This window comes from Limnobacter sp. UBA7229, from assembly GCF_002473065.1.
In the GTDB taxonomy this organism is placed as follows: domain Bacteria; phylum Pseudomonadota; class Gammaproteobacteria; order Burkholderiales; family Burkholderiaceae_B; genus Limnobacter; species Limnobacter profundi.
Window position 1 is genome coordinate 29,545 of record NZ_DKTN01000016.1, and the last position, 57,671, is coordinate 87,215.

At 53.3% G+C, this 57,671-nt stretch carries 54 protein-coding genes (1 of these 54 running past the window's edge); 13 read left to right on the forward strand and 41 right to left on the reverse strand.

The window, feature by feature from the left end:
- Window positions 1-500: 500 nt before the first annotated feature.
- From icmF to B4C79_RS09190, 12 genes are all read right to left on the reverse strand, one after another.
- Window positions 501-3,803: a fused isobutyryl-CoA mutase/GTPase IcmF gene (icmF, locus tag B4C79_RS09135; protein WP_291741158.1), complete on the reverse strand. Its 3,303-nt coding sequence runs from the start codon at window positions 3,801-3,803 to the stop codon at window positions 501-503.
- Window positions 3,763-4,092 carry a DUF4212 domain-containing protein gene (locus B4C79_RS09140; protein WP_105027950.1) on the reverse strand — a complete coding sequence of 110 codons (330 nt, stop codon included), beginning with the start codon at window positions 4,090-4,092 and terminating at the stop codon, window positions 3,763-3,765. The genes icmF and B4C79_RS09140 overlap by 41 nt, the downstream gene beginning before the upstream one ends.
- A gap of 9 nt (window positions 4,093-4,101) precedes the next feature.
- Window positions 4,102-4,743 (reverse strand): methionine biosynthesis protein MetW, encoded by a 642-nt coding sequence (gene metW / locus B4C79_RS09145; protein ID WP_291741161.1) that lies wholly within the window; start codon window positions 4,741-4,743, stop codon window positions 4,102-4,104.
- Window positions 4,740-5,876, reverse strand: coding sequence for a homoserine O-succinyltransferase MetX (metX, locus tag B4C79_RS09150; protein ID WP_291752197.1), 1,137 nt, complete (start codon window positions 5,874-5,876; stop codon window positions 4,740-4,742). Before metX ends, metW begins: the two co-directional genes overlap by 4 nt.
- 90 nt (window positions 5,877-5,966) lie before the next feature.
- On the reverse strand, window positions 5,967-7,718 hold the full coding sequence (gene ptsP, locus B4C79_RS09155; RefSeq protein ID WP_291742687.1) for a phosphoenolpyruvate--protein phosphotransferase: 1,752 nt from the start codon (window positions 7,716-7,718) through the stop codon (window positions 5,967-5,969).
- Window positions 7,719-7,721: 3 nt separating this feature from the next.
- Complete coding sequence (locus B4C79_RS09160; RefSeq protein WP_105027946.1) at window positions 7,722-7,991, reverse strand: HPr family phosphocarrier protein; 270 nt, start codon at window positions 7,989-7,991, stop codon at window positions 7,722-7,724.
- Complete coding sequence (locus tag B4C79_RS09165; RefSeq protein WP_105027945.1) at window positions 7,960-8,424, reverse strand: PTS sugar transporter subunit IIA; 465 nt, start codon at window positions 8,422-8,424, stop codon at window positions 7,960-7,962. Before B4C79_RS09165 ends, B4C79_RS09160 begins: the two co-directional genes overlap by 32 nt.
- Window positions 8,424-9,386 (reverse strand): glutathione synthase, encoded by a 963-nt coding sequence (gshB, locus tag B4C79_RS09170; protein WP_291742695.1) that lies wholly within the window; start codon window positions 9,384-9,386, stop codon window positions 8,424-8,426. Before gshB ends, B4C79_RS09165 begins: the two co-directional genes overlap by 1 nt.
- Window positions 9,383-10,672, reverse strand: a complete 1,290-nt coding sequence (gene gshA / locus B4C79_RS09175) for a glutamate--cysteine ligase (RefSeq protein ID WP_171097212.1) — start codon at window positions 10,670-10,672, stop codon at window positions 9,383-9,385. The genes gshB and gshA overlap by 4 nt, the downstream gene beginning before the upstream one ends.
- Window positions 10,673-10,835: 163 nt before the next feature.
- Window positions 10,836-12,290, reverse strand: coding sequence for an ammonium transporter (locus tag B4C79_RS09180; protein ID WP_291742702.1), 1,455 nt, complete (start codon window positions 12,288-12,290; stop codon window positions 10,836-10,838).
- Between the two features lie 21 nt (window positions 12,291-12,311).
- Window positions 12,312-12,650: a P-II family nitrogen regulator gene (locus tag B4C79_RS09185; protein ID WP_008248258.1), complete on the reverse strand. Its 339-nt coding sequence runs from the start codon at window positions 12,648-12,650 to the stop codon at window positions 12,312-12,314.
- 71 nt (window positions 12,651-12,721) lie between these two features.
- Window positions 12,722-13,492 (reverse strand): TorF family putative porin, encoded by a 771-nt coding sequence (locus tag B4C79_RS09190; RefSeq protein ID WP_291742705.1) that lies wholly within the window; start codon window positions 13,490-13,492, stop codon window positions 12,722-12,724.
- A 211-nt stretch (window positions 13,493-13,703) separates the two neighbouring features.
- On the opposite strand from B4C79_RS09190, the gene B4C79_RS09195 reads away from it, so the two are divergent.
- Together B4C79_RS09195 and B4C79_RS09200 are read left to right on the forward strand one after the other, a co-directional pair.
- A complete protein-coding gene (locus B4C79_RS09195) occupies window positions 13,704-13,934 on the forward strand; it encodes an accessory factor UbiK family protein (protein ID WP_171097206.1) in 231 nt (76 codons plus the stop codon).
- Between the two features lie 118 nt (window positions 13,935-14,052).
- Window positions 14,053-15,627, forward strand: a complete 1,575-nt coding sequence (locus B4C79_RS09200; RefSeq protein WP_291742709.1) for a YifB family Mg chelatase-like AAA ATPase — start codon at window positions 14,053-14,055, stop codon at window positions 15,625-15,627.
- Here B4C79_RS09200 and B4C79_RS09205 read toward each other — a convergent pair.
- Genes B4C79_RS09205 through B4C79_RS09215 form a run of 3 tightly spaced genes read right to left on the reverse strand, consistent with a single transcriptional unit; the run spans window position 15,615 to window position 18,846 of the window.
- The gene (locus B4C79_RS09205) at window positions 15,615-16,991 is read right to left on the reverse strand and encodes a heterodisulfide reductase-related iron-sulfur binding cluster (protein WP_291742712.1); all 1,377 of its coding nucleotides are present in this window, start codon (window positions 16,989-16,991) and stop codon (window positions 15,615-15,617) included. The genes B4C79_RS09200 and B4C79_RS09205 overlap by 13 nt on opposite strands.
- Before the next feature lie 2 nt (window positions 16,992-16,993).
- Window positions 16,994-18,304 carry an MFS transporter gene (locus tag B4C79_RS09210; RefSeq protein WP_291742715.1) on the reverse strand — a complete coding sequence of 437 codons (1,311 nt, stop codon included), beginning with the start codon at window positions 18,302-18,304 and terminating at the stop codon, window positions 16,994-16,996.
- A complete protein-coding gene (locus tag B4C79_RS09215) occupies window positions 18,304-18,846 on the reverse strand; it encodes a hypothetical protein (RefSeq protein ID WP_291742717.1) in 543 nt (180 codons plus the stop codon). Before B4C79_RS09215 ends, B4C79_RS09210 begins: the two co-directional genes overlap by 1 nt.
- Window positions 18,847-18,936: 90 nt before the next feature.
- Between B4C79_RS09215 and B4C79_RS09220 the strand changes: the two genes are divergently transcribed.
- The gene (locus tag B4C79_RS09220) at window positions 18,937-19,269 is read left to right on the forward strand and encodes a DUF1840 domain-containing protein (RefSeq protein WP_171097196.1); all 333 of its coding nucleotides are present in this window, start codon (window positions 18,937-18,939) and stop codon (window positions 19,267-19,269) included.
- 29 nt (window positions 19,270-19,298) lie between these two features.
- Here the strand turns inward: B4C79_RS09220 and B4C79_RS09225 are convergent, their stop codons facing one another.
- Window positions 19,299-19,820, reverse strand: a complete 522-nt coding sequence (locus tag B4C79_RS09225) for a DUF962 domain-containing protein (protein WP_171097194.1) — start codon at window positions 19,818-19,820, stop codon at window positions 19,299-19,301.
- A gap of 142 nt (window positions 19,821-19,962) precedes the next feature.
- On the opposite strand from B4C79_RS09225, the gene B4C79_RS09230 reads away from it, so the two are divergent.
- Both B4C79_RS09230 and B4C79_RS09235 read left to right on the forward strand, forming a co-directional pair.
- On the forward strand, window positions 19,963-20,673 hold the full coding sequence (locus B4C79_RS09230) for a Crp/Fnr family transcriptional regulator (protein ID WP_275271124.1): 711 nt from the start codon (window positions 19,963-19,965) through the stop codon (window positions 20,671-20,673).
- A gap of 84 nt (window positions 20,674-20,757) precedes the next feature.
- Entirely contained in the window at window positions 20,758-22,347 is a 1,590-nt protein-coding gene (locus B4C79_RS09235) for a DUF4394 domain-containing protein (RefSeq protein WP_291742725.1), read from the forward strand.
- Window positions 22,348-22,413: 66 nt separating this feature from the next.
- On the opposite strand, the gene B4C79_RS09240 is transcribed toward B4C79_RS09235, so the two are convergent.
- The 4 genes from B4C79_RS09240 to B4C79_RS09255 all read right to left on the reverse strand — a co-directional run bounded on the left by B4C79_RS09240 (window position 22,414) and on the right by B4C79_RS09255 (window position 25,422).
- Window positions 22,414-23,133, reverse strand: coding sequence for an anti-sigma factor (locus B4C79_RS09240; protein WP_291742727.1), 720 nt, complete (start codon window positions 23,131-23,133; stop codon window positions 22,414-22,416).
- Window positions 23,130-23,678, reverse strand: coding sequence for a sigma-70 family RNA polymerase sigma factor (locus tag B4C79_RS09245; protein ID WP_291742730.1), 549 nt, complete (start codon window positions 23,676-23,678; stop codon window positions 23,130-23,132). The genes B4C79_RS09240 and B4C79_RS09245 overlap by 4 nt, the downstream gene beginning before the upstream one ends.
- Before the next feature lie 90 nt (window positions 23,679-23,768).
- The gene (locus tag B4C79_RS09250) at window positions 23,769-24,272 is read right to left on the reverse strand and encodes a Dps family protein (RefSeq protein ID WP_171097185.1); all 504 of its coding nucleotides are present in this window, start codon (window positions 24,270-24,272) and stop codon (window positions 23,769-23,771) included.
- Between the two features lie 16 nt (window positions 24,273-24,288).
- Complete coding sequence (locus B4C79_RS09255; RefSeq protein ID WP_291742735.1) at window positions 24,289-25,422, reverse strand: SMP-30/gluconolactonase/LRE family protein; 1,134 nt, start codon at window positions 25,420-25,422, stop codon at window positions 24,289-24,291.
- Window positions 25,423-25,506: 84 nt separating this feature from the next.
- Here B4C79_RS09255 and B4C79_RS09260 point away from each other — a divergent pair, with 84 nt between their 5' ends.
- The 3 genes from B4C79_RS09260 to B4C79_RS09270 are packed head-to-tail and all read left to right on the forward strand — an operon-like array spanning window position 25,507 to window position 28,583.
- A complete protein-coding gene (locus B4C79_RS09260) occupies window positions 25,507-26,736 on the forward strand; it encodes an acyl-CoA dehydrogenase family protein (protein ID WP_291742737.1) in 1,230 nt (409 codons plus the stop codon).
- Window positions 26,736-27,812 (forward strand): phosphotransferase family protein, encoded by a 1,077-nt coding sequence (locus B4C79_RS09265; protein ID WP_291742739.1) that lies wholly within the window; start codon window positions 26,736-26,738, stop codon window positions 27,810-27,812. The genes B4C79_RS09260 and B4C79_RS09265 overlap by 1 nt, the downstream gene beginning before the upstream one ends.
- Before the next feature lie 6 nt (window positions 27,813-27,818).
- Window positions 27,819-28,583, forward strand: coding sequence for a histidine phosphatase family protein (locus B4C79_RS09270; protein WP_291742742.1), 765 nt, complete (start codon window positions 27,819-27,821; stop codon window positions 28,581-28,583).
- Window positions 28,584-28,601: 18 nt separating this feature from the next.
- On the opposite strand, the gene B4C79_RS09275 is transcribed toward B4C79_RS09270, so the two are convergent.
- From B4C79_RS09275 to B4C79_RS09325, 11 genes are all read right to left on the reverse strand, one after another.
- Entirely contained in the window at window positions 28,602-28,961 is a 360-nt protein-coding gene (locus B4C79_RS09275; protein ID WP_171097176.1) for a copper-binding protein, read from the reverse strand.
- A gap of 19 nt (window positions 28,962-28,980) precedes the next feature.
- Window positions 28,981-29,475, reverse strand: a complete 495-nt coding sequence (locus B4C79_RS09280) for a cupredoxin domain-containing protein (protein ID WP_291742748.1) — start codon at window positions 29,473-29,475, stop codon at window positions 28,981-28,983.
- Window positions 29,476-29,510: 35 nt separating this feature from the next.
- On the reverse strand, window positions 29,511-30,923 hold the full coding sequence (locus tag B4C79_RS09285; RefSeq protein ID WP_171097172.1) for a multicopper oxidase family protein: 1,413 nt from the start codon (window positions 30,921-30,923) through the stop codon (window positions 29,511-29,513).
- Window positions 30,924-30,940: 17 nt separating this feature from the next.
- A complete protein-coding gene (locus B4C79_RS09290) occupies window positions 30,941-32,365 on the reverse strand; it encodes a TolC family protein (RefSeq protein WP_291742753.1) in 1,425 nt (474 codons plus the stop codon).
- Complete coding sequence (locus B4C79_RS09295; protein ID WP_291742756.1) at window positions 32,362-32,682, reverse strand: hypothetical protein; 321 nt, start codon at window positions 32,680-32,682, stop codon at window positions 32,362-32,364. Before B4C79_RS09295 ends, B4C79_RS09290 begins: the two co-directional genes overlap by 4 nt.
- A 63-nt stretch (window positions 32,683-32,745) precedes the next feature.
- Window positions 32,746-33,132, reverse strand: a complete 387-nt coding sequence (locus tag B4C79_RS09300; protein WP_291742758.1) for a hypothetical protein — start codon at window positions 33,130-33,132, stop codon at window positions 32,746-32,748.
- 100 nt (window positions 33,133-33,232) lie between these two features.
- The gene (locus tag B4C79_RS09305) at window positions 33,233-34,195 is read right to left on the reverse strand and encodes a metal-dependent hydrolase (protein ID WP_291742761.1); all 963 of its coding nucleotides are present in this window, start codon (window positions 34,193-34,195) and stop codon (window positions 33,233-33,235) included.
- Window positions 34,196-34,343: 148 nt separating this feature from the next.
- Entirely contained in the window at window positions 34,344-34,679 is a 336-nt protein-coding gene (locus B4C79_RS09310) for a YegP family protein (RefSeq protein ID WP_291742764.1), read from the reverse strand.
- A 146-nt stretch (window positions 34,680-34,825) separates the two neighbouring features.
- Window positions 34,826-36,271, reverse strand: a complete 1,446-nt coding sequence (locus B4C79_RS09315) for an efflux transporter outer membrane subunit (RefSeq protein WP_291742767.1) — start codon at window positions 36,269-36,271, stop codon at window positions 34,826-34,828.
- Complete coding sequence (locus tag B4C79_RS09320) at window positions 36,264-39,428, reverse strand: efflux RND transporter permease subunit (protein WP_171097160.1); 3,165 nt, start codon at window positions 39,426-39,428, stop codon at window positions 36,264-36,266. Before B4C79_RS09320 ends, B4C79_RS09315 begins: the two co-directional genes overlap by 8 nt.
- 10 nt (window positions 39,429-39,438) lie before the next feature.
- Window positions 39,439-40,686 carry an efflux RND transporter periplasmic adaptor subunit gene (locus B4C79_RS09325; protein WP_171097158.1) on the reverse strand — a complete coding sequence of 416 codons (1,248 nt, stop codon included), beginning with the start codon at window positions 40,684-40,686 and terminating at the stop codon, window positions 39,439-39,441.
- Between the two features lie 121 nt (window positions 40,687-40,807).
- On the opposite strand from B4C79_RS09325, the gene B4C79_RS09330 reads away from it, so the two are divergent.
- Window positions 40,808-41,428, forward strand: coding sequence for a TetR family transcriptional regulator (locus B4C79_RS09330; RefSeq protein ID WP_171097156.1), 621 nt, complete (start codon window positions 40,808-40,810; stop codon window positions 41,426-41,428).
- Window positions 41,429-41,452: 24 nt separating this feature from the next.
- On the opposite strand, the gene B4C79_RS09335 is transcribed toward B4C79_RS09330, so the two are convergent.
- Window positions 41,453-42,142 (reverse strand): SDR family NAD(P)-dependent oxidoreductase, encoded by a 690-nt coding sequence (locus B4C79_RS09335; protein ID WP_291739804.1) that lies wholly within the window; start codon window positions 42,140-42,142, stop codon window positions 41,453-41,455.
- A 172-nt stretch (window positions 42,143-42,314) separates the two neighbouring features.
- Between B4C79_RS09335 and B4C79_RS09340 the strand changes: the two genes are divergently transcribed.
- From B4C79_RS09340 to B4C79_RS09350, 3 genes are all read left to right on the forward strand, one after another.
- Window positions 42,315-42,944, forward strand: coding sequence for a hypothetical protein (locus B4C79_RS09340; protein WP_291739805.1), 630 nt, complete (start codon window positions 42,315-42,317; stop codon window positions 42,942-42,944).
- Window positions 42,945-43,051: 107 nt separating this feature from the next.
- Window positions 43,052-43,960 carry an SDR family oxidoreductase gene (locus B4C79_RS09345; RefSeq protein ID WP_291739807.1) on the forward strand — a complete coding sequence of 303 codons (909 nt, stop codon included), beginning with the start codon at window positions 43,052-43,054 and terminating at the stop codon, window positions 43,958-43,960.
- Window positions 43,961-44,054: 94 nt separating this feature from the next.
- A complete protein-coding gene (locus tag B4C79_RS09350; RefSeq protein WP_291739809.1) occupies window positions 44,055-45,683 on the forward strand; it encodes an acyl-CoA carboxylase subunit beta in 1,629 nt (542 codons plus the stop codon).
- Between the two features lie 93 nt (window positions 45,684-45,776).
- Here the strand turns inward: B4C79_RS09350 and B4C79_RS09355 are convergent, their stop codons facing one another.
- From B4C79_RS09355 to B4C79_RS09385, 7 genes are all read right to left on the reverse strand, one after another.
- On the reverse strand, window positions 45,777-47,564 hold the full coding sequence (locus B4C79_RS09355) for a hypothetical protein (protein WP_291739811.1): 1,788 nt from the start codon (window positions 47,562-47,564) through the stop codon (window positions 45,777-45,779).
- Between the two features lie 252 nt (window positions 47,565-47,816).
- Window positions 47,817-48,947 (reverse strand): acyl-CoA dehydrogenase family protein, encoded by a 1,131-nt coding sequence (locus B4C79_RS09360; RefSeq protein ID WP_275271098.1) that lies wholly within the window; start codon window positions 48,945-48,947, stop codon window positions 47,817-47,819.
- 34 nt (window positions 48,948-48,981) lie between these two features.
- A complete protein-coding gene (locus tag B4C79_RS09365; RefSeq protein ID WP_291739814.1) occupies window positions 48,982-50,970 on the reverse strand; it encodes an acetyl/propionyl/methylcrotonyl-CoA carboxylase subunit alpha in 1,989 nt (662 codons plus the stop codon).
- Window positions 50,963-52,126, reverse strand: a complete 1,164-nt coding sequence (locus tag B4C79_RS09370; protein ID WP_275271100.1) for an acyl-CoA dehydrogenase family protein — start codon at window positions 52,124-52,126, stop codon at window positions 50,963-50,965. Before B4C79_RS09370 ends, B4C79_RS09365 begins: the two co-directional genes overlap by 8 nt.
- Before the next feature lie 125 nt (window positions 52,127-52,251).
- Window positions 52,252-52,854, reverse strand: coding sequence for a spermidine synthase (locus tag B4C79_RS09375; RefSeq protein WP_291741237.1), 603 nt, complete (start codon window positions 52,852-52,854; stop codon window positions 52,252-52,254).
- A gap of 152 nt (window positions 52,855-53,006) precedes the next feature.
- The gene (locus B4C79_RS09380) at window positions 53,007-53,768 is read right to left on the reverse strand and encodes a flagellar motor protein MotB (RefSeq protein ID WP_105027906.1); all 762 of its coding nucleotides are present in this window, start codon (window positions 53,766-53,768) and stop codon (window positions 53,007-53,009) included.
- On the reverse strand, window positions 53,765-54,976 hold the full coding sequence (locus B4C79_RS09385; RefSeq protein ID WP_206018551.1) for a hypothetical protein: 1,212 nt from the start codon (window positions 54,974-54,976) through the stop codon (window positions 53,765-53,767). The genes B4C79_RS09380 and B4C79_RS09385 overlap by 4 nt, the downstream gene beginning before the upstream one ends.
- On the opposite strand from B4C79_RS09385, the gene B4C79_RS09390 reads away from it, so the two are divergent.
- Entirely contained in the window at window positions 54,977-56,491 is a 1,515-nt protein-coding gene (locus B4C79_RS09390) for a class I SAM-dependent methyltransferase (RefSeq protein WP_291741233.1), read from the forward strand.
- A 127-nt stretch (window positions 56,492-56,618) separates the two neighbouring features.
- Here B4C79_RS09390 and B4C79_RS09395 read toward each other — a convergent pair whose 3' ends face one another.
- A complete protein-coding gene (locus B4C79_RS09395) occupies window positions 56,619-57,380 on the reverse strand; it encodes a hypothetical protein (protein WP_291752205.1) in 762 nt (253 codons plus the stop codon).
- On the reverse strand, window positions 57,340-57,671 hold the 3' portion of the coding sequence (locus tag B4C79_RS09400) for a hypothetical protein (protein ID WP_291739098.1). 262 nt of this gene lie beyond the right edge of the window; only the last 332 of its 594 coding nucleotides appear in the window; its start codon lies beyond the right edge, outside the window; it ends in the stop codon at window positions 57,340-57,342. The genes B4C79_RS09395 and B4C79_RS09400 overlap by 41 nt, the downstream gene beginning before the upstream one ends.

Sequence of the window (57,671 nt, forward strand, 5' to 3'; positions counted from 1 at the left end):
TCTCTCGCCAGAAAACCTGTTGATCCCTTGCTGAGCCTTGCGATGCCTGAGAACGACCCTCCTAAACTACGGGTCGGGTCCGTTCTCTGTCGCCCATGCTGGGCAACACCGGCCCTGCTCGGCATGCAAGGGCAGTTTTTCTTGAAGGCGAGGCGATCGAAACACCGCCGCCGATTGGGCGCTGCAAACAGCCGTGAGTCGCGTGGTGGTGGAGAAGCACCGCACGGGAGAGCTGGGAGCTGAACTTGCAATGGGTCGCACGATGACCAGTCAGAAAACTTGCCGGCTTGGCGCGCCGAGACTAGCGATCGCGCCCTGGCGCGAAAGCCAAGACCCGACCGTTACTTTTGGAGGGCTTGGCTTAGTGCAGGCTCAAGACGACAAGCCAAAGTGCCAAGTTTTCGGGCAGCGGTGACCCTTCAAGTTCAGCTCAAGAGCCTCCAACGACAGCCGACGCAAGCAACCCACGACGAGTTGGCAATAGACGCCAGTAGCGGCCCTCACATCGACCTGCGGTACTTGCCACCCACCTCAAACAGCGCCTGCGTAATCTGCCCAAGTGAACACACCCGAACAGCATCCACGAGCACCTCGAACACGTTGCCGCCGTCCATGGCAGTTTGCTTCAAACGCTCCAGCATGGGGCCACTTTCTGCCGCATGCCTTTGCTGAAACTCGGCAAGGCGATCCAGCTGGCTCAACTTTTCTTCCTCCGTTGCGCGGGCCAGTTCAAGCGAGTTCAAAGAATCGGCGTTGTCATTGGGGTTGGTGAATGTATTCACACCCACAATTGGCAAGGTGCCGTCGTGCTTCTGAATTTCATAATGCATCGACTCTTCCTGGATTTTGCTGCGCTGGTAGCCTGTTTCCATGGCACCCAACACACCGCCGCGTTCGCTGATGCGATCCAGTTCAGCCAGCACGGCTTCTTCCACAAGTTCGGTCAATTCTTCAATGATGAATGCACCCTGGCTTGAATTTTCGTTTTTCGCCAAGCCCCATTCCTTGTTGATGATCAACTGAATGGCCATGGCACGGCGTACGCTTTCCTCGGTCGGTGTGGTCACTGCCTCGTCATAGGCGTTGGTGTGAAGGCTGTTGCAGTTGTCGTATACGGCAATCAGGGCTTGCAAGGTGGTGCGTATATCGTTGAATGCGATTTCCTGCGCGTGCAGGCTTCGGCCACTGGTTTGGATGTGATATTTCAACTTCTGGCTGCGGTCGCTGGCACCATAACGGTCGCGCATGGCGATGGCCCAAATGCGACGTGCAACACGGCCCAATACGGTGTATTCGGGGTCCATGCCATTGCTGAAGAAGAAGCTCAAGTTCGGCGCAAAGTCGTCGATTTTCATGCCGCGCGCCAAATAGGCTTCCACGAAGGTGAAGCCGTTCGAAAGCGTAAAGGCCAGTTGTGAAATCGGGTTGGCCCCGGCCTCGGCAATGTGATAACCGCTGATCGACACGCTGTAGAAGTTACGCACTTCATGGTCGATAAAGTACTGCTGAATATCGCCCATCACGCGCAGGCTGAATTCAGTCGAGAAAATACAAGTGTTCTGGCCTTGATCTTCTTTCAAAATGTCGGCTTGCACGGTGCCGCGCACAGCCTTCAAAGTGCTGGCCTTGATATTCGCGTATTCATCCGCATTCGGCGCGCGCTTGTTTTTGGCCGTGAACAAATCCACCTGCTGATCAATGGCAGTGTTCAGGAACATCGCCAAAATGCTGGGTGCCGGGCCATTGATGGTCATGGACACACTGGTGCTGGGTGCGCATAAATCAAAGCCGCTATACAACACTTTCATGTCGTCTAGCGTGGCCACACTCACGCCACTGGTGCCCACTTTGCCGTAAATGTCGGGGCGCAGGTCGGGATCAAAACCGTACAGAGTGACCGAGTCAAAAGCAGTCGACAATCGCTTGGCATCGCTTGCACTGCTGAGCATTTTGAAACGGCGGTTGGTGCGTGCGGGGTCGCCTTCACCGGCAAACATGCGGGTGGGGTCTTCACCTTCGCGCTTCACGGGGAATACGCCTGCGGTGAAGGGGAAATAACCGGGCAGGTTTTCCAGCATCACGAATTTCAGCAGGTCGGCCCGACTGGTGAACTTGGGCAGACTGACGCGATTGATTTTCAGGCCACTGAGCGAAGTCACGGTCAACGGTGCTTGCAGGGCCTTGCCGCGCACTTCATAGGTCAGCGTGTCGCCTTGGTAACCCTCAGTCAGCTTTGAATAGTCTTTCATGGCCTTCTGCGCAGCCATGCTGATTCGAGTGTTCGTCAACTCAACAATATCGTCCAGCGCTTCCACCGCCTTGGTTTTGTCAGGCTTGTGTTCAAGCAACAGGGCTTGGGCACGTTGCATGCATTCCAGGTCGTACACGGCAGCCACGTCTTTCTGAACTTGCGCTTTGTAGCTGCGCACAGCCTGCGCAATCTCGGCCAGGTAGCGCACGCGCTCGGAAGGCACCACCGCTTTCATGGTTGTGGAATGTTTGGTGTCGATGGAATCGAACAGACCTTTGGAAGGCTTGGCAATGGGCAGGGCTGCGCGCAAGGCTTTGTACAGGGCACTAACACCGTCGTCGTTAAAACGGCTGGCCAGCGTGCCATACACAGGCATGGTGTCGGGCATGCTGGTAAATGCCATGCGGTTGCGCTGCACCTGTTTGCACACATCGCGTAGCGCATCCAGTGCGCCTTTGCGGTCAAATTTGTTCACCGCGACAAAGTCAGCAAAATCCAGCATGTCAATTTTTTCAAGCTGGCTGGCTGCACCATATTCCGGTGTCATCACATACAGGCTGAAATCCACATGCGGCACGATGGCCGCATCGCCCTGGCCAATGCCCGGAGTTTCAATCAGCACCACATCAAAACCCGTAGCGCGACACAAGGCAATAATATCTGGCAGGGTAGCGGGTACTTCCTGAGCGGAATCGCGTGTGGCCAGTGAGCGCATGAATACTTTGGGGCCATTGCCAGCCCAAGGGCCAATGGCATTCATCCGAATGCGATCGCCCAGCAATGCACCACCGGTTTTACGGCGGGAAGGGTCTACGCACACCACGCCAATGGTCAAATCATCGCCATGGTCCATGCGAAGGCGGCGAATCAATTCATCAGTCAGGCTGGATTTACCCGCACCGCCCGTACCGGTAATGCCCAACACTGGGGTTTTGCTGGCTTTGGCTTGCTCGCGAATCACGTCCAAATCGGCAGCAGGCACTTCGTCACGCTCAAGGCGGGTAATCAGTTGGGTCAGCAGCGGCCAGTTGTTGGCCAAAGCCTTGATGCTTTCCGGTGAGCAAGCTGTGTCAATCTTTTTGCGGGCATCGCGCACTTGTGCTGCACGGGCAATCATGTCGCCGATCATGCCTTCCAGACCCATTTTCTGACCATCTTGCGGGCTGTAAATTCGGTTTACGCCATAGGCCTGAAGGGCTTCTATTTCAGAAGGCAAAATGACACCGCCACCGCCACCAAACACTTGAATGTGACCGGCGTTGTTGGCCCTCAGCTCGTCCACCATGTATTTGAAAAATTCGTTGTGCCCGCCCTGATAGGAACTCACGGCCAGGCCATCCGCATCTTCCTGAATGGCGGCGTCTACCAATTCCTGCACGGAGCGGTTGTGTCCAAGGTGAATGACTTCAGCACCTTGGCTTTGCAACAGGCGGCGAATCATGTTGATCGCGGCGTCGTGTCCGTCGAACAGAGACGAACCAGTTACAAAACGCAGAGGCGTGCCTTTGGTGTCAGTGAGGGGTTTTCCCACCTCGCCGGTGCTGCTTTTCATTCGTGTCTCCTGGATGGTTGCGGTTGTTTTCCACCGCTCGTTTGAATTTCAATTCTAACCTATCCATGCGCCATGCGTAGCACGCAACCAATCCCAAAAAACTCAAAAGCAGAACGCTGGAGATGACCCAATAGGTCAAAGGCACCCCATAAACTGTGATGCCAAGCTGGGGAATAAACAACACCACGCTGAGAATCAGGGCAATCCACACCGCAAGCAAGCGCCAGGTAATTCTTTTAACCTGCCGCCAATACTCGTTTTCAAGTGGGGTGGGTTGCTGGGTTTTCATGGTGTTAGCCTAATTTGCAAACTGGGGCTTGAAGCGATAAACCGCCAAAGTGCTGCGCAAATTGCCCAACAATTCAACGGGTTCGCCGTTTAAAAAAAGTTGTTTGCCCAGTACTTTATGTCCGATTTGAGCAACCAGCGCCTCGAAATCTTTGGGGGTGCACAGGTGAATGTTCGGCGTGTTGTACCACTGATAAGGCATTTGTTTGGACACTGGCATGCGGCCCAATGCAATCGACCATACATGGTACCAATGACCAAAATTTGGGAAGCTGACAATGCCTTCTTTGCCCACACGGGCGATCTCTTTCAAAATTCGCTCGGTGTTGTGCATGGCTTGCAAGGTTTGCGACAAAATCACCACATCGAATGCATGGTCATCGAACATGGCCAGGCCTTTTTCAAGGTCTTGCTGTATCACGTTGATGCCATTGGCCACACTGCGCTGCACATTGCTGTCGTCAATTTCAACGCCATAGCCTGTGGCCTTGCGGGTTTTCATCAAACGGGCCAAAAACGAACCGTCACCACAGCCCAAATCGAGTACGCGTGCACCCATGGGCACCCAGCTTTCGATCAAATCGAGATCGGCCCGCGGCACCACAATGGGCAGGGGTTGTACATCTTGGCGAACGGCGTGCAGGGTTTTCATGCAAGCTCCTTGGCAATGCGCTCAAAGTAGCCACGCACCACATTGTGGTAGCGCTCATCAGTGAGCAGAAATGCATCGTGACCGTGTGGGGCGTCAATTTCCGCGTAAGTTACATCGCGCTGGTTGGCCATGAGGGCCTCCACAATTTCGCGGGTTCGCTCGGGTGCAAATCGCCAGTCGGTGGTGAAACTGACCAGTAGAAACTTGGCTTTGGCCGCTTCCAGGGCCTTGGCCAAATCGCCACCCGTGTGGCGTGCGGGGTCGAAATAGTCCAGCGCTTTGGTAATCAGCAAGTAGGTATTGGCATCGAAGTAATCTGCAAACTTGTCGCCCTGGTAGCGCAGGTAACTTTCTACCTGAAAGTCCACTTCAAGACCGTAGTTGTAATCGCCGTTGCGCAGGGTGCGGCCAAACTTTTCGGCCATGTCGTCACCGCTCAAGTAAGTGATGTGACCAATCATTCGGGCCAGGCGCAGACCACGCTTGGGCACCACGCCATGCTCGTAATAATTGCCACCATGAAAATCGGGGTCGGTCACGATGGCCTGGCGTGCCACTTCATTGAAGGCAATGTTCTGTGCGCTTAACTTGGGTGTAGAGGCAACTACCATGCAGTGCCCCACGCGGTCTGGGTAACTGAGGCTCCATTGCAGGGCCTGCATGCCGCCCAAACTGCCGCCCATGACTGCGGCAAATTTTTCGATGCCGAAATAATCAGCCAGGCGAACCTGCGCATTCACCCAGTCTTGAACTGTAACAAACGGAAAGTCAGCGCCGTAGGGTTTGCCAGTTTCCGGGTTGGTGCTGCTCGGGCCGGTAGAGCCAAAGCACGAACCCAAGTTATTCACGCCGATTACAAAAAACCGATTGGTGTCAAGCGGCTTGCCCGGTCCCACCATGTTGTCCCACCAGCCCTCACTCTTGTCTTGCCCTTCGTACAGACCCGCCACATGATGAGAGGCATTCAATGCGTGGCACACCAGCACAGCATTGCTTTTCTCGGCATTCAAGGTGCCATAGGTTTCAACCATCAGAGAATAGCTGGGCAGGGACTTTCCGCACTCAAGTAAAAGCGGTGCAGTGAATTCAATAAGCTCGGGCTTTACGAAGCCCACGGACTGGTTGGCAGACACAATACGGTGTTTCTTAGGTTGGATTGTTGGTTTTCGCAAGCCTTTGAGTATAAATCGCAAACCGGCATTGAAGGCGTCCCGGTTGCGGGATCAGTCTTCGTGCAATTGGCGCATCAGGGCGTCAATTTTATCGATGTCAAATGTTCGAGTCACCTTTTTGACCAGTTTTTGCGTGGCCTCAAAGTCGGTTTTCAAGAGCAACTCTTTGACATCGAGTAGTTGTGACGGATGCATCGAATACTGGGTAAGACCCATACCCAGCAACAAGCGGGTCAAGCGAATGTCACCTGCCATTTCACCACACACGCTCACGGGCACGCCTGCTTTTTCGGCACTGGAGATGACCTCGTACACCAGCCTTAACACCGCCGGGTGGAGGGGATCGTACAGGTGAGCCACTTGGTGATCAACCCGGTCAACAGCCAGGGTGTACTGGATCAAGTCGTTGGTGCCGATCGACACATAATCGAGGTAACTCAAAAAATGTGGCAGGCTTAGCGCGGCCGCAGGCACTTCGATCATCCCGCCAATGGGCACGGCCTGATTGGCCTGAAAGCGCCGTTCGAGCAATTGCTCACGCGCCATGTCGATGTAAGCCAAGGCCTGCTTGGTTTCACGAATGTTGGTGAGCATGGGCAACAGAATTTTCACAGGTCCATGCTTGGCAGCCCGCAACAAGGCGCGAATTTGGGTGAGGAATATTGCAGGCTCGGACAGGCTGAAACGAATGGAACGCAAACCCAGCGCCGAGGTGCTGGACACCGGGGGGGCACTGCTGTTGGCACCATCGAATTGCAGGGTTTTATCCGCACCCAGATCAAGCGTGCGAACCGTGACCGGCTTGCCTTTCATGGCCTTGATCACCTTGCGGTAGGCTTCGTACTGTTCATCTTCTGATGGCCATTCCTTGCGGTTCATGAACAGGAATTCGGAACGGAACAGGCCCACACCATCGGCTCCGGCATCGACCACGCCTTTCACGTCTTCAGGCAATTCAATGTTGGCCAGCAGTTCAACCCGGCGACCACACTGGGTGCGTGCCTCCGTGGTAATCAGTCGTTTCAGGCGCTGGCGCGACAAAGCCAGAATGGCCTGCTTGCGCTGGTATTCTTCGACCACCATGGTAGCGGGGTCGAGGAATACAGCACCAACCTTGCCATCGACCACCACCAGGTCGCCGTTGTGTACAAACTCGAGCGCACGCGGCACGCCCACCACAGCGGGTATGCCCAGGCTGCGCGCCACAATGGCAGTGTGGGAGGTTGCACCACCCATTTCAGTCACGAAAGCGCCCACACGGCGACCTTTCAGTTGCACCATGTCGGCGGGCGAAATATCGTGCGCAACAATTAGCCAGGGGTCTTCATTCTCGCCTTCTGGCGGCAGGGGCAAAGCCGTGGCGTGCCCGCGCAGCGATTTCAAAACCCGCTCAACCACCTGGCGCACGTCGCTGTTACGCTCGCGGAAGTAGTCGTCTTCAATCGCGGAGAACTGCTCCAGCAAAACTTCCATTTGCTCAATCAAGGCCCACTCGGCATTGATCAGCTTGGTTTGAATCAGGTTTTTGGGTTCTTCCGACAAAATGGGGTCGGCAAGGATCAGGCTGTGCAGGTTCAGAAAGGCATCGAACTCGGCGGGGGAGTCAGCGGCAATTTGACTGCGAATTTCAACCAGTTCATCGGCCACGCGCTTGATGGCATTGTCGAATCTTTTTTTCTCGAAACGAACCGATTTTTTATCGATGCGATTGCGGGGAATATCCCGCATGGCCGTGTCCCACACCAGGGCGCGGCTAACTGCAATGCCTCGTGAAACTGCGATGCCATGCAAGGCCAGGGTCATGGTTTACTCGCCTTCGCCAAATTTGTCATCAATGAGGGCCACCAGTGCGGCAATGGCCTCAGCCTCGTCACTGCCTTCTGCCTCCAGCACCACGTTGTGCCCTTTGCCCGCGGCCAGCATCATGACACCCATGATGCTTTTCGCATTCACACGGCGGCCCGCTTTGCCGATCCACACCTCGGACTGAAAGCGGCTGGCTGTTTGGGTCAACTTGACCGAGGCACGCGCGTGCAGGCCCAATTTATTGCTGATGGTGATTTCTTGCTGAATCATCGTTTTTCGCCGGGTTAAAGGTTTGACGTTGTGGCGCTGTGGCACCAGTGCTTACGATACCGTTTCGGCCACCCATGACCAAACGTTCGGCCACTTCGTTGATGGGCAAATCCCGAAAACCAAGTGCGCGCAACACCATGGGCAAATTGCAGCCCGAGACCAACACTGTGGGCAGGTTCAACGATTCCACACCGGCACGCACAGCTGCATTGGAGGGAGTTGCGCCAAACAGGTCGGTGAGAAACACTACGCCTTCGCCCGCATGCACCTGCCGCGCAGCGGTCTGAATGCGTTGCACCGACTGTTCAATGTCTTCATCGCCGGGTACATCCACGACCGCCAGACCATCTGGCAGAGAACCCATGACGTGTTTCACACATTGGGCAATGGCGTCGCCCAAAGGGGCATGCGTAACCAGAACCAGCCCAAGCATCAGTTGCCCTCCTGCAAGGCGTTTTCAACCGCTTGCACAAAAGTATCCGCAACGGGAAAACCGGTTTGATCCATGATCTCACGGAAGCAGGTGGGGCTTGTCACATTCACCTCGGTCAGGTTCTGCCCAATAATGTCCAGACCCACCAGCAACAGCCCACGCTTTTTCAATTCCGGGGCCAGTGTGCGGGCAATGTGCCAATCGCTTTCACTCAAGGGCTGCGCCCTGCCCGTGCCGCCCGCCGCCAGGTTGCCTCGGTGCTCACCCTCTTTGGGCAAACGTGCGAGGCAATAGGGCACCGGCTCGCCATTGATGAGCAACACACGTTTGTCGCCATCCACAATTTCAGGAATATAGCGCTGAATCATGGCGGTTTTTCGGCCATAGTCGGTCAGCGTTTCCAATATCACACCCACATTTTGATCGCCTTTTTTCATGCGAAAAATTGAGGTGCCGCCCATGCCATCCAGGGGTTTGGCAATGGCGTCAGGGTGTTGTTCCAGAAAACCGCGAAGCTGGGCAGCATTGCGTGAAACCAGGGTTGGCACCACAAACTGTTCAAACTGGGCAATGGTGAATTTTTCGTTGTGATCGCGAATGGCGCGCGGGCTATTGAATACGCGCGCACCCTCGCGCTCGCCTTGCTCAAGCAACCAGGTGGCGGTTACAAACTCGGCATCAAACGGCGGGTCTTTGCGCATGATGACGGCATCAAGGTCTTTCAATGCCATTTCTTCACGCCCCACCTCGGCGTACCAAGGTTTATTTGCGCGATCAATTGTAATCCACACCACCTGCGCGCGCACACCTGCGCCAGTGGACCAGTGCAAGCCCCCGTCCTCGATCACACCCACCTTCCAGCCACGCGATTGGGCCGATTCCATCATGGCGATGGAGGAATCTTTTTTCGGATTCAGGCTGGTGAGTGGGTCAATCACGCACACAAAGCTTTTACTGCTCATGCGGCCAACTCCACGCTGGCAGTGGCCTCCAGTTCTTGCGAGGCTGCAAGTGCCGCCAAACGACCGATTACACCATAAGCGTAAAAGCGGTTCATGGCCGCATCGGGGCGATCACTGCAATCGGGTGTGTTGCACGGTGTTTCAAACGCCAATGGAACGAAGTGCATGCCAGGTGCATTCAGGTTTTCATCGCGGCCTCGGCCCGTGTGCACGCGGTAAAAACCGCCCACCACATAACGGTCAATCATGTAAACCACGGGCTCAGCCACCGCGTCCTCGATGTTCTCAAAGGTGTGCACACCTTCTTGAATGATGACATCAGACACTTGCAAACCTTCTTTGACCACCGACATTTTGTTGCGTTGCTTGCGGTTCAAACCCACCACTTCCGAGGCGTCTTTCACAGTCATGATGCCCATGCCATAGGTGCCAGCATCGGCCTTCACAACCACGTAAGGCTGCTCGTCAATCCCGTACTCAGCATACTTCACACGTGTCTTGGCCAACACTTCATCTACAGCCTCTGCCAAGGCTTCTTCGCCCACACGTTCCTGAAAGTTCAGCTTGTTTCGATGCGTGAAATAGGGATTGATCAACCAGGGATCAATTTCCAGCATTTCAGAAAATGCCTCCACGACAGAATCGTAGGCCTTGAAGTGGGCACTCTTGCGACGAGTGGCCCAACCGGCATGCAGCGGTGGCAACACAATTTGGTCTTTAATGCCTTGAAGAATTGGGGGCACACCAGCGGACAGGTCGTTGTTCAACAACACAGCGCAAGGCTCTAAGCCCTCAACACCGACACGGTTGCCATAGCGCCTGAGTGGCTCAAGCACAATGTGCTGGCCATCGGGCAAATCGAAGCGAGTGGGCTCGGTAATGTCAGGCGACACGGAACCCAGCCGAATATCCAAACCGGTTTGCTTGAGAATGGCAGCCAAGCGGGCCACATTCGTGAGGTAAAAAGTATTGCGTGTGTGGTTCTCGGGCACCAACACCATGCTGCGTGCTTCGGGACAAATTTTTTCAATCGCACTCATGGCGGCCTGAATGGCCAGCGGCATCATGTCGGGGGCCAGGTTGTTAAAACCGCCAGGGAACAGGTTGGTGTCAACAGGGGCGAGCTTGAAACCTGCGTTGCGCACATCGACAGAACTGTAGAACGGAGGGGTATTCTCGTTCCAGGCCATGCGAAACCACCGCTCAATTTCGGTGGTTTTGTCGAGCATTCGTTTTTCAAGATCCAGCAGCGGACCGGTTAAAGCTGTTACAAGATGTGGAACCATCAACATTCCCTGGGTAAGACACTTCGCCAAGTGTAATCCAAAACGCTGCACTGCCACATTGAGGAAGGGAAATCGGGGGTGAAGCAAAAAAGGCACCCGAAGGTGCCTTTGAATCAGCCCTTTACCCCGGGCTGAAGGATTCCACCTAAGTGGAGAGTGTTACTTACTTGCTGTAGGCTGTTTCACCGTGTGAGGTGATGTCCAGGCCTTCGCGCTCTGCGTCTTCCGAAACACGCAGACCAACGATGAGGTCTACCAGCTTGAAGGAAATTGCAGCCACGATACCGGACCATACGATGGTGATTACCACGCCCTTGGCTTGTACTGCCAACTGGGAAGCGATCACGAAGTCGTCACCCATGGTGCCGCCCAGGCTAGGCGCAGACAACACACCCACCATCAAGGCACCCAGAATACCGCCTACGCCGTGTACGCCGAATACGTCCAGTGCATCGTCTGCACCCAACATTTTCTTCAGGCCAGTTACGCCCCACAGGCAGATTGGGCCAGCCATCAGGCCGAGGATCAGTGCACCCATTGGGCCGATCGTACCGCAAGCTGGTGTAATCGCAACCAAGCCACCCACTGCACCGGAAGCAGCACCCAGCATGGAGGCCTTGCCTTTCAGCAGCGCTTCAGCAGCAGCCCAGCTTAGTGTTGCAGCGGCTGTGGCAAGCAAAGTGTTGATAAAGGCCAGTGTTGTACCGCCGTTGGCTTCCAGGTTTGAACCTGCGTTGAAACCGAACCAACCCACCCACAGCATAGATGCACCCACCATGGTCAGTGTCAGGCTGTGCGGAGTCATTGCTTCCTTGCCGTAGCCAACGCGCTTGCCAATCATGTAGGCACCCACCAAACCTGCAACCGCAGCGTTGATGTGAACCACAGTACCGCCAGCGAAGTCGATCGCGCCGTCTGCGAAGATGAAACCAGCAGCATCCCACACCATGTGTGCGATTGGAATGTAGCTGAATGTGAACCAGATTGCACAGAACAACAACACTGCAGAGAACTTGATGCGCTCGGCGAATGCACCTACGATCAGGGCGCAAGTAATGGCCGCGAATGTAGACTGGAACGCGATGAAGATGAATTCAGGGATCATCACGCCTTCAGTGAACGTGGCTGACAGAGAGTCAGGAGTCACGCCGCTCAAGAACAGTTTGCTGAAGTTACCTACGAAAGGATTGTCGCCGCCGCCAAAGGTCAAGCTGTAGCCATAGATGGCCCACAACACAACGATCAGACAGAACACGGACATCACCTGCATCAGCACGGACAACATGTTCTTTGCGCGGACCAAGCCACCGTAGAACAATGCCAAGCCAGGGATGGTCATGAAGATAACCAAAATGGTTGCGACCATCATCCAGGTGATGTCGCCTTTGTTTACTGTTTGTTCAACAGCTGGGGCAGCTTCTTCTGCGGGAGCAGCTTCTGCGGCCATGGGAGCTTCAGCGGCAGGCGCTTCGGCAGGGGCTGCTTCTACTGGAGCAGCCATTGTTTCGGTGGCTTCGGTGGCAGGCGCTACAGGGGTTTCCTGAGCAAATACACCGGGACTGGCAACACTAAAACCCAGTGCTGCGGCCGCAAGCCAGACAGTCAGAAGTTTTCTCATGATTTCCTCACTTCTCTCTGGTTAAAGGGCGTCTTTACCGGTTTCGCCTGTGCGAATACGGGTAACACTCAACAAATCAAACACGAAAATTTTGCCGTCACCGATCTTGCCGGTCTTGGCCGCTGCTTCAATGGCTTCGCAGGCCTGGTCTACCAGGCTGTCGTCCACTGCGGCTTCAATTTTCACTTTGGGCAAAAAGTCGACTACATACTCGGCGCCACGGTACAACTCGGTGTGACCCTTTTGGCGACCAAAACCTTTCACTTCGGTAACCGTAATGCCTTGCACGCCGATGGCAGACAGCGCTTCACGGACTTCATCGAGTTTGAAAGGCTTAATGACTGCTGAAATTAGCTTCATTACGCACTCCTGAATTAAGTTTGAAGAGGGTAAAAACAGCGCCCCTCTTCAGAGCGCTGTCTGGATTCAATTTAGAACTTGGCGCTTAGAGTTACGATCAAGGAACCCTCGGTGAAATCATCCACACCACCAACGATCAAACCGGCAGCTTTGTCTTCTGCTTCGACATAAGCTGCTGTCACAGAGTAATTGCTGTTGAACGCGTAGGTAGCACCGATGCTGTAGTCAGCGTAGGAGTCAATCGTGCCAGTTGCACCAGGACGGTTGTCTGCCATGTCCTTGTCGAAAGATGTCAAACCGTAGTGGGCAGTCAATGACACCTTGTCTGACAATGGGAACGTGTAACCCAAATCCAGGTAGGTAGAACCACCCTGATCATTTGAACCATTGGCGGCCTGGAAAGCAAAATAATCATCGGAAGCTGCATAAGAAAGCTTTGCGTAAGCACCGGCATATGAGAGCTTTCCGTAAACTTCCAACGTATCTGCGTCAGGGCCTGTACCTTGGTTGTAGCCTTCGTAGAAATAATACAAAGCACCTACATCGTAGCCAATGCCGCTAAATTCACCCGCATAGCCGCCGTAGAAATCCATTTCCAAGCCTGAGCTACCACCGCCCAGGTTGTTGATGTTGGAGTTCCAGTTACCTACATAGAAACCGTTTCCGAAGGCAACATCAAAACCACCTTGGAATGCTGGACCAGAATTGGTCTGGGAAATACCACGGAACTTGTAATCAGTAGTCACGTTGGCGTTTGTAGCCACTGTAACTTCAGCTTGTGCAGTTGAAACAGCCCCGAAAGTAGTTGCGGCGATTGCGGCGACCAGTACTAATTTTTTCATCTCACTCTCCTAAAAATAGATGAATGCCGTAAAGTTTTTTTGGCAAGGGTCTATTAGCGAGAAGTGTGCCAGCCGTGAACTCGTCGGTAATTTCGCGATAAATCCCCCTTTTTCGGGCACAATAGCGATTCAATTTTTTGAATTTTCCATCGCAGCACCAAATTGGTGCACTGTTTTGGTGCAATGCGATACAACTCTTTTGGGGGAAACATTGGCGAACAATCCTTTCGATGCCATCACGGCCAAAGTGGGTGAATTGCTCAATGCAAAAGGGCTTCAAAACATGGAAAACCCCGTCACACAGCTGATTCGCCAGGGTTTGCAAGACATGGAATTTGTCAGCCTTGAGGATTTTGAAATTCAGAAGGAAGTGTTAAACAGGTTGCGCGAAAAGGTGCATGCACTGGAAATGCGCGTGGCTGAACTCGAGAAACGGACCTGACCCACCGACGGGCAAGGCCTCCTCCACCGGGTGACGCAAACCGAAGCACCCGTTTGCCAAACCAAACTGTGTGGGGATAATCATGGGGGTTTGACTCTCGCCCCACCATGTCTCTACCATGCCTTTAGCCACCCTTCAAAGCCTGACTTTTGTGGGTATTCGCCCTGTTGCGGTTCAAATTGAGGTTCATCTGTCGGCCGGTTTGCCTTCTTTCGCGCTGGTTGGTCTGCCCGACACCGAAATTCGCGAATCGAAAGAACGGGTTCGCTCGGCCTTGCTCAACAGCGGATTCGAGTTTCCCTCTCAACGAATTACAGTCAACCTGGCACCCGCCGACCTTCCCAAGGGCAGCGCGGCATTCGATCTTGCAGTGGCATTGGGCATTGCGAGTGCATCGGGCCAACTGGCCAAAGCCGACCTTTCTGACTGGTTATTTGCCGGCGAGCTTTCACTTTCTGGTGCGCTGACTGGCGTTCGTAGCCCTTTTGCACTGGCAGTTGCAGCCCGAAAAGAATCTGCGGCCGGCCAACGCCCTTTAAAACTGATGATGCCCAAAGCGCAAGCCAAGCTTGCAGCCACAGTGCCTGACATTGCGGTATTTGGTGCCCACAATTTGTTTGAAGCGGCAGCGCATTTGGTGGGGCACGGTAACCCACTAGAGCAATACGCGCATAACACGCACGGCAACGCGAGCCAGCCAAACCCGCTGGACATGGCCGAGGTGATTGGTCACCAAACCGCCAAACACGCCTTGCTTGCTGCCACAGCGGGCCAACACCACATTCGCTTGGTGGGACCGCCCGGCAGTGGGAAGTCGATGCTGGCACAGCGTGTTGGCAGCCTGATGCCACCGCTGCCCTTTGAAGACTCGCTGGAAATTTCAGCCATACGAAGCTTGAAGGGCGAAAGTGACGTGCTAAGCCCGCAGCGCCCTTTTCGGAATCCGCACCCAAGCAGCACCATGGCCGCGCTGATCGGCGGAGGAAACCCACCCTCGCCAGGAGAAATTACGCTGGCACACCAAGGTATTTTGTTCACCGATGAGGTATTGGAATTTGATCGACGTTGCCTTGAGTCGCTGCGTGAGCCGCTTGAAACCGGGCGTGTAAATATTTCCAGATCAGGTCACCAGGCCAGTTTTCCGGCAAGGTTTTTGTGGGTGTGCGCCCACAACCCCTGCCCCTGCGGCTGGTTTGGGCACCCTGCCAAAGAATGCCGATGCACACCCGACCAAGTAAGAAAGTATCAAAACAAACTGTCTGGCCCCTTGGCCGACCGGCTGGATATTTCAGTTGAGGTGCAAGCCATTGACCACGGCACACTGCTACACGGGGAAACAGACCACGCCGAGTTGGGCAGCAGTACCGAGCTGCGCAAACAAGTTGAACAGGCCCGCACCATTCAGCTACAACGCCAGGGCTGCCTGAATGGTGAAATGAGCGCAGGCCAAATTAACAAGTATTGCAAACCCGCCAGCAGCGCTGAAAAACTGTTGCTGGCCTACGCCCAGAAAAATCATCTTTCAGCCCGTGCACTGCATCGAATTTGCCGGGTGGCACGCACCTTGGCTGACCTTGACCAAGCAGGTCAAATTGATAAAAAACACATTGCTACCGCCATTCAATACCGAAAAGCGCTGGCTGGCGAGGCGGGTAGCCAATCGCCCGTGCACCACCCGACTCACAACCCGTAAGCCACTCGCAGCAAGGTAAGCGGGTGTACCAGTTCCGGTTTTTTGTCAGAGGTCTGGACAAGGTCCAGGATTTCAATACCCCAGGCAATTTGCCGACCCGTTAACTGACAGTCGGTCGACAAATAGTCAGGGGCCTGCTCAGCCATTTGCCTGAACACACGCTGCCCCAACTTGATCGCCCCGGGAAAATCTTCGCGCTGGTTGCCCCAATGACAGCCGAAGCCGGGGCTACCCTTAACCACATTCACTTCGGTGTGGGGCACCAGACCTAACAAGGTCTCGGTGTGCCGGGCAATACCCAAATGGGCACCACCCAGGAACGGTTCGTGATAATTCACCTTGCCCAGGGGGTTGCTGAAATCGGTTCTCAAAGCGCTTTCTCCATGCAAGGCGATCAGGTATTCAGTGGGCGCCCAAAATGCTTCCTTCACTTGCTGAATTTCCGCATCGTCCGGAAAAAGAGTTGGCAAATGGTGTGTGAATACTCTTGAACAAGCGGGGCTTGGGGAAACAATGGCGTACCCCCTTTGCGCCAAAGCCAACAAGGGCGGTATGTTACTTCGCGCCAAATCAGCAAAACCGGAAAGGTCGCCCGCGTTCAGTTTGGCGTGGCCACAACATGACTCAAGATTGGCTACCACACACTCAATATCATTGTGCTGCAGTACTTGAATCAAGTCCCGGCCAATTTCTGGCTCGTACAAATTCACGTAACAACCGGCAAAAATAGCCACCTGCCGGGGTACCTGGCCATGGTCTGCCACTACAGCGGCCTGCGAGGGGTTGGCCATAATCAGACTACTCGCCTGAGCAAGAAATGTTCGCTTGGCCAATTTGGGCAACCAGGCTTGTGCGTCAACACCCGTCATGCGTTCCATCAACTTGCGCACGGCACTGCTGTCCACAATTGTGTTTGCCAACGCAGTAACAACCGGAATACCAGCCAGATGAGAGAAAGGATGGTGCCGCTCAAAAGCGTTGGTATAACTGACACTGCCCTTGGCAAACTTTACAGCCTTGGCGCGCAGCATGGTGGCCGGAAAATTGATTTGCTGGGGGTGTGGCGCGCTGTAGGGGCAATGGCCCACATGGCATTGGTCGCACAGGTGACATTGATCGGCCAGGTTCAGATAGCGCGATTTGGGTACGCTGCGAAGCTCTGAGTCGTCAGACTCATCAATCAGGTCGAACAAAGCGGGAAAGGTGCTACACAGGGACAAACAACGCCTGCAGCTGGCGCACACGTCGAACACGCGCTCCATGCTCGCCAAGCATTGCTGTTCATCGAGATAATCGGGGCTGGCCCAGGTAACACTGAGCCCAAATGCTTCATGAGCACTGCCATCCACTAGAGCCTGAGCCATGCTCACCCCCGATGTTGTTGTTCTACCCCAAACGGAATTAGATGACTTGTTTTGCGTCCAGGTCGAGCATACCAAATCCAGCTGAACAATTGCAGAACCCACAAAATGCCCAAAGAAAGCCGCATGGCATCGGTACTGTCCAACCCCAATGCCACGAAGATATCAATGCCTATGCCAATGCCCCATTGAATACTGAAGGCACCGATGAAAATCAGAAGGTTCAAAGCCGTACTGGAACGACCCGTGAGTTTCTTTGGAAATGGCTTGTTGCAAGTGGCATAAGTCATGATGCCGGACGAAATCAGGAAGGCATGGATCAACCAGCCCCACAGGCTCGATTGCGCGCCCTGCACAATTTGAACAGCGAATACCAACAGTGACAAACCCATGCCGATCAACATGATTTGATCTTCATCGCCCCCCGCCTTGGACACCCGTTTGGTCAGAAAGCCCAAAGCGAGATAACCCAGCATGAGCACTGCAGAAATCCAGAACATGTTTTGCGCGGCTTGTGCATTGCTAACCCCAATTACATTGGTGAACCAGGGGCCAACCCACAAACCATGAAAAGCCATAAAACCACCTTGCGTGATCATGGCCAAAGGCGCAACACGCCAAAAATGAGGGTGTGCATAAATGGCCCGGTAACCCTGGGCCATGTCGGCAACCGACTGGGTTTTTTGGGGTTTGAACAAAGCTGGCAAAGCAAACCACAGTGCCAGACCAGCCAATACACACAACACTGCTGCCACCCCAAACACACCGCGCCAACCCAAAGCAGGCAAAGCGGCTTCCACGGGCGTGGTCACGGTGAGTGCCCCAAGCGACCCGGCCACCAGCATCCAGGATGACAGGCTGGCCTGCATGTGCGGCCTGAAATACAGGGAGTAGGCCTTTACGGCCGCCATTAAACACGCCGACACGCCCACACCTATCAGGGCTCGGCCCAACCACAACACCAGATAAGAATCGGCAACTGCGAACAGCAGGGCACCCAGCGCTGCAAATCCGATCAACACTGCCTCAACGCGCCGCGGGCCGTAACGATCCAGCATGACCCCCACAGGCAACTGCATAATGGCAAAGGACAGAAAATACGCCGAGGCCAGAAAACCCAACTGCCCGGCGGTCAACCCCAGTTCTTGAACCAAGGGCTGTGCGATTACGGCATTGATGGCCCTGAACGCATAGGACATCACATAGGCGGCTGCGAAAATAATGAACATGCGCATGGCAAGGCTGCCATTCACATACATGTGCTCTACACCATCAGGCCCAATTTCACGCGATACATTTTCGGGGTTGTACTGCATTACTGCCCCAACAGGGAAAAGCCACCGAACCAGGAAGTGGCCGAATCGGGATTGGCAGCCTCGCCAGGGCCCATCATCAACACCTCATACAAAACGCCTTGGTGCTCAAAAAAACGGGCCTGCGCAAAAGCAGCCTCACCGCTGGGCAACTTGCCTGTGATCGACATTTCATAGACAGTTTTGCCCAACCATTGAATGGGCTTTACCTCGGCTTGGCCCGCCGCAATATTGTTGGCAACCGCCTGGGCCAAAGCGTCGCGCAGGGCTTGGCCTTGCGCTGCCAATTCGCCCTGCAAGGGCACAGTACCCACCGCAAAATACAAGCCTTCAATTTGCGCAGCCTGCAAAGTTAAAGGCACCTGCAAGCCGATCAAATCCATGGTTCGGGTGGCTTGCGCCGGTTTGTCGGGAAAAGTGGCCATGTAGCCGATGTCGGTATTGGGCACCACGCGCCAGTTGAACTGGGGCGAACAAGCGACCAAGGCGCATAATGCAAGCAGGGAAACGAAAATTGCACGGCTTGAAGTGAAAGCTGTTTTCATGAGGCGCTTTGAGGCGAAAATTAGGCAGGTGCTCCATTGTAGGGGCTCTTGATACAGATCAATAGCAGTGATAACCAGAGTGTGGACAGAATGGGTATTGTGAAATTCAAATCGAAAGCAGCCGGCGACATAGTGATGTTCAAATCCAATGCAGACCAACTATTTCGAATTATGGGTATTGAACCCAGTGAGCGGGGCGTGATCGAACCACACGATCTTGCGCATGCCCATGCACAGCTGGTTGCAGCGGTCAATACTGAACGCATGGCCCGCGCCGAGAACCCGATTGATGAAGATGAGCTAAGCGCCGAAGAAAAAATTGCCCTGAAAAACCATGTGGGCCTGGAACAAAGAGCTTACCCCTTGTTGAAAATGCTGGAAGAAGCAGCAAAAAAAGAAGTGGACGTGCATTGGGGGTTCTGATGAACCCCCTTGCCGAGGCTTTGTTGTGTTTAAGCGCTAGCTGTTTCGCGTCGGCGCACAGGGCCGGCAATGGCTTCAACCTGCGTTTGGGTTTTCTTGCCCAAGCCAATTAAAAAGCCCAGTTCAGCGACCACAAACAAGGGGCCGATCGCCAAGCCAATCAGGTCGTCTACAAAAGCGGGCTTGCGGCCCTCGTAATAGTGGCCCACAAACTGGATAATCCAGCCCACCACAAAAATACCCACGCCAGCACCCAACCAGGCCAATGTGCTCAAGGTTGCAAAGTGGCCGGCAGCCAACAGCAGTGCGCCGTGAATGACAAACATGGCCAAACCGTAAGCGAGGCTGAGTTTGAGATAAAACAGGCTGGACAACAAAAACACCACCAATGCCGGCGTAACCGCGATGCCAGCAACATCAACCGACACGCGCGACAGCAGAATAAGCACAGACAACACAATAATTGGCACGCCCACGAAGTGGGTGGCGATGTTGCGTGGGTCTCGGTGATAAGTGGCATAAGTTGCCAGTTGATCGACCAACGTTCTCATGGCTTGTTCTCCTTGAAGCGGCAATTGCTCTAAATATTTGATTTTGAGCTTATATGGTTACAAATCAAGCCTGAAAGGTCTGTCAATTGCCTGACATTTGATGCTAATTTAGTGGAACAGGTGGAGACATAACAAAAAAACAATGCAGACACACAACATTCAACAAATATTGAACCGCGGGAAATGGTTTGCCAATTTGCCCGGCAACCTGCAACAGGCTTTGTTAAAGCATGGTGCTTTGCGTCAGTTTCAAAACGGACAGCGACTATTTTCCAGGGGTGACTGTGCCGACGGCTTGTACGCGGTGCTAAGTGGGTCGGTCCAGATTGTGGGCGCGAGCAAACACGGTGCCGAGGACAAGCACGTGATCCTGACCCTGATTGACCCGCCCGACTGGTTTGGAGAAATCTGCCTGTTCGACCGCCAACCGAGAACCCACGATGCCCTTGCCGATGGACCTGCTACAGTGTTTCACGTACGACAGGCTCTGCTGGACCAACTGATTTCAGAAAACCCCAATTACTGGCGCGAATTTGGTCTGCTGTTGACCCAGAAGGTGCGCCTTATTTTCGGCGCCATCGAAGACGCTGCCCTGTTGCCCACCCCCACCCGCCTTGCCCGCCGTTTGCTGCAAATGGCTGAGGGCTACGGCATACGATCAGACAGCGGCACTGTGAGCGCGCGTACCTTGCACGTGTCGCAAGAGAAGCTCTCGGCCATGCTGTCGATTTCACGGCAAACGGTGAACCAAATGCTGAAGGAACTGGAGCATGAAGGTTTACTTCAACTGGGAAGGGGGAATATCGAGATTTTGAATCTGGAAGGGTTGAAACACAAAGGCCAGGTCAGCTAGCTGCATCCAATTACTCACTGTCGGTGTTCTATAAGTGTCATACAAAAGATTGACAACGGCTTTAAACAACGACTGAGGGATGAAATGAAAAAATTCAAGATGAAATGCTTGGCACTGGCAGTGTCAGGCGTAGTGCTTGCAGGATGCCTGTCAAGCAATGACAACACCATCCCACCAACAGCATTTGGCGATCAAGGTGTGTTGATTACGGCATCTGGCGCGACAATCACGATCGACAACACGACGGGAGCGGTACTTTCCCGATCATCAATCACAGGGTTAGGTACCGGTGAAACCATCGTGGACGCGGACTATAGAAATGCCGATGGACGCCTATGGTTACTAACAAGCGCAAGTAAACTTTACAGCGTTGAAGAAGCAAGTAATGTGGCCACGGAAAGAAGCACACTGAGTGTTTTGTTGACCGCTGGTGAAACATATTCTGTCGATTTCAACCCAGTTGTAGACCGACTGCGTGTAATTGGTAGCAACAATACCAACTGGGCTGTAAACGTTGAAAATGGCGCAGTAGCTGTCAATACCGTGGCAACCGGCCCCGCCGGTTTTGAAGTAACCCAGAGTGCTTACACCGACACCTTCAGTGCGACTGGCAGGGGCACTTTGCTGTTCAACTTAGATGAAACAAACAACGTACTTTACGGGCAGAATCCTGCAAATGACGGAATTCAGACCCTCGAATCCACATTGGGCGTTGACCCAACCGATATTGTTGGATTCGATTTACCAGCGGACACAACAATTGGACTAGCACCAATGGTTGTGGGTGGCCAATTGGCCATGTACAGCATCAACACAGACGCTTCATCCAACGCGGCGACTAAGGTGGGCAACATTACTTTGAATGCAGGAGAGACACCGGTGGCGTTTGCACAGAAAAAACGCGCAAACCCCACAGTTGTTGGACTGACAGCAAGCCGACAGTTTTTCACATTCAGATATCTTCAGCCAACGACAATCAGCAATCTTTCAACAGCCTTTATGCTGGCAACAGGCGAAGAATTGATTGGCATGGATTACAGCACAAACACGGTTGACCCAGCAAATCGTCCACAATCACTATACGTGCTTACGTCAACCAATCTTTTTCAAACCAACAACTCAACGGCACCTAGCTCCTTAATGCCCGCGCGTGTATTGTCGGGCGGTACTGCACTTGATAACAGCGTTGATTATTCAGTTGACTTCAATCCTGCAAATGGTGGCCTGCGCGTTGTTGGATCGGATGATTCGAACAGGGCAATTACAATCACCTCGACTACCACTGCAACGATTGCTGACAACACTGCAATTACCCCAACCACTCGTGAACTCATTGCACTTGCATACGGTAGCAGCGTGCCAGGCACAAGCACCGTGCGCTTGCTAGCAGTCGATGCCACTGGCAGGGAATTTGTGCAACAAATACCTGCCTCGGGTGTGACAACCTCACTGAATACAATTCCTTTCGCTGTGGCCAGAAGCTCAGCATTGGATATTCGCTATCCAGGTGATGCTGTTGTGGTTTTCGCAAGCAAATCAGCTCCAAGTGAAAGAACCACTTTGCACACTGCTTCGGCAATTCCAGCCGGTGGTATCAATGTAGGCAGTGCAATTGGACAGATCGGTGGGGCAACCGGACCGACAGATATTCTGGATTTGGCGATCGCCCAGTAATTTAGGCACAAAAAAACCCCGGTCCAAAAGACCGGGGTTTTTTTACGCCTTGAACATTTCAATCACTCACTTCAAGGCCACCGCTGTACCGATAAACATGATTTCTCCGGAAGGTCGGTTGCCCAAAGGAGATCCACCAGCGGGTTCCAAGGTGACCTCAAACAGCTGCTGTTCAACCAGCTTGGGTAACATGTCAGCAGGCAGTTCAAGCGGCTTGCCCAATTCCATCAACCCCAATGAGGTAGGCCCAGCATCGGTCGGAGCCTTGGTCCAAAGCTGCAAACTTTTACCCATATTGGCCGGGTTGCCTTGAATGGGCAAACCACCAATTTGATACACGCGAATGGTGTCGTTGGGGCGAGCCTCAACCAGCCATTCAGTGGTTTTGTCAGGGCTCTTCATCACAGCCACGTATCGAGGCCCATCATTAAGTTCCTGGCTTGCTCCCAACAACTGCACACCCAGTACCACCACTGCCGCACTGGCTGCAATAGCCCACCCTTTCCACAACCAAGCGAAAGGTGATGTTGCTGTAGATGCAGTTTTCTCGCCAGCCACGCCGATCGAGCTCTCCACATTGGTCCACACCTTAGCACTCACGGGTACTTGCTCAAACTTTCTGGACATGGCGGCAAAATGTTCAGTCCAGTTGCTCACTTCTTTGGCCAACTCCGGGTCCTGATTCAAGCGTCGCTCGAAATCCTGTCGCTCAGCATCTGTCATCACGCCGAGCACGTACTCGCCAGCCTCAACAATCTTGGCTTCTGTCTGCGTCGTCTCTGTCATGACAAACACTCCTTCAATTTCAACAATCCCCGGCGTATCCAGCTTTTGACGCTGCCGAGGGGCGAATTCAATCGTTGTGCAATTTGCTCGTGGGTATAACCATCGACAAAAGCCAGCACAATGGCGTTGCGTTTGGTTTCATCCAGTTTGCCCAGACACACACTGAGCTTTTCAGCTTCCTGAGCCAGCTCCTGGTTGTCGTTGGTCGACAGCTCGGGTACGTCGTGCTCTTCGGAAGACACTTCCATCAACCGTTTGCGCACCGTGTTTAACGCTTGGTTGCGCACCACCGTGTACACCCAACCGCGCGCAGACCCCAAGGCGGGAGAGTATAACCGAGATCGATTCCAGACCTTGACCATGGCATCGTGTAAAACCTCTTCGGCCAGTTCACGCCGTTTCACGATTCGGTACGCCACGGCGAATAACCAGCGACTGTCACGCGCATAAATGGCCTGCAATGCAAACTTTTCACCACGAGCGCAGGCCAGAAGCGCAGCCTCGTAGTCAAAGTCGCTGGGGTCTGGAGAAATTTTTTCAGTCACGTTAACACTACTCGCTGCAAGGTAAAACAGATGCAAAAAGGGAGGGCAAAAACCGAGGCCCCCCGCTTGGGTTAAAACACTCAACCCGATTTAATCTTCCAGCAGGGCTCGCAACATCCAGGCGGTTTTCTCATGAATATCCATGCGTTGCGTCAGGATGTCTGCCGAGGGCTGATCATCACCGTCTTCAATGATGGGGAAAATTTCTCGGGCAGTGCGCGCAATCGCCTCATGTCCCTTGGCCAGGATTTCCACCATCTCCATGGCCTTGGGCGGTTTGGCTGGTGCGTCTTTCAAAGTGCTTAACTTCGCGAATTCGGCGTAGGAGCCCGGCGCATGAAAACCAAGTGCCCGAATACGCTCTGCGATTGGATCGACAGCATTCCACATTTCGGTGTACTGACCCATGAACATGGTGTGCAGGGTGTTGAACATTTTGCCTGTCACATTCCAGTGGAAGTTGTGCGTGGTCAGGTACAAGGTGTAAGTTTCAGCCAGCAGGCGACTAAGGGCCTGGGCAATCGCCGCACGCTTGGCATCGGGGATACCAATATTGATTGATGGCATGTCGGGTTTTTTTGCTGCTTTGGCCATTATTCTCTCTCCAGTTTTATTCGTTTGGTGACAGACCCAGTGGATTGGAAATAGTTGCAACTCCGTTGATGTGCACTGACCCAAAATACAGTTTGCCATCAAAGGGCGTTACCTGCGTCACGTAATAATAGTAGGCACCAGCCTTCTCAGCTTGCAGGTTGGCAATCACGGTGCCTTGCGGGTTGATTGCCAGTGCCATGGCCCTGGGCTTGATCGGGAATTGAACGTAGTTCAATAATTTTGCCATTGCTTTGCGCACAGCAGGTTTGTCGGCGAGTGAATCGAGCAGCGGGTCACGTAAACTGGGTACTGCAAGCCAGTAGTTACCGTCGGCATCGGTGCGGATATTGTCGGGAAAGCCGGGCAGGCCATCAACAAATACATCGCTGGTTCCAGCCTTTTCACCTTGCAACCAATACCGAACAATTCGGTATTCTCCAGTTTCATTCACCAGCACATAATCGCCAGCTTTTGAAATTGTGACACCATTGGCAAACTGCAAACCGCCAAGTAATGTTTTGGTTTCACCGGTGAGGAAGTCATATTGGAGCAATCTTCCATTGGGGCCATGCTCCACAATATCGAGCACATAACTGTTCAAATCAAACTTGCTGGAAGCGTCGGAAAAATAGGCATAGCGACCGTCGGCACTTACGGCCACATCGTCCACAAATTTGAATGGCACACCCTCTGACTCAGTCGACAACACCATGACCTCGCCCTGCAGGCTCACTTTCAGTAGACCTTTGATTGCATCGGCCACCACCAAATACCCTTCGGGATGAAACACCAAACCCAGGGGGCGGCCTTTGGTGTTGGCGATCAAATCAAAAGGAGTCGTTTGGGGACTTTCAGGAACCTGCAACTTGCTTGGATCGAATCTAACAATTTCACCTGTGTTCATTCCGGTGTACAGCAAACCATCTGCACCGGGTGCGATTGACTCGGGCTGCAGCAGGTTGTAGGTGCCAAATACTTGCGCGTCTTGCAACAAATTATTATAGGCATATGGGCCCGAGGTCAGACTGGGCATGGGTGCAGGCTTCCAGGCCACGGGTTCCACAGGCGTTGAACCAAACAACACCACACCACCAATTACCGCCGCTGGCAGCAATACCACCGCAACCAAAACTTTGCCCAAAACACGCATGTTGTTGACACCTTGTAATTTCCGTTAGCATGGATGATATCGGAGGAAACAAGCCGAACCATCAAAATAATCAGGAGACCCGTTGTGAATTTTGAACCAAGCGCCAAAGCGCAAGACTTTGTAAAGCGCGTTCGCGCCTTCATGAAAAACGAAATTGCGCCGCTTGAAGCCGCCTACTGGGACAAAATTGAAGCCCAGTGCAATGGCCGCGAGTGGAACAACTGGCGTATTCCCCCTGAAATGGAGGCCCTGAAAAGCAAGGCCCGCGAGGTGGGCTTGTGGAATATGTTCTTGCCTGACGAAAAACTGGGTGCTGGACTGTCGACGATGGAATACGCCTTGATTGCCGAAGAAACCGGCCGCAGCCTGATGGCACCCGAGGTGTTCAATTGCAACGCCCCCGACACCGGCAACATGGAAGTGCTGTGGAAATACGGCAATGCCGAGCAGAAAAAAGAATGGCTTGAGCCGCTGCTTGCGGGAGAAATTCGATCTGTTTTTTGCATGACTGAACCCGATGTGGCCAGCAGCGACGCCACCAATATGCAAGCCACCGCCACCCTGGAAGGCGACGAAGTGGTGATCAACGGCACCAAGTGGTGGAGCAGTGGTATTGGCGACCCGCGTGCAAAAATAGCCATTGTGATGGCGCGCACAGAAAATCCTGACCTGGACCGCCATCACCAACACACCATGGTGCTGGTGCCTTTGAATACGCCGGGCGTTTCCATCAAACGCATGTTGCCGGTGTTCGGGACTTACGATGAACCCCACGGCCACGGCGAGGTGGAATTCAACAATGTGCGCGTGCCCCAAGGCAACGTGATTGCTGGCTTGGGAAAAGGGTTCGAGATTGCGCAAGGCAGACTGGGCCCTGGCCGCATTCACCATTGCATGCGTTGCATTGGCGCCGCCGAGGAATCGCTGGACCTGATGATCAAGCGTGGTATCTCACGCGTGGCCTTTGGCAAACCATTGATTAATTTGGGCGGCAACCGCGAACGTGTGGCTGAAGCACGGCTGGCCATTGACCAAGCCCGCTTGTTAACACTCTACGCCGCATGGAAGCTGGATCAACTTGGCGCACTGGGTGCGATGACAGAGATTGCAGCCATTAAAGTGGTGGCGCCCAATGTGCTTGAGCAGGTGGTAGACATGGCCATTCAAATGCATGGTGGAGCTGGCGTTAGCCGCGACACGCCACTGTCTGGCTTTTACATTCAGGCGCGCAGCCTGCGCCTGGCCGACGGCCCCGATGAAGTTCACAAAGGGGTGATTGCCCGCATTGAAATGATGAAGCGAGGGTTCAAATAATGACCGAGTCCACGAAATCGGTCATCGACACAGGTGGTGCGGTTCGCCAGGGCGAAGAGTTGAATACCGATGTGGTAACAGGCTGGCTGCGCACGAAAGGTTTAACGCTGAGCGACAAGCCAGAGTTAACGCAATATTCTGGTGGCGCTTCCAACTGGACCTACCGTTTGAAATACCCCGAAGCCGATTTAATTCTGCGCCGCCCACCCAAAGGCACCAAAGCCAAAGGTGCGCACGACATGGGTCGCGAATTTCGTATTCAAAGCCTGTTGAAACCGGTGTACCCCTATGTGCCGACCATGGTTGGGCATTGCGCGGATGAGTCGCTGATTGGCAGCGAGTTTTATGTCATGCGCCGCATCGAAGGCATTATTCCGCGCAAGCACATGCCACGTGGCGTGCAGCTTGACCGCGATGAAGCCCGACAACTCAGCATCAACTTTCTGGATCGTTTGATCGAGCTACACCAGATCGATATTCACACCAGCGGACTAAATAGTTTAAGCAAGGGCAGTGGTTATACACGCCGCCAGCTTGACGGCTGGAACCAGCGCTATGACAAGGCACGCACATGGAATGTAAGTTCATTCAACAAGGTGAGGCGCTGGCTTGACATGAATTGCCCCGACGATGTGAAGCTGTGCATGATTCACAACGACTGGCGACTTGACAATGTGGTGCTGAACCCGACCAATCCCACCGAAATTATTGGGGCTCTAGACTGGGAATTGGCCACTGTGGGCGACCCGTTGATGGATTTGGGCAGCGTAATTACCTATTGGGTGCAAGCCGACGACAACTTCCTGATGAAAATGTTGCAGCGCCAACCCTCTAACCTGCCCGGCATGATGACGCGCCAGGAAATGGTGGATTACTACATGCAGAAAACCGGCATACACACCCACAACTGGACCTTCTACGAAGTGTTTGGCTTGTTCCGTATTGCCGTGATTGCACAGCAAATTTATTACCGCTACCACCACAAGCAAACCCGCAACCCGGCATTCAAAAACTTCTGGATTATGGTGAATTATTTTGATTGGCGTTGTAAATCGCTGATCAGGAAACTGGGCTGAACACGCATGGGTACCATCTATTTGATTCGCCACGGGCAAGCCAGTTTTGACAGCGCGGATTACGACAATTTGTCCGAGCTTGGACGACTTCAGGCAGCCCAGTTGGGCGCCTGGTTCAAGGCCCGAAAAATTCGCCTGCATGGTTTTTTCAGCGGCAGCATGAACCGGCACTTGCAAACTGCCCAGGCCTTTGCAAGCACCTATGGTGTATTTCAGGAGCCGATACAGCATGCGGGCTTGAACGAATACGACCACGAGGCCATATTGCAAGCGCTGATTGGGCAATACGACGACCCCGATGCATTCGAGCAACAGGTGATGCAGAACGCAGACCCCCGCAAGGCATTTCAGCAAATTTTTGAAAAAGCGATTTTGCGCTGGGTGAGCGGTGAACACGACACCGACTACCCGGAAAGTTGGCGCACATTCAAAACCCGGGTAATGAGCGGCCTGGGCTCAGTGACCGCTCAAGCGATGCAACTAAAACACGGGTCGGGTTCAGCGAATGTGGCAGTGTTTACCTCGGGTGGGCCAATTACGGCAGTTGCGCAAAACCTGTTGCAATTGCCCGATACCAACGCATTCAACTTGAACTGGATGATCACCAATTGCAGTGTCAGCAAACTGTTGTTTGGGCAACGGGGCATCAGCCTGGCAAGCTTCAATGAGCAAGCCCATTTTGAAGGTGAAATTTCAGGCGTGTTGGCAGAACAAGCCAATGGGCTGGAAGCATTTGCTGCCAAACCCAATGGCCTGATTTCCTACAGGTAATACTCCACAGTCAAAACTTTATTGCGCTTTCTTGATTTCGGTGACTGTGTAGTTCGAACCTTCCTGCTTCACATTGAACTTCACTTTGTCGCCTTCCTTCAGGCCTTCCAGCATGGCTTTGTCGGCCACACCAAACACCATGGTCATGGGCGGCATTTCAACACTTTTGATTTCACCGTGCTTCACAGTGATCTTGCCAGTGTTTTTGTTGATCTTGCGAATTTCGCCATCGGCCATTTCAGCTTGAGCAGCACCCTTGGCTTCGGCTTTGTGCGTATGGCCTTGACCACCCACATGCACAGTGTGGTCGTTGGCATTGGCTGCATTTGCAGCCAACAAGGCCAGGGTAATTGCACTCAGTTTCAATGAATTTTTCATGATTTAACTCCTTTAAAGATTAATTGGCAGCCACGGTGATTGTGCCCACCATACCCGCCTGAAAATGACCTGCGATCAGGCATGCAAATTCAAACTCACCCACCCGGTTAAAGGTCCAGACAATTTCGCCAGATTGACCAGCGTCCACATGCGCCATGTAGGGCTCGTCGTGTTCCATGCCTGGAAACTTCAACATCAACTCCGCATGTTTTGCATTTTCGGCTTGCGTACCGATCACGAATTCATGCAATAGTTTGCCGGTGTTTTTTACCCGAAAGCGAATGGTTTCCCCTTCTTTGATTGCAAGCCGCCCGGGCTTAAAGCGCATGTCATCGCCCATGCTCACATCAATCGTGCGCGCCACATTGAAGGCATCACCCGCAATGCCCCAATCGGTTTGCTCTTTCACCACCGGTGCACTGCTGTGCTTTTTTTCACCATGGGCAAGCGCAACATTGTTCACTCCCCCCAATAACGCAGCACACGCCAACACGATTCCTGAAAATTTAAACATTTACATTCCTTTACTCAAAATGGCTGCTTGCTCACTTAGTGCCCTGAATGGCCTGTAGGTTTACGCACCTGCAGTTCAATGTGCGGCTGGTTTTTCTGTGCCAACTTCATGCTGGGTTGCCCAGCGTTGCTGCTGCGTTTGGGTTTGGCCAGCTCACCTGTGAATTCATAGGCCACTGTGCCCTCAGGGTGTTTGTACCAACCAGGGTCGGAATAATCACCGGGTTTTTGATCTTTTCGCACCTTCAGCATGCTGAACATGCCACCCATTTCGACCGAACCAAATGGGCCGTCACCGGTCATCATTGGAATGGTGTTATCCGGCAGCGGCATTTGCATTTCAGCCATGTCGGCCATGCCGCGCTCACCCATGGCCATGTAATCAGGAATCAGATTCGTGATTTTTTTGGTCATGCCCCGGTGGTCCACGCCGATCATGGTGGGCACATCGTGGCCCATGGCATTCATGGTGTGGTGGCTTTTGTGGCAATGGAATGCCCAGTCGCCTTCCTCGCTGGCAATGAATTCCATTTGCCGCATTTGGCCCACCGCAATGTCCACGGTTACTTCAGGCCAGCGTGAGTTTTTCGGTGTGGGCCCACCATCGGTACCAGTCACTTCAAATTCATGGCCATGAATGTGAATGGGGTGATTGGTCATTGTCAGGTTGCCAACACGCAAACGCACTCGGTCATTTTTGCGTGCCACCAAAGGTGAAATGCCCGGGAACAGGCGACTGTTCCAGGTCCACAAATTGAAGTCGAGCATGGTCATGATTTTCGGTGTGTAGGCACCAGGATCAATGTCGTAGGCATTCAACAAAAAACAGTAATCCCGATCCACTTCGCTGATCAACGGATTTTTATTCTTCGGGTGTGTTACCCAAAAACCCATCATGCCCATGGCCATTTGCACCATTTCATCCGCATGCGGGTGGTACATGAAGGTACCAGGCCGGCGTGCTTCAAACTCATACACAAAGGTTTTACCGGCTGGAATACCTGGCTGGTTCAAACCGGTCACACCATCCATGCCGTTGGGCAAGCGCTGGCCATGCCAGTGAATGCTGGTGTGCTCAGGCAGTTTGTTGGTCACAAATATCCGCACGCGGTCGCCTTCCACCACCTCAATGGTGGGGCCAGGGCTTTGGCCGTTGTAGCCCCACAGGTGGGCAGTCATGCCCGGTGCCATTTCCCGCAACACGGGCTCGGCCACCAAGTGGAATTCCTTCACGCCATTGTTCATGCGCCAAGGCAATGTCCAGCCATTCAATGTAACCACCGGGTTGTAAGGGCGCCCGGTGTTGGGCACCAAGGGGGGCATGGTGTCGGGCGATGTTTGTAAAATGGGTTCAGGCAAAGCGCTCATGGCCACCTTGCTGACACTGGCCGCAGCCACCGCGCCGCCAGTCAGTGCAGCGGCCTTGAAAAATTCTCGTCTGGAAGTCATGTTCAATATCCTTTCATTTAGTGGCCACCGCCAGCATCACCGCCAGCACTTGCAGCCGCACCACTGACCGACACCATCATGGGCTTGCCCACCACAGTGGCCTGCAAAGCGGCATCGGCCCGCCAGAAATCGGCCTGGGCATTGATGGCTTGCACCACAACGTTCACTTGGTCGCGGCTGTCTGCCAACAGCTCGAACACCCCAATAAACATGCCGTTGTAACGCAGCACATTTTCATCGGCGATGGTTTGCCGCAGTGGAATGATTTCATCGCGGTAGTGGCGTGCAATGTCGTAGGTGGTGCGGTAAGCGGAATAGCTCTCCCGCAGGGTGGATTGCGCACTGCGCAAGGTGGCCTCAAGCCGGTTGGCTGCAGCCAGTGTGTTGGCATTGAAAGTATCGCGCTTCATGCCGCCCCAATCAAAAATTGGCAGGGCCAATTCAAGCTCATACCCTTTTTTGTTGTTGCGCTCACCGGTGTCATTTTCGAAAATGGTGTCGTAGCGTATGCCGGCTTCAATGTCCAGAAAACTGGCCACATTGCCCAAACCTTGTGCCTTGGCATTGGCATCGAAACCCTGCTTGGCCATGCGAATGTCCAAACGGTTTTCGCCTTGTTTGGCGACATCAGACGCGGCTTTGGGGGCTTCAGGCAAATCGGGCAGGCGATCGGGTAACTTCAGCTGCGCAGCTTGCTCGGTGTTCAACCCCAACATGCGCACCAGTGCTTCGCGGGTGGCTGTGGCTTTGTGCCGTGTGGCAGCAAGATTAAGCGCAGCATCGGCATAAAAGCTTTGCTGGCGTGCGCGTTGCAAGCGGGTGAAGTTGCCCACTTCCTGCATGCGGCGGGCCAATTCAGCGCTGGTTTGAGCACTTTCAAACACCTGCTGGGCATAAGTGTGTGCCTGTTGGGCGGCAACTGCATCTACCCAGGCCTGGCGAACCTGGGTAACCTGGTCCACCACGCTGCTTGTGAGCTGTAACTGCGCACGGTCAATTTGCGTGCGGGCAATGCCCTGGCGTGCGGGAAAACTCAGCAAATCCAGCAGGCCAAAACTTAGCAAGCGCCCCAGTTCCAGCTCATCCTTGATTCGCAAACGCTCGAAGGCAAAAACCGGGTTGTGAATTCGACCGCTTTGTGCAGCTTGCGCAGCTTGTGCCCAGTTCTCGGCCAACACGGTTTGAAACTGCGGGCTGTGGGTCAGCATCAGTTCAACCGCAGCAGCTTGGCTCAACGGTTCTTTCAGAATTTCACTGGCCTTGGAAGCCATGGCCTGGCGTTGTTCATCGGTTTGAACAAGGCTCAGTTTGCCGTTGGTAAAACCATTCAATTCCTGATTGGTTTGATCCACCGACTCACTGATGTTGACCGTGGCGCAGCCCGCCAGCACCAACACCGCCAACGCGATAGCTGTCTTTTTCAGAATACGGGGGGTGTTCATCGCGCACCTCTGTGGTGGTGGGGTGTGGATGCGGGTGGCTTGGTCGCAGGTGGTCTTTCAGCATCCACTGACGAGCCTTCTGTGGGTTTGCCTTCCTTTTTTTCTTCATAAGGTTCACGGGCATATACACGCCAACCGCCAATTTCTTCAACCAGCTGGTTCACCTTCGGCCAATTTTGTATTTCCGGGTCGGAGTAGGCCTGGTAGCCCTCGAACACCGATTCATATTCAAGTTCTTGCGCGGGTGTCTCGGCATGCACGGGCCATGCCAACACCAATACCACTGAGGGCAGCGCGAATAGGGGATGAAACTTCATAAGTCCTCGCGATCATTCAATATACAGGGCATGCAGGCACGTTCAGCCAGGCATGCGCACGAATTAAATGGCGAGGGTTTTGGGCGGTCGGTCTATCCGGCGAGTGTCGGCAGAATGGGGTAGTTGAGCTACAGAAACAGGATGCGTTGCATCCTGCAAAATGGGGGTAAAGCTGGCTTGTGCCACGGGCAACAGTACCACCGCGCAGGTGGGCGCGCAGTTGCAGCAACCGTGCAGCGACTTCATCAATTTTTTGGACGAGTCAGGATCGGCTTGTGCATCCATGTTGTGCATGCTGTGGTCCATGCCGTCGTGGTTCATTGCGCCATGGCTCATGGTGCTGTGGTCAATTGCCTGACCGGCGCTGCTTGAATTCCCGTTCAAATGGCACGCAAACATGCTGGCCTGCGCCATGCCCTGAACAGGCAACGCAAGCAACATAAGCCACATGAAAAGAGATCGAACCATTATTGTCATAAGCAGCAACATACCATCGTCACTAGGACAGGGCAAGCTGTGGAAAGTTCGGAAGATTACCCCTGTTGTAAGCTTAGGCTGGCACTTTCATGTTCGCAGCAATCGCCCCAGCAGCCATGGCAGCCAAGGACTGATTCAAGTAATCCTGTGCAAGCTGGGTTGAACCTTCCTTGGAAGGATCGTACCAGGGGCTGAAATAGGGCAACTGCTGTACTAGCAGCCAAAGTGGATTGGGCAACAACTGCTTGCGCGAGGCCTTGAACCATTCAACCCACATCCATGGTTTGTACACCGCAGGTTTTTTCTTGGCAAAACGAGGATCTTGCCCGGCAATGTTGGCCGCGCCATCCACCCACAAGCCAATAATCATTGGCACCACGATGGCGGCGAGGTAATAGCGGGACAAATAATCGCCCCCCAAATGCTTGTACAAATCAAAGGCCACGCTACGGTGTTCCACCTCTTCTGCACCGTGCCAGCGAATCAGGTCCAGCAATACCTGGTCTGAATTCAGCTCATCCCATTTTTTGTTTTCAAGCACATACATGCCCAACACGCAGGTCATGTGTTCAATGGTCGCCACCAAGCCCAATCGCGCCAGTAACCAGCGACGTTCCAGCCAGGTTGGCACTTTCTTGCCGAAAGGCGTGTCATCCAGCACCACATCAAACAACCATTTCATCAATTGCTGATTGCGCTCGGTCTTGATGCCGCGCTCGGCGAGATACTCCTCGGTGGCCGAGCTGTGCCCACGTGCATGCATGGCTTCCTGCTTGATGAATCCGCGTACGTCCTCTTTCAACTTTTCATCGGTCACCAAGGGCAGAGCCTTGTTGTACAGCCGACAAAACCAGAATTCGCCAGCAGGCAAAATCAGGTTGATCTCGTTGATGAAATAGCTGGCATAGGGCTCGTTGGGAATCCAGTCAATCGGCGTTTCCGACCAATCAAATTTCACATTGCGTTGCTTCAAAGGCACGTCAGTGTTGGACGCGGGACGCGCGGCTTTTCTTCGCGCAGCAGTGGTGGCGGTCATGGTAGGTCTCCGACGGTTTTTGCTCAAGATGACATTCTTCGATGTCATGATTTGATCATAACCGGGAAGTTACGGAACCGATAGTGGATTTGCTCTACCGCAGTGCGGCAAACCATGCGGTGTACCCCCGCATGATTTGCAATCAAAATCAGGCTGTCGAATCTTTGACCGTGGTCGACTTGCCATTGGTTTTCACCGACTCAATGCCACCGTCGCAGGACGCCTCGCTGGCGTACATTTGGCTGGAGCCAATAATTTGGTGATTGGCGGCTTTCAGGTTGAAATGGTGTTTGCCGTTGGCAGCCACTTTTTTCTCGTAGCGTGCAGCGTCACCGGAGTTTTTCTGAACCGACTCAATTCCGTTTTCAGCGGCGGCTTTGGTTTTGTAAAGCTCGCTGGTCAAAATGGTTTCATGGTTGCCCGCTTTCAAGGCAAATTTGAACTGACCGTCGCTGCTTTTGCTTAATTCGAAATAACCTGCCATCTCCAACTCCTTTGTTTGAATGTTTGGTGAATGCTATGGGTTAACCCGTTTTGGTTATATCACAGGCCGGTGAAAGTTCAATGCATCAAGCAAAAACGGCGACCAGTTGCCAGGCCGCCGTTTGAGGTACTGCATTTTTCAAGCGCTTATTCTTTCAAGGCCACTTGCTCGGCCTTGAAACCACCGCCCAACGCACGGATCATCGCCAGGCTTGCACCTTGCTGGCTTTGCCAGGCCGATGCCCAACTGAGTTGTGCATTCAACAAATTGCGCTGTGCATCCAGCAGTTCAAGCTGGTTGGCCACGCCATTGTCCACACGCAATTGCGCCAGGCGAACCACTTGGGTCAGGGTTTGAACCTGCTCTTGTCGCGCCTGTAAGCGCTCACGCGCTTCACGCTGTGCCACGATCGCGTCGTAAATTTCCTGGAATGCAGTGCGAATGCTGGCTTCGTACTGCAACACTGCTTGATTGCGGCGCGCCACGGCTGCATCTCGTTCATCAAACAAACGACCCGCCTGGAAAATTGGCTGTGTAATTTGAGTCTGGAAACTCCAGATTCGGGCTGGCCCGCTGAATAAATCGCTTAAATCTGCGCTTTCCCGGCCCCCAAAGGCGCTCAAACCAATTGTTGGGAAAAAGGCTTTGCGAGCCGCTTCCAGGTTGGCTTCACCCGCGAGCAATTGTTGCTCGGCTGCAGCCAAATCGGGGCGGCGCAGCAACAATTCTGAAGGTGTGTTTTCCGGCAATATGAACAGCTTGGTCAATTCCAGATTTTCCACGGCCAAGTTGGGCAACTCCGGTGTGTTTCCGCCGACAATCACCGCCAACGCATTTTGCGCCCGGGCCAGTTGTTCCCGGGTGTCGGGCAACTGCGCACGCACTGCCAGCAATTCCGCTTCGGTTTGGCGCAATTGAAGTTCATTGCTCAAACCCACGTCGTAACGCTGCTTGGCAAGTTTGTAGGCCGAGTCCCGGCTTTCCAGGGTTTGCTCAAGTACCTTCACTTGCAAGCCCAACACGCGCACTTGGGTATAAAGCGAGGCTGCGGTTGCTGCAACGCTCAAGCGCACGCCGCGCACGTTATAGCCTTGCTGCATAAAGCCAGCACGGGCTGCATCTTCCAAGGCACCAATTCGGCCCCACAGGTCGAGCTCCCAAGTGGCGCCAATGCCAAACTGCTGGCTTTCATACACATTCTGCCCACCAAATACAGGCACGTTGCCAGCCTGTGAGGGACGATTTCGACCCGTTGTGAACTGACCAAAAATGGAAGGCCACTGCTGGGACTTCGCAATGCCCAGCACTGCACCGGCTTCATTCAAGCGCTCATTGGCCAAACGCACATCGGTGTTGTTTTTCAAGGCCTGTTCAACCACTGCCGTCAACGCAGGGTCGCCCAACAACAGCCACCAGGCTTCGTTCTGAACCTGGCTCATTCCCACGCCTTTGGCGTTTTCAGGCACCACCACCTGGGTAGGCTGCTCGGGCTTGGCGGTGAACCTGTCCAGCAAGGGAATGCTAGAGGCACAGCCGGTCAGCGCCAAGGTCAAGCCCAAGGCGATCGCAGTTTTGGGAAGGGCTTTAAACATGGTCGCCCCCTTTGTTCGTTGTAGATTGATTGGATGAATCATTTGCTTCCTCTTCATCACCATGGTGTCGCCCACCTTTCTCACTTCTGTCAATCAGACGGTAAAACAGGGGCACAAAGAAAATGGCCAGCAATGTGGCGGCAGTCATGCCACCCATTACACCAGTGCCCACCGCTGTTCGTGCGCCGGCACCCGCACCGCTGGAGAACGCCAACGGAACGACCCCTAGAATAAACGCAAACGAGGTCATCAAGATGGGGCGGAACCGCAAACGGGCCGCTTCCAGAGAAGCCTCAAGGGCACTCATGCCTTCCTCGCGTTTCAACACAGCAAATTCCACAATCAAAATCGCGTTCTTGGCCGCCAGGCCCAGCAAGGTTACCAAGCCAATCTGGAAATACACATCGTTGGTCATGTCGCGCATCCACACTGCCAGCAAGGCACCAAACAAACCAAACGGCATGGCCAGCAACACCGAGAACGGCAGTGTCCACTTTTCATACTGTGCCGCCAAAATCAGGAACACCATCAGCGCACCCAAAATCAGGGCAAAGCTGGATGAACCCGCAGAACGCTTTTCCTGGAAGGAAGCACCCGAGAAGTCGTAGCTGAAATCGTCGGGCAACACCTCTGCTGCAATGTCTTCAATCGCCTTGATGGCTTCGCCAGAACTAACCCCGGGTGCGCCACTGCCCAGCAATTTCACCGCGGGTAGATTGTTGAAACGCTCCAAAGTTTCCGGCCCCTGTGAAAACTCCACTTTTGCAAAAGCTGAAATCGGAATCATCTCGCCTTTGTTGGAGCGCACATACATATTGCCGATGTCGGTTGGGCTTTTGCGGTATTGCGAATCAGCCGACATCAACACCTGCCACGTGCGGCCAAATTTGTTGAAGTCATTCACATAGTACGTACCCAGGCTTGCCGACAAGGTATCAAACACCTCGTTCACATTCACACCCATTGCGCGGGCACGTTCGCGGTCAACATCCACATACAACTGAGGAGTACCGGGACGCCACAAGGTTTGTACACCCGCAAGGCGCGGATCGGCGTTGGCTTTGGCAATGAAGTCATTCATCACCTTGGCCAGTTCAGCCGGGCCACCCTCGCCGCGATTTTGAATGTAAAACTCAAAGCCACCTGCATTGCCCAAACCGAAGATTGGAGGTGGGGCAAAGGCCAGCACCAAACCTTCCTGAATGCCGGCCGTGCGGCCAAACAATTCACCCACCAGCTCCCCGGTTACAGCTTCGCGCTCATCCCAGTGGCGCTGGGTCACGAACATGGTGGCCGCGTTGTTCTTGAAACTGCCACCCAAAAAGTCGAACCCAGTGAATGCCACGGAATACTCATTGGCCGGGTTGGCTGCCACTGCATCCACCACTTCTGCCACCACCTTGTCTGTGCGCTGCAAAGTAGCGCCATCAGGCAAAAACACCGCAGCAATAAAGTAGCCCTGGTCTTCATCGGGTACCAATGAACCGGGTGTAGCCCTGAACAAACCAGCGGTTACCACCAGCATGACCAAAAACAAGCCGATACCAATGGCAGGGCGCATGCTGATGAACTTCACGCCACCCACGTATTTGGTGGTGACACGGCCAAACCAGTCGTTGAACCAGGTGAAAAATTTGCCCGGTTTTTTGTGCTCATGTTTCAACAGCATCACACACAAAGCTGGCGTCAAAGTCAGCGCCACGATGCCCGACACAATCACCGCAATCGCGATGGTGATCGCAAACTGGCGGTACAGTTCACCCGTCAAGCCACCGAGAAAGCCAATCGGAATAAACACGGCCGACAACACCAGCACAATCGCAATCACCGGGCCAGTTACTTCCTGCATGGCCTTGATCGCGGCTTTGCGGGCACCCAAGCCCTCTTCATGCATGATTCGCTCAACGTTTTCCAGCACCACAATGGCGTCGTCCACCACAATACCAATGGCCAGCACCATGCCGAACAAGGTCAGTGTGTTAATGGAATAGCCCAACAGGTACAAACCAGCAAACGCACCCAACAGGGACACGGGTACAGCCAGAATCGGAATCAGCGTGGCGCGCCAGTTTTGCAAAAACACATACACCACGATGAACACCAGAATCATCGCTTCAATCAGTGTTTTTACCACTTCGCGAATCGAGACTTCCACAAAACGTGTGGTGTCATAAGGCACCGCATAGTCTAGTCCTTCCGGGAAATCTGCCGCAATTTCATCGACCGTGCCTTTCACGGTTTGAGCCACTTCAAGCGCATTGGCACCGGGCTGCAAAAACACACCCACCAGTGTCGCTGGCTTGCCATTGATACGACCGGTAAAGTCGTAATCCTTGGATCCCAATTCCACGCGGGCAACGTCTTTCAAGCGCAAGGACGAACCATCCGGGTTCACCCGTATCAATACATTCTCGAACTCCTCAACATCTTGCAGTCGGCCTTGCGCCGTGATGGTGTAGACCAGTTCCTGGCCGTTGTTGTTGGGCGCCTGGCCAACTTTACCCGCTGCAAACTGTGCATTTTGCTCGTTCAAGGCCGCGGCAATGTCCCCGGCGGTCAACTTCAATTGCGCCATGCGATCCGGTTTGATCCAGATACGCATTGCATAATCTTTGGCACCAAAAATTTGAACGTTGGTCGTACCCGGAATCCGCTTGATACGGTCCAGCACGTTCAAGGTCACGTAGTTCGAGGTGTAAAAGTCATCGAACCTGCCGTCTTCCGAGTAAAACGCCAACACCTGCAAGAATGACGACGAACCCTTGTTCACCGTCACACCTTGTCTGCGTACTTCCTGCGGCAAAATGTTTTCCACTTGCTTCACGCGGTTGTTCACGTTCAAAGCGGCTTGGTCAGGATCGGTGCCAATCTCAAACGTCACCATGATTTCAACCACGCCACTGCTGGCCGAAGTCGAGCTCATGTACATCATGTTCTCAACACCGTTGATGGCGTTTTCAATGGGCGCGGCCACGGTGCTGGCAATTACCTCTGCGGAAGCACCTGGATACACTGCACGAACCTGCACCACTGGGGGTGCAATTTCAGGGTACTGCGCAATCGGCAAACCACGCATGGCAGCCAAACCGGCGAGCATGATGAAAATCGACAACACGGCCGCAAACACAGGCCGGTCGATAAAAAATTTCGAAAACATGTGTGACCCCTTATTGCTTTTGCTCAGTGGCTGCTGGTGCTGCGTCTTGCGCGTCAGCGCCTGCAATCACGGGTTGTACGGGTGTTCCGGGTGGGGCCTTCATGAACCCGTCGGTCATCACTTTGTCGCCAGCAACCAGTCCATCGGTTACTACCCATTGGTCACCTTTCCACTGCGCAACCTGCACAGGGCGTGGTGCCACAGTATTTTCAGGGCTGACCGTCATCACCACTTTTCCACCCTCAGGATTCTCTAGCACCGCGCGCTGTGGCAACAACACGGCGTTTTTTTGCACTGCGCCACTCACACGCACACGTACAAATTGTCCCGGGCTTAACACTTCCTTGTCATTGGCCAACACGGCACGTGCATCGACCGTACCGGTGGCCGGGTTCACACGCACATCCTGAAAGCCCAGCTTGGCTTTCAATCCCATGGGTTTGCCATCGGCACCGAGCACCTCAACCACCAAATCGCCATTGCTCAAAGCAACCGCACCACTTGCAATGCCTTTGCGCAGTTGTTCGTGGTCTTTTTCAGGAATACCAAAGTTCACATAGACCTGGTCGATCTGCGTTACTGTGGTCAGCAACTCGGAAGGGCCTGATACAAAACTGCCTTCGGAGTAAAGCGAGCGGCTTGCAAAGCCATTCACTGGCGATTCAACCCGCGCATACTCCAGGTTCAGGCGAGCCGTGCGAACCGCAGCACTGGCAACCTGCAAATCTGCCTTGGCCACTTCAAATGCAGATTGCGCATTGTCCAATTCAGATTGCGACACCGCTTTGCTGTCGGCCAGAGGCATGACCCGTTTGTAATCGCGTTCGGCTTGCGCAGCGCGAACCTTGGCCGCATTTTCATCGGCCAGAGCACGGACCAAAGCAGTTTGGTAGGGAGCATTGTCCAGGCTGTACAAAGATTGGCCTTTCTTCACTCGACCACCCTCTTCAAACTGGCGGCGCTCGATAATACCGGCCACTCGGGCACGAATTTCAACTTCGCGCAGGCCGGCAATTTGGGCAGGGTACTCATACGTTAATTCCAGCGGTTCGGTTTTTACCTCAACCACGGGTACAGGTGCTGCCTGGCCAGCACCGGGGCCACCAGGGGCCTGGGCATCAGCGCCCTGGCCGCAACCCAGCAACAAGGCGCTGGACAATATAGTCACCAGCAACGCGGGCAGAAGGGTGGCTCCTGCAAAAGCGCGACTGTAGGGGGAAGCTTGAGTTTGCTTTGAATTCAATGAGTTGCTGTGCATGATGTGTGCCCTGTTATATCCTTGTGGGAATTTTTCGGGTTGATTTAATGACCGAGAAGTCAGATAATACATACATACATGAGTGTATGTAAATAAATTTTTCAATTTGGCGTAGACGATTGTGGTAAGAAAAACGAAGGAAGAAGCGCAGGAAACCAGGAATCTTATTCTAGACACGGCCGAGGCCGTGTTCTCGGAAAAAGGGGTATCGAGGACCACGCTGAACGACATTGCCAAGGCCGCGGATTTAACGCGGGGGGCCATTTATTGGCACTTCAAGAACAAGGCCGACCTGTTTGATGCCATGTTACAACGCGTCATATTACCGATGGATGAATTCATCGCCACGCCCGACCTGCACCCCGAGCAACAACCGTTGGCCTACCTGCGTACTAGGTCCATGCATGTGGTGCGTACGCTGGCAGAAGACCCCCGCACACAGCGGGTTTTTGACATTGTGATGCACAAAGCCGAAATGGTCGACGACATGCTGCCTATTCGAGACAGGCACCTGGAAGCCATTCAAGGCTGCATTCAAACCATTGAAACAGATTTTCAAGCCGCGATTGACAAAGGCGAATTGCCCGCAAACACCAATGCCCGCCAGGCAGCCATTGGTTTGCATGCCTTGATTGACGGGCTTTTTGCCAACTTTGTGCTCAGCCCCAATCTGTTCAACCTGATGGAACAGGCTGAATTTACAATCGACAACTACCTGAACGGCCTGGCCAACAGAAAGTAGCCGCCTTAGGCACAGCGTGGCTTGTTAAACCCGGCCTGTGACTGGAATGCCCGCTCCGTTGATGTCGCGGGCAACATCTGACAACAAGAATGCGATAACACCGGCCAGTGATTCGGGAGCAACCCAGTCTGCCGGGTCAGCGTCAGGCATGGCCTCTCGATTGGCGGGTGTGTCCAAAATACTGGGCAACACGGCATTGGCACGAATTCCCAAATGTTTGTTTTCCGCGGCCAGGGCCTCAGTCAAGCGCAGTACGGCCGATTTGGCCGCTGCATAAGCACCCATACCCTCAGCTGCTTTGCCAGCTGCGGCCGCACCAATGTTTACGATCACACCGCTTTGCTGATCCTGAAACTGCGGCAATATGGCTTGGCACATGTTCACGGTGGTTTGCACATTCATGGCGTACTGCGTATTCCAGGTATCCAGGCTGCTCTCAGCCTGACGCTCCCACACAAAACCACCTGCAATATTCACCACTGCATCAATTTGACCGAAATATTCCCAGGCTTGATTCACCACCTCTTGGGCATGCTCGGGCAAGGTCAGGTCCACGTTACCGATTGACACAGCATCGCTCTCGCCTTCCCACTCAGGCTGATGCAAATCAATCAACAGCAGTCGATAACCCAAACTGCCCAAATGGGTGGCCACTGCCTGCCCCAAATTGCCTGCTGCGCCCGTAATAATCGCCACTGGATTGGTATTGCTCATGAAAATCGACTCCCGCATTGAATGATTGATTGCCTGCATTTTGACATGGACGCTACCCTTTCACGCCCCCACCCCGTTTGAATACCCCCTTTAAGGGCAACGCATTGGTGCAATGCTGAATTCAACAAAACCTGCCGTTCACAAGACATCACCGGAATTCTTGGAGCATGTCATGTGGAACGGTCTATTTTTTGGTTTGGTCAGTCTGTTCACGCCCCAGGCCAGCCTGCCCGACACTGCTGCCATGAAAGAGGAAATCGCCCAGTTCGCGCAGGTTTATGCCATCGACACCGATCGCATCCATGTTCGGGAAAGCACCATGAACAACCCCTCGCCATTTTTGACCAACAGTGGCATCAAGGCCTGCGTGCTGCATGTTAACCAGCATGCAGACGCCAAGCGCGTGTGGTCTCATTTTCTGGATTCAGGTCATGCGGGTGCCGAACCTGCATTCCTGGCATTCACCTCGGCCCATGAATTGACGCACTGCCTGATGTCGGAAAAAGGAAAACGTGTAGCCGCCAAGCAGGCACTGCAAGAACACCTGGGCGTTCAGTTCAAGAACAATGTTCATTTTGAAGAGACACTGGCCGATCTGGTGGGTCTAGCTTATGTTCAGAAAGTGATGCCAGAGCACTTTGAGGTGGTGTATCAACGTGTGAAGGCGATTCGCACCGACTTTTCGAAACGAGACCCAGAGCACGACAGCTCGCGTGCCTTGAATACACACACCATCGCTTTCGCTGATCAAATGTTCAGCAAAACAGACACCCTCCGTTTGGCAGACGCTGGTAGCCGGTAAAAAAATCACCCGTGAATCGGATCGTATGAAAGCACGATCTGCAAAAGCATGGTTAAATTCAAACGATCGTTTGAATAATCAAATTGCACAATTCACAGGTGACCCTTTTGAACAGCTTCCAATCCGTATTTCGCCCCAATCTGTTTGCAGGACAAACCGTACTGGTCACTGGTGGGGGCTCGGGCATTGGCCGCTGCACCGCGCATGAATTGGCCAGCCTGGGTGCGGACCTGGCCTTGGTCGGTCGAAAAATGGAAAAGCTTGAAACCGTGAAAGCGGAAATCGAGCAAACCTGCACAGTCAAAATTTCGTTACACAGCTGCGATATTCGTGAAGAGGAACGGGTAAAAGAGACTGTAGCCGATGTGTTGGCAACCCACGGCAAAATCAATCACCTGATCAACAACGCAGGCGGGCAATTTCCCTCACCGCTAAACATGATCAGTGGCAAGGGGTTCGAAACTGTGGTGCGTAACAACCTTACCGGTGGCTTTCTCATGGCCCGTGAGGTATTCAACCAGTACATGATGTTGCACTTGGGCGAGTCCGACATGTCCATCACCAACATCATTGCTGACATGTGGAACGGCATGCCCGGCATGGGCCACTCCGGCGCAGCGCGCGCCGGCATGCTGAACTTCTCGGAAACTGCATCCAATGAATGGGCACCCGTACGCGTGAATGCGGTTGCACCGGGCTTCATCGCATCAAGTGGCATGGACACTTACCCCGAGCCCATGAAACAAACCATCATGCAGCTGGACAAAACCATCCCACTGCAACGCCTGGGGCTGGAAGCCGAGGTGTCAGGCGCATTGGTGTTTTTGTGCAGCCCTGCGGCCTCATTCATCTCGGGTTCCTGCATTCGAATCGACGGCGCAGCCCCCAACGCGCGCCGCATTTGGCAAGTGGGCACCGGCAAACCCAACCCGGCTTTCAACAGCTTTCATTTGGGTGGAGTGCCTGAAGTAATTCAGCGCCGCGATGCCGCACGGGCGGCTGCAAAAAGCAAATAAAAATACAACCAGGCACGCGGCTTGACTTGATCAAGCCCCGCGTTCAAAATCAAACAAACGTTTGATTTTTTAACTGACATTTAAAGCCCACACAATGCCTATTCTAGAAAGCGCTGTAGCCGCCACTTCCAGTGAATTTGAACTGAACAAAGCCAATATGGAAGCGGCCCTGAATGAGCTAAGGGCACTTGAAAAACGCACCCGTGATGCCTCAGCCAAAGCCGCACCATCGTTTGCAAAGCGCGGGCAGTTGCTGCCTCGCGACCGGGTTGCGCTACTGCTCGACTCGGGCTCCCCATTTCTGGAACTCAGCACCCTCGCTGGTTACATGCAAGATGGCCAAAAGGCCGACAAAAGCATTCCCGGCGGCGGCATCATTGCCGGGCTGGGCTATGTGGCCAACACCTTGTGCATGGTGGTGGCCAGCGATTCAGGCATCGAGGCCGGTGCGCTTCAGGCCATGGGCATTGAAAAAATGCAAAGGGCCCAAGACATCGCCCTGGAAAACAAACTGCCCTTCATCAACCTCGGCGAATCCGCCGGGGCCAATTTGTTGAAGTACAAAGTCGAGCACTTCATATTGGGCGGCGGTAACTTCTATCGCTTGGCCAAACTCAGCGCTGCTGGCTTGCCGGTGGTCAATGTGCTGCACGGTTCATCCACAGCGGGTGGTGCCTACATTCCGGGCTTAAGCGATGTCGTCATTATGGTGCGCGAACGTGCACGCGCATTTCTGGCTGGCCCACCCCTGCTGAAAGCAGCCACGGGCGAGATTGCCACCGATGAAGAACTGGGTGGTGCCGACATGCACTGCTCGGTTTCAGGCCTGGGTGACTACATCGCCGACGACGACCGCCACGCCATTGCACTGGCCCGCGAGGTGATGGAAAAGATCGACTGGAACAGCAGCAACCGGAATGTGATACCGATGTTGAATGCCCAGGCGCCAGCACCTCGCTACCCGGCCGAAGAACTGCTGGGCATCATGCCCGCCGATATCAAAACGCCGGTGGACATGCGCGAAGTCATCGCCCGCATCGTCGACGACTCCGACTTCCTCGAATTCAAAGCCAACTACGGCCCAGCCACACTGTGCGGATACGCCAAGCTGATGGGTGTTTCCATCGGCATCATCAGTAACCTGGGGCCGATCGACACGGCTGGTGCCACCAAAGCCACGCACTTTATTCAAAGTTGCTGCCAAACCAAAACCCCAATCATTTACCTGCAAAACACAACCGGTTACATGGTGGGCAAAGAAGCCGAGCAAGGAGGCATCATCAAGCATGGCTCAAAAATGATTCAGGCCGTGAGCAACGCCACCGTGCCACAAATCACTTTGCTGTGCGGTGCCAGTTTTGGTGCAGGTAACTATGGCATGTGCGGCAGGGCGTTTGGTCCACGTTTCGTGTTTGCATGGCCCAACAGCAAAACTGCGGTCATGGGTGCAGAACAAGCAGCGGGCACCATGGCCACCGTGATGCAGGCCAGCGCCGCACGAAAAGGCATGGAAGTACCAGAGTTCATGCTGGAAAACATGAAAAAACAAATCATCGACACGTTTGAATCACAAACTAGCGCATTCCACACCAGCGGATTGTTGCTCGACGACGGCGTGATCGATCCAAGAGACACCCGGCAGGTGTTGGCGCTAGCGCTAATTGCCTGCCTGCAACAAGAGCGCAGTGTGCAACCCATGCAATTTGGCGTGGCGCGACCGTAAAGAATAGACTCAACCCGGAAATGCAAAAAGGCACCCCGAAGGGTGCCTTTTCACTATGCCTGGGGGTCGGAGCCCCAGGCAATACTACAAAGCTTAGATGGGCAGGCTGTCTGTGGGCAGCGCGCTGGTCAATGCATCCAGTGGGCTTGCGCCTGAGGAGATTGGCAGGCTGGAGGGATCCAGCAAGCTTGTCAATGAGTCCAGAGGCGTGCCTGTGGATGGGAAGCTTGGCAAGCCACCACCTGCACCGCCACCTGCTGCCAGGTCGGTGAGTACGCTAGGGTCCAGCAGTGAAGTTACCATGTCCAACGGCGTGCCTGTTTCGGGGATGCCGGGCAAACCGCCGCCACCACCTGCACCTGCCAAGGCGTCTGTCAGAATGGCTGGGTCGAGCAATTCAGTGACCATATCCAGCGGCGTACCAGTGCTTGGCAAACCAGGCAAACCACCACCGCCACCAGCGCCGGCGAGTGCGTCGGTCAAAATCGCTGGATCAAGCATGGAGGTGATTGAGTCAAGCGGAGTACCGGTTGAGGGGAAGCTTGGCAAACCACCACCACCGCCACCAGCCAATGCATCAGTCAGAATGCTTGGGTCGAGCAGGGCTGTAACCTGGTCCAGTGGTGTGCCTGTTTCAGGGAAACTTGGCAAACCGCCGCCGCCAGCGCCACCCAGGGCGTCAGTCACAGGGCCCAATACCGCATCCAAAGGTGTGCCTGTGGGGCCGGCTGCACCGCCACCGTCACCGCCTGGCAGTGGCAAGCCACCTGACAAAGCTGCGATCAAAGGATCGGTAACTGGGGTGAGTGCGTCGAAAGCCTGGTTCAGGCCATCGGCCAAAGGCTGGGAAACCATGGGCAGTGCATCAGTTGCAGTGGCCAAGCCATCAAACAAGGGCGCGGCTGCGTCAAAACCTTGAGTCAAGCCGTCATTCAGGGGGGCAAGCACGGGGTCGAGTTGACCAACCACTTGAGCCACGCCATCTGCAAGCTGTGGAGAAACCATGCTCAGACCACCCCCCAGTTGCTCGGCAACCACGCGCAGGTTAACTGGCAATGTGTCGGCCGCTGCTGTTACCAAACCGTCTTCATTGCCAGCCAATACGTCAACCACCGGTGACAGAGCTTCTTCAACGGCTTCTGTGATTGGAGTTACGTTTTGATCCAGAGAGTCGGTTACTGGTGCCAAACCTGTTAGTGCATCGCTCAAGGTGTCGTTGACTGGTGTCAGTGCTGGTTCCAATGCATCCGTGATTGGCGCTGTTTCTTCCAGAACTGGGTCAAGTGCTTCAGTCACAGGTGCAAGGGCACCCACGGGGGCATCAACCACCGTGGTTACAGGTGACAGGGCATCCAGGGTTTCTTCAAGTGCAGGGGAGGCTGGGCCGGCCGCATCGGTGACTGGCTCCAGTGCACCTGCGGTTGCTTCGCCAGAACCACCACCAGAAGAACCGCCGCCGGATCCGCCGTCGCTGTCATCACTGCCCAGCACAAATGCTGCACCCGCTGCGGCGGCCAATGGACCAGCCAAACCGCCAGCAGCCAGGCCTGCGCCAAACAAACCAAACATGCCGCCTGCGCCGGTTACTGCGACTGTTTCGCCTTCAGTCAGCAATTCGAATTCGCCCTCGGCTACTTCAAATTCAGCACCGTTTTCGCCTTCTTTTAGTGTAGCTACTGCGTTGGATTGAAGAATACCTTCGGTGGCTTTTTGACCTTCAGCGCCAGGAAATTCAATGTATGCAGAACCTTCCGCGCTGGTGGTAACGGTGTCACCAGCAGAAATAATGTCGCCTTCTTTCAGAAGGACTTGTTCACCGTCAGGACGGGTTACAGAAACCTCTCCCAACACGCTTTTGATAACTCCAGTGATATTAGCCACAGTGCATTCTCCGACAATGGTGTGTTCATTTGAAAATTCGGCAAAAGTTTCGCCTTGTGAGAGTTTTACCGGCGGTAATCAGGAAATGGATGTGAATATTTCCTAATAGTTAACAATCTTTAACATTGTTTGTAAGTGTTATGCTTACAAATCCTGATTTGCCGCATGTAAAGCACTCTAGAGGGAACGCCGATCGAATCTAATTGTTTTTAATTCAGCCAATTAGTATAACTCTTTCGGGGGGTAATTTGCTCACCAAGCCAGTTGCCGAATGGCCAGTTCTTTCATGATTTCTTCTGCACCACCACCGATGCACATTACTTTTACTTCGCGATAGATGCGCTCGGTCGAGCTTCCGCGCATAAAACCCATGCCCCCCAAAATTTGCACAGCCTCGTTGGCGCAATGCTGCAAAGTTTGAGTGGCCTGGTTCTTCAGCAAACAAATATCGGCCACCAGTTCTTCGTTGATATCGCCTTTGTCGATGCACGCAATTGTTTCATCGAACCAGGCTTCCGTTGCGCGAATTTTCATGCGCATGTCGGCCAACTTGTGGGCGATCACCTGATGTTCAATCAGGCGTTTGCCAAAAGTCTGGCGGTTCTGTGCCCAGTCCAGCGCTTCGTTCAAACACACCTTCGAAAAGCCCACACAGGCACCTGCCAACATGAGGCGTTCCGTGTTGAAGTTCTCCATGATGATGCGAAAACCTTTTCCCTCTTTGCCAACCAGATAGTCAGCAGGTACTTCCACATTGTCGAAGTAAATGCTGGCGGTGTCGCTCATCCACCAGCCTGTCTTTTTCAGCGGGCTACGGGTCAGGCCCTTGGCGTTGCCTGGCACCATGAGCACGGAAATACCGCGTGCACCGGGTTCGCCAGTACGCACTGCTACGGTGAGCCAATCGGCACGCACGCCGCTGGTGATGAATACCTTTTCTCCGTTGATACGGTAATGAGGCACGCCATCTTTTTGAAACAGGTCGGCTTTGGTTTTCAGGTTGGCCACGTCAGACCCACCCGAGGGTTCGGTAATGGCCAGCGCGCTGATGGCTTCACCTTTCAACACAGCAGGAGCAATCAGTTGGACCAGTGCTTCACTGCCATGATTCAACAATGGTGGTAGACCGATGTTGTGGCTGAATAAACCTGCCAACAGGCCTCCACTGCCGGCGGAACACACCAGGTTAGACAGCCTCAAGCGATCGGCCAGCGAGCATTCGAATCCTCCCACTTCTTCCGGGTAACCCAAGCCAAGCAAGCCGAGCTCACCCGCCTGACGGTAAAGCTCGCGCGGGAATTCCCCAGCCTCGTCCCAGTCATTGATATTTGGCTTGATCTGCTCATTGACAAATCGCTCCACCGAGCGGAAAAAGTCTTCCACGGTTTGTGTCTCCTCCAGCCGGGCTGTGTTTTATTTATTGAATCTGACCAAGCTGGACCATGGCTTGTTTCTGCTTCATTTGGTCACCCACCTTGATGTGCACCTGTTCCACAATTGCAGCGGTTTTGGCGGTGATGCGGTGTTCCATTTTCATGGCTTCCAGACACACCAGCACTGCACCGGCCTCCACCTGTTGGCCTGGTTGAACCAGTACCTGCGTCACTTTGCCATTCATCGGGCTGCTGACAAGTGGCTGAAATACACCTTCCGCCAAGGCCGAAGCGCTCAGCAAAGTTTCTTCATCCACATGCAACGCCTGAGGGTTTAGCCACTGTTGAACCCACACGCCAGTGTTTGATTGGGTGACTGTGTATTGCGCGGATTGCCTTTGCACCATTGCCTTGATGGTGAAACTGCCTTTTGCCGTGTCGGTACAATCCCAGTGCTCGATGAGCACTGTTTCATCACCCAGCCCGTCAATCACGTAACCTTGGGCGCTGCAGTCAACCTTCAAATTCAGGGTGTTACCCTGTGATTTGAGTTTGAGTGGTCGTGGCAGCGCACGTGTACTCGAAAAACCGCTCAACGGTAAAGGCCATGCGAGTTTTTCGTACTGTGGTGCATAGGCAAGGAACACTGCGGCGACAGCGCACTCTGCCTGGAAATGTTGAGGTTTGAGCAATTCATCAGCATGCTGGGCCAAAAAGCCTGTGCCGAAATCACCACCCTGAAAAACAGGGTGACTGGCGATTCGTTGCAAGTAGAGTGCATTGTGCTCAAAGCCGATGAGCACGGTTCTTTTGAGTGAATCAGCCAGCTTCTCGCAGGCGGCAAGGCGGTGATCGCCGTGCACAATGACCTTCGCCAAAAGGCTGTCGTACCAGGGGCTTACCTCACCGCCTGTTTGCAGGGCGTGGTCGCAGCGGCTGTTCGCATCAGGATTCCAGGTCAGCACTGGCCCGGTTTGCGGCATGAAGTCGCGGGCCGGGTCTTCGGCACACAGACGGCCTTGAATGGCATGGCCGTTGAACACAATTTGTTCTTGTTGCAAGGTGAGGTGTTCGCCTGACGCAATTCTCAATTGCCATTGCACCAGATCAACGCCGGTGATGGCTTCCGTAACGCCATGCTCAACCTGCAAACGGGTGTTCATTTCAATGAAGTAAAAATCACCGTTTGAATCAAGCAAAAATTCAACTGTGCCCGCACCCACATAGTGGGTGGCATGCACCAGTTTTAATGCGGCTTCACCCATGCGTGCACGCAGCTCCGCGTCCACTGCTGGGCTGGGGGCTTCTTCAACAATTTTTTGGTGGCGGCGTTGAACGGAGCAATCGCGCTCGCCCAAATGCACTGCGTGACCGTGGGTATCGGCCAGCACCTGAATTTCAATGTGGCGCGGGTTGATGATGGCTTTTTCAAGCATGACCCGGTCGTCGTTGAATGCATTCTTCGCCTCAAGTTGGGCCGAGTGAAGTTGCGATGCAAATTCGGATTCAGTCATCACCAAACGCATGCCACGCCCGCCACCGCCTGCCAACGCTTTGATCATCACTGGGTAGCCAATCCGCTGCGCCGCAGCCATCAGGTCGGTTACGCTTGCGTTGGGCTCGCTAAAGCCGGGAATACAAGGCAAACCAGCCTGTTGGGCAATTTCTTTCGCACGGGCCTTGTCGGCCATGTCAGCAATCGCCTGTGGCGTGGGGCCTACCAGGGTAATTCCTGCGTCCACACAGGCTTTTGCAAAGGCAGGGCTTTCCGATACAAAACCATAGCCGGGGTGAATGGCATCTGCACCGGCTTTCAGCGCGGTTTCTATCAGTTTGTCGATACGCAAATACGATTCAAGTGAGGGTGCTGGGCCAATGCAGTAGGCTTCGTCGGCCTCTTGAACATGCATGGCTTTTTCATCGGCCTCGGAATAGACGGCGACTGTTGCGATACCCATGGGCTTGGCTGCGCGCAATATTCTGCGCGCAATTTCATTGCGATTGGCAATGAGCAGTTTTTTGATCCTAGGCATTCTTTTTCTTGCCCGGCAAAATACCCATGAATTTGCAGATGATGCCCAGCATGACTTCGTCTGCACCGCCACCAATCGAGATCAGTCGGCCATCACGATACAGTTGCGAAGCCGGGTTTTCCCAGGTAAAACCCATGCCGCCCCAGAATTGCAAACACTTGTCGGCGACTTCGCGCACCAGGCGACCACTTTTCAGTTTGCACATGCTGGCCAGCTCAGTGACTTCGCCACCAGCCACGTATTCTTCAGTGGCCTGCCACACCAAGGCACGCAAGGCCTCAATTTCAGTTTTCAATTCAGCCAATGTGAAATGCACCACTTGTTGATCGAGCACGGTGCTGCCGAACAAGTTGCGCTGGCGGGTGTAGTTGATGGTTTCGTTCAGCACATGCATCATGCCTTCGATGCTGTTGGCGGCACCCCACAGGCGCTCCTCCTGAAACTGAATCATTTGGTACATGAAGCCTGCGCCTTCCATACCAATCAAGTTGCGCTGGGGCACACGCACATTGTCAAAGTGAATAAGACCCGTGTCGGATGCCCACATGCCGATTTTGTGAATCTTCTTCTCAATCGTAATGCCCGGTGTTTTCATCGGCACGATGATCAGTGATTTGTTCTGATGGGGCTTGCCTTCGCTGGTGTTGGCCAAGAGGCAGATCCAGTCGGCTTGCAAACTGTTGGTAATCCACATTTTGCTGCCGTTGATGATGTAGTCGCTACCATCCTTGCGCGCGGTAGTTTTCACACCAGCCACGTCCGAGCCAGCACCGGGCTCTGAAACACCAATACAGGCCACCATGTCGCCAGCAACGGCGGGGGCCAGAAATTCACGGCGCAGCTCGTCGCTGCCGAACCGCGCCAAAGCAGGCGTGGCCATGTCGGTCTGAACGCCGATTGCCATGGGCACACCGCCACAATGGATTTTTCCCAAAGCTTGCGCCGCCACCACGGAATAGCTGTAGTCCAAACCCATGCCGCCAAACTCTTCTGGTTTGGTCAGTCCCAGCAAGCCAAGATTACCCATCTTTTTGAACAGTTCGTGGGCGGGAAACATTTGTTCCTTCTCCCAGGTGGCCACGTGTGGATTAATTTCATTCTCCACAAAGCGTTCGATGGTGCGTTGTAGTTCTTTGTGTTCCTGGCTTAGTCTCACTCCGGTCTCCCCCGAATTCATAAATCAAACGTTTGTTTGAATTATTGACCGTTTACCGAAACCTGTCAAATCAACATGCACCAATCAGGATAAAAGGCTGACTACTGTGCTGTGAAGTTGCAAAACTAAAGGGCACTACAGGGCAAGCGGTCAAGCTCGGAGGATAAATCAAGCCCGGAAATTAACTTTAATCGTCCTGCCCGTGAAAAAAGAGTCTCTTTCGGAGAGGCAGAGAACCCGGAGGGCAACGCAAGCGATAGGAAATTGGGCGTCTCTGTTAATTCAATGACATGCACTTGGCGACCCAACCCACCCTGCAATCGCATCGACACAGTTGTTGAATTCTCATGCAAGGCAATTGAATTTACTACAAGACTAGATGAAGGGTTGAGTGTGCGCTGGCAATTCTGAATAAAGTCAGAACTCAAGAGTGGTCCAACCAGTCCTTCTTGATCGAACCCATCAACAAAAATCCAATCAAAAGTGCGGTTACAGGTTTTTATATACTCATTTCCACAGCCACACACAACGGTCAGCCTCGGATGAGTCTTCGGAAAATAAAAATGGGACACCGCCGTGTCAATCACCTCTGGGCAAATTTCAACCACAGTGACATGCCAGCTTGGAAAGTTTCGAAGAATAAACCGCGGAACCACGCCGGCACCAAGGCCAATAAGCAATATATTGCGAGCGCCAGAGAAGCAATCATCCAGAAGCAAGGTGCTCAAGGCGGCCCTCAAATAAGGAACTGCCGGAACATGTGGCGCTTCGAGACAAATATGCCCTTGCACCACCCCTGTGGAACGGGAGCACAAGTATCTAAGTCCCTCGTAATCGACAACTTCGAAAGCCCCCATTTAAACTCCCGAGTCAAACCGCACTAAATTCTGCATCGGTCTGCGGGATCGTCCTGAAATTTTCCCATATAGCTTGCAGCATCTTCGGGGCGCTCATCAACGCCGTAAAACACCAACTTCAACTCGACACGTCGGCTTTCATCTTTCGTGCCTTTCATATCATTGAAAGCAACACCGCCAGCGAGGAACAATCGCTTTACCTGCACCCGTTGAAAAGGTGTCAACGCCACATTGAACTCTGGTACGCCTCCCAACAAAAGGCACATCAGATATTCTGATCGTCGAAGACTCAGATTCAAGTTGTACAAATAAGAACCGTCGGTATCAGTAAATCCCTCAATGATGACTTGCTTTAACCAGCGCTTTCCCATGGGCGTTTCGGCAGTATCCAGAATCAGGGGAACCAAATCAGCCAGCATTTCAGAGGTAAACTCGCTTGGGCGATACTGGTCGGTATCGTATCTCCCAGCCTCACCAAAATTGATGCGATTCAGTCTGCAATCAACATTCAGTTCGGAACGCCCAGACTCCTTTGAGCGTTGCGCAAGGTATTCACACACATCTTCAGTCGCGGCAACCCGCTGATCTTCAAGTTCAACCCTTTCATCAACTTCAGAGCTCTTTTCAAGAATATCCTCGGTCTTTTTGACAATCGCGCTTAAAGCAACAACCATCACAACCAGGAAAAGAATCATTAAAGCAGTCATCAAATCGGCGTAAGAAATCCAGAAAGGCCTCTCACCCTCCTCACGCAAACTGTCAGTGTCGGTTCCGCTTAATCTCATGACTGCTCCTGACGACTGACCGCAACATGATTCGCAGACCCAGATCCATTGCTCGCTCGCACAATTTTGCTCGCAATGTCGGCATTACTTACCTTTGTAGAATTAATCCTGCTTTCAATTTTCCGGGTCATTTCCTCCACTGGCTCCCTGAGGTGTCGGATCAAGGTTTGCTCAAGATGCGCATTGGACTTTCTGGTAACGTCAGTCATGGCCTCAAACATCGCTGTACGAATCAACTCTGCAAATCTTTCTTGCGACAGCTTGGACTCATTGGCAACCAAAGCAAGAGACTCCGTAATCGCGTTCCTGAATCCGTCAGCTTGATTCTCAAAACCTCTTGTCTGGTGGGCGATTGCTGCCAGGTACTCTTGCTCAACTCCGCTGTCAAACAATGAATCAACCACTGAGTTAAGTTCGTCCAGCGCACTTACGCATTTGCGATACTGGAGCTTTTCCATGTGCGTAATGACCATGGCCACTGTGATCGCAAGTGCAGATGCATAAAATGCGTCCCGCACCCCGGACAAAAGCAAATTTACGCTTTGCGCCATTGTGTCTGGCGAACTGGAATCAAAGTTGCTCAAACCAAACAACAAACCAGAGAAGGTTCCAATAATCCCCACCCCAGTCAATATACCGGGAAGGTGTTTGAAGTAATGAGCCCTCAACGGCCCCTCAATTACTGCTGAAACACTGAAGTAAGCTCGGGCCGGCACCGTCAAACGCGCCCGCTTTTCAATTTTCCCACCCGAATCGAGATGCTGGACGTGCAGTGTTTTGGAGAACTCCGCCCACAACCTGTCCAGTCCCGACTCCCGAAACACACGACTTGCTCCAATCTTGCGAAGATCTGCGTCACCCTCCTTCATGGACGCCAGCGTGCCTGATATTCGTCTCAATGTTCTATCCAGGCCTTGAGACGGTTTGAAGTAGTCAATGTAAAAAGTGTAAGAAAAGTAGAGCAGGAAAATGACAACCAATGCTGGCGGAACCAGTTGAAGAAAGTTGGTGTAAGTTGTTTCCACTGGTGTACCCCTAATCCTATTGAAGAAAAATTTGATCACTTCCAGTGCTTGAGTACAGCCCGAGAGTCTCATAGTTCCAGAATCTTGTGGGTACAGCAGAAAAACCTGGAGGAACCAAAGTAAATCCGGACTACACATACCTCCTGTTAGTGAATCATTCTTAACCAAAACAGGACTAGTCAAATGAGCAACTCTTGGAGTCACGGATACTATGCAGATGAAGGCTACGAATATGGATATCACACCGAAACATCCCCGTCTTATCTCCAATGGATGTGCACCCTTCAGGGAATAGATGCGCCCAAAGACAACTTCACCTATCTGGATCTGGGTTGTGGACAGGGATTAAGTTTGATCTTTCATGCGGCACTTCATCCTGACAGTCAGTTTATCGGCGTTGACTTCATGCCAAGGCACATTGCACATGCCAGATCCCTCGCCAAACGTCTGGCCCTGCGCAACATCACCTTCATCGAAGCCGACTTCCTTGATCTGGCAAAATGGCCCGACAAGATTGGCGAAGTTGATTATGCAGTGGCACATGGAATCAGCACCTGGGTTTCAAAAGAAGTTCGGAAAGGAATGTGGAGCCTGGTTTCAAAAGTTCTAAAACCTGGCGGCATCGTCTACAACAGCTACAACACCTACCCGGGCTGGCATTCTGCCTCGCCGTTTCAACACCTGGTCATTCAACTGAACAACCACATGCGAGGCAAAGCAGCCATCGACCTCGCAATCAAAAAAATGAGCGCATTAAAAGACGCCAATGCCGTGTTGTTTGAAATGCTACCTTCCCTTGACATGAGAATAGATGGCATGTCGCGCTCGGATCCCGCCTATCTTGTTCAGGAGTACAACAACACTGCATGGCAACCGCTGTATGTTGCGGAAATACTCCAGGAAATCAGCGAATATAAACTGGATTACTTTGGTACCGCCAACGTGGTTCAACTGTTCGACGCCTCTTACCCTCCCTCTCTACTTGAGGTGATCAACCAGGAATCCAGTTTGCACATGCGGGAGACCATTCGGGACTTCGCCATCGGCCAGTCATTCAGGCGCGACCTTTATGCAAAAGGCTCATTGGCCTTGGGCAAGGCTTTGCAAATCAATCGATTGGGGGAGCAAGCCTTGATCAGCACCCAAACCGAACTGATTGACAATGAAAACGCAGTTGAAATGGTTTATGAAAACCTGACCGTCACATTCGATAAAGCAACGCTGCAGGGAGTGATTGATGCCTTTGGTGAAAAAGGTGCAACTGTGAATGATGTACAAAAAGTGTTGCCCCAATTCAGCGTTCAGGAAGTTGCAGAAATCGCAACCTATTTGATTCATGATGGCAAGCTCGGTATCAAGACCGGGCACTGCGTGGACAAGTTAAAGAAAATAAATCATGAACTGGCGCACGCTCATCTCGATGGAGGTCCCTACAACTACTTGGCATTTGCGAGAACCAATCGGGTAATTCGCCTGAGAAATGCAGACATGATGTTGCTTTCACATCACTTACAAGGTGTGCAGAATCAAGATCTGGACAAAAAATTGCAAGAAACAATGACGATTCTAAACAAACGATTTTGTATAGAGGGTCGTGAAATTACAAACCTGCAAGAGTCGCTGGAACAAGCCAAGTTGCATGCCAACCACTTTCTGGATGTTGTGCTTCCCGCACTTGTTTCCCAAGAAGTAATCTGAAAGATTCCGCACCAACCAACAGCGATTTGTAAATGCAAGGTTGGTGAGGCCAATGGTCTGCATAAAGAAAAACCCGCGCTAGGTTTAACGCGGGTTTTTCTAATAATATGCCCTGACCATTTAAATCTTACCGGTCGTACAAATTTTTCAGCAGGGCGGGCATGGTGGCTTCAAAAAAGTTGGAACGCTTTTTGTTGCTTGACTCAAGCTGAGCAGAAAGCACATCTTGTTTAAACTCGCTGGGTACAATTTTGTCTTCAAGTTGTGCCATAAACTGCAACACTTTGTTTGCGTCCTGCTTGGAAATCGAGATCGATTTCTGTCCATTGTTGTATGCATCAAGCATGCGCTGAACAATCTCGCCACCAGGCACATCACTCAAAACGAAGCCTGCTTTTTCAAGCAAGGCCTTCGCTTTCTCAAACACTTTTACCTCGATAGGGCCGAGTTTGTAGTCACCTTTCTCTGAGCTGAAGCCCTGCATGGCGGCGCGTATTGAATTGACTCCACGCTCGAAATCACTAAACCATTTCATGACCGCATCGGCGTAATCCACATCGTAATCAAACAGTATGCCGCCGATCTCAGCCATCAAATGTGCATATCTGGCAGAGTCGCCAGCGATGATTGCTGCATAGGCCGAATCAATAAGACCTGGTTGAGATTCGAAAACTGGCAAACCCTCCGGCCCCTGCTCCTCAATCAACTCAGGATCAAACGGAGGCTTTGGAGGCGGATCCGAGCGAGGAGGGGGATCTGTACGCGGAGGCCCCCCTTTGCCACTTGGACCATGCATCCCTGACATGTAAACATATCGACGATGTAAAGCAAACATAATCGTCCTCCGATTAAGTACGGGCGCCAGAGAGCGTGGCGCTGGCCGAATCATTGGTATGACTGATTTCAGAGGTAAGTGCCTGGTAATTCTGTTCGAAGAGATCGGCAAAAGCCTGAAACTCGGCGGCATCAACGCCCAAAGCCGCCTCTCCAACCTCACCTGCGGATTTGAACACCTGCAATATTCCGCCACCAACCACACCTGACATATTCTCCATGACAGGCTCGGCCTTCCCTCGACCAGCCATGGATAGACCAGCAGTGAACCCCAGGCCCGCGCCAGCAGCTGTCATGGTGAGCGCCACAATGGCACCATTTAGTTTCTCATTGGCAGACTTGATCT

Excerpts from the sequence above, each read along its gene's own strand:
- icmF (WP_291741158.1), bottom strand. The coding sequence starts at position 3,803 with ATGAAAAGCAGCACCGGCGAGGTGGGAAAACCCCTCACTGACACCAAA.
- B4C79_RS09140 (WP_105027950.1), bottom strand. The coding sequence starts at position 4,092 with ATGAAAACCCAGCAACCCACCCCACTTGAAAACGAGTATTGGCGGCAG.
- metW (WP_291741161.1), bottom strand. The coding sequence starts at position 4,743 with ATGAAAACCCTGCACGCCGTTCGCCAAGATGTACAACCCCTGCCCATT.
- ptsP (WP_291742687.1), bottom strand. The coding sequence starts at position 7,718 with ATGACCCTGGCCTTGCATGGCATCGCAGTTTCACGAGGCATTGCAGTT.
- B4C79_RS09160 (WP_105027946.1), bottom strand. The coding sequence starts at position 7,991 with ATGATTCAGCAAGAAATCACCATCAGCAATAAATTGGGCCTGCACGCG.
- B4C79_RS09165 (WP_105027945.1), bottom strand. The coding sequence starts at position 8,424 with ATGCTTGGGCTGGTTCTGGTTACGCATGCCCCTTTGGGCGACGCCATT.
- gshB (WP_291742695.1), bottom strand. The coding sequence starts at position 9,386 with ATGAGCAGTAAAAGCTTTGTGTGCGTGATTGACCCACTCACCAGCCTG.
- gshA (WP_171097212.1), bottom strand. The coding sequence starts at position 10,672 with ATGGTTCCACATCTTGTAACAGCTTTAACCGGTCCGCTGCTGGATCTT.
- B4C79_RS09180 (WP_291742702.1), bottom strand. The coding sequence starts at position 12,290 with ATGAGAAAACTTCTGACTGTCTGGCTTGCGGCCGCAGCACTGGGTTTT.
- B4C79_RS09185 (WP_008248258.1), bottom strand. The coding sequence starts at position 12,650 with ATGAAGCTAATTTCAGCAGTCATTAAGCCTTTCAAACTCGATGAAGTC.
- B4C79_RS09190 (WP_291742705.1), bottom strand. The coding sequence starts at position 13,492 with ATGAAAAAATTAGTACTGGTCGCCGCAATCGCCGCAACTACTTTCGGG.
- B4C79_RS09200 (WP_291742709.1), top strand. The coding sequence starts at position 14,053 with ATGCCTTTAGCCACCCTTCAAAGCCTGACTTTTGTGGGTATTCGCCCT.
- B4C79_RS09205 (WP_291742712.1), bottom strand. The coding sequence starts at position 16,991 with ATGGCTCAGGCTCTAGTGGATGGCAGTGCTCATGAAGCATTTGGGCTC.
- B4C79_RS09210 (WP_291742715.1), bottom strand. The coding sequence starts at position 18,304 with ATGCAGTACAACCCCGAAAATGTATCGCGTGAAATTGGGCCTGATGGT.
- B4C79_RS09215 (WP_291742717.1), bottom strand. The coding sequence starts at position 18,846 with ATGAAAACAGCTTTCACTTCAAGCCGTGCAATTTTCGTTTCCCTGCTT.
- B4C79_RS09220 (WP_171097196.1), top strand. The coding sequence starts at position 18,937 with ATGGGTATTGTGAAATTCAAATCGAAAGCAGCCGGCGACATAGTGATG.
- B4C79_RS09225 (WP_171097194.1), bottom strand. The coding sequence starts at position 19,820 with ATGAGAACGTTGGTCGATCAACTGGCAACTTATGCCACTTATCACCGA.
- B4C79_RS09230 (WP_275271124.1), top strand. The coding sequence starts at position 19,963 with ATGCAGACACACAACATTCAACAAATATTGAACCGCGGGAAATGGTTT.
- B4C79_RS09235 (WP_291742725.1), top strand. The coding sequence starts at position 20,758 with ATGAAAAAATTCAAGATGAAATGCTTGGCACTGGCAGTGTCAGGCGTA.
- B4C79_RS09240 (WP_291742727.1), bottom strand. The coding sequence starts at position 23,133 with ATGACAGAGACGACGCAGACAGAAGCCAAGATTGTTGAGGCTGGCGAG.
- B4C79_RS09250 (WP_171097185.1), bottom strand. The coding sequence starts at position 24,272 with ATGGCCAAAGCAGCAAAAAAACCCGACATGCCATCAATCAATATTGGT.
- B4C79_RS09255 (WP_291742735.1), bottom strand. The coding sequence starts at position 25,422 with ATGCGTGTTTTGGGCAAAGTTTTGGTTGCGGTGGTATTGCTGCCAGCG.
- B4C79_RS09265 (WP_291742739.1), top strand. The coding sequence starts at position 26,736 with ATGACCGAGTCCACGAAATCGGTCATCGACACAGGTGGTGCGGTTCGC.
- B4C79_RS09270 (WP_291742742.1), top strand. The coding sequence starts at position 27,819 with ATGGGTACCATCTATTTGATTCGCCACGGGCAAGCCAGTTTTGACAGC.
- B4C79_RS09275 (WP_171097176.1), bottom strand. The coding sequence starts at position 28,961 with ATGAAAAATTCATTGAAACTGAGTGCAATTACCCTGGCCTTGTTGGCT.
- B4C79_RS09280 (WP_291742748.1), bottom strand. The coding sequence starts at position 29,475 with ATGTTTAAATTTTCAGGAATCGTGTTGGCGTGTGCTGCGTTATTGGGG.
- B4C79_RS09285 (WP_171097172.1), bottom strand. The coding sequence starts at position 30,923 with ATGACTTCCAGACGAGAATTTTTCAAGGCCGCTGCACTGACTGGCGGC.
- B4C79_RS09290 (WP_291742753.1), bottom strand. The coding sequence starts at position 32,365 with ATGAACACCCCCCGTATTCTGAAAAAGACAGCTATCGCGTTGGCGGTG.
- B4C79_RS09295 (WP_291742756.1), bottom strand. The coding sequence starts at position 32,682 with ATGAAGTTTCATCCCCTATTCGCGCTGCCCTCAGTGGTATTGGTGTTG.
- B4C79_RS09300 (WP_291742758.1), bottom strand. The coding sequence starts at position 33,132 with ATGTGGCTTATGTTGCTTGCGTTGCCTGTTCAGGGCATGGCGCAGGCC.
- B4C79_RS09305 (WP_291742761.1), bottom strand. The coding sequence starts at position 34,195 with ATGACCGCCACCACTGCTGCGCGAAGAAAAGCCGCGCGTCCCGCGTCC.
- B4C79_RS09310 (WP_291742764.1), bottom strand. The coding sequence starts at position 34,679 with ATGGCAGGTTATTTCGAATTAAGCAAAAGCAGCGACGGTCAGTTCAAA.
- B4C79_RS09315 (WP_291742767.1), bottom strand. The coding sequence starts at position 36,271 with ATGTTTAAAGCCCTTCCCAAAACTGCGATCGCCTTGGGCTTGACCTTG.
- B4C79_RS09320 (WP_171097160.1), bottom strand. The coding sequence starts at position 39,428 with ATGTTTTCGAAATTTTTTATCGACCGGCCTGTGTTTGCGGCCGTGTTG.
- B4C79_RS09325 (WP_171097158.1), bottom strand. The coding sequence starts at position 40,686 with ATGCACAGCAACTCATTGAATTCAAAGCAAACTCAAGCTTCCCCCTAC.
- B4C79_RS09335 (WP_291739804.1), bottom strand. The coding sequence starts at position 42,142 with ATGAGCAATACCAATCCAGTGGCGATTATTACGGGCGCAGCAGGCAAT.
- B4C79_RS09340 (WP_291739805.1), top strand. The coding sequence starts at position 42,315 with ATGTGGAACGGTCTATTTTTTGGTTTGGTCAGTCTGTTCACGCCCCAG.
- B4C79_RS09350 (WP_291739809.1), top strand. The coding sequence starts at position 44,055 with ATGCCTATTCTAGAAAGCGCTGTAGCCGCCACTTCCAGTGAATTTGAA.
- B4C79_RS09365 (WP_291739814.1), bottom strand. The coding sequence starts at position 50,970 with ATGCCTAGGATCAAAAAACTGCTCATTGCCAATCGCAATGAAATTGCG.
- B4C79_RS09380 (WP_105027906.1), bottom strand. The coding sequence starts at position 53,768 with ATGAGATTAAGCGGAACCGACACTGACAGTTTGCGTGAGGAGGGTGAG.
- B4C79_RS09390 (WP_291741233.1), top strand. The coding sequence starts at position 54,977 with ATGAGCAACTCTTGGAGTCACGGATACTATGCAGATGAAGGCTACGAA.
- B4C79_RS09395 (WP_291752205.1), bottom strand. The coding sequence starts at position 57,380 with ATGATTCGGCCAGCGCCACGCTCTCTGGCGCCCGTACTTAATCGGAGG.